Raw genomic sequence first — 54633 nt, 5'->3', positions numbered from 1 at the left:
CCCGGCCCGAGCGCAGGAACACGAGGCCCCCCAGCGTGTCGATCTCCTCGTCCTCCTCGCCGGTCCGCAGCGCGATGCCCAGCGCGGCCTCGATCTCTTCCAGGGGCGCGGTGGACTGGGCCAGGATCACGCCGGGCTTTTCTTCCTTCCACAGCGCGCCTTCATCCTCGTCATGCTCGTCCTCGATCTCGCCGATCACCGTTTCGATCAGGTTCTCGATCGTCACCAACCCGTCGACCCCGCCGTATTCGTCGATCACCAGGGCCATGTGGACGCGCTCCTTCTGCATCTTCTGCAGAAGGACGCCAGTGGGCATCGACGGCGGCGCATACAGGATCGGGCGCAACAGCCGCTTCAGACTGAACCGGCCACTGGCGCCAAACCCATGCTGCAAGGCAAGGTCCTTCAAAAGGACCAGACCCTGCGGATGGTCCAGCGTGCCCTTGTAGACCGGCACCCGGCTGAAGCCATGCTCACGAAAGACCTCGACCAGTTCCTCCTTGCCGATGTCCAGCGGCACGGCCACGATCTCGGCCTTGGGAATGGCCACATCATCCACCCGCATCCGGCGCAGGACATGCAGCCCCTGTGACGCCGCACTGGAACCGGAAGCTGCCTCGGGGGCTGCCGGCTCGGATGCCGGGGAAAAGGCGGAGAGAAGCCGTCCGAAAAAGCCGCGTTGGCCTTGATCAGAGGCGGGGTCATCGGTCGTCCCGTCCAGCGCGCCCTGCGCTGCGGGAGACCCGTCGGTGCTACTGCCCATCGGTCCTTTGTCCGAAAAATCACCCGTCACGCGGGTGCAGCGCCTAATATGGGTCAGAAACCCCAAGGCTGGCAAGTATCCGCACTTCCAAACCTTCCATCAGGGCGGCGTCCTCGTCCTCGATGTGATCGTACCCCAACAGATGCAGCACCCCATGCACGATCAGATGGGTCACATGCTCGGCCATCGGCTTGTCCTGCTCCGCCGCCTCGCGCGCGCAGGTATCCCAGGCGATGGCGATGTCGCCCAGGCTTTCGGGATCCTCCGCCGCGCCGGGTTCGGGTGGCTCGGGCGCTTCGCCCACAAACTCCGCGCCCCGTTCGTCCGATGGCCAGCTAAGGACATTGGTCGGCTGCGGCTTGCCGCGGAAATCGGCGTTCAGCACCGCGATCCGCGCATCGTCACAGCCCATCAGGCTGATCGAGAACCCTGCAACCGGCAACCCAAGGCCCGCCAACGCCGCACGCCCGGCGCGCTCGGCCAGGGCGGCAAGCCCAAAAGCCTCCCACCGCGCGTCCTCGATCACTGTCTCGACCAGATCCATGCCTGCGCCCTAGCGCGAAGCCAGCCGGGCGTCAAACCCGACCCGGGCTTTCTCTTCCCCAAATATCCTCAGGGGGTTTGGGGGCAGAATGCCCCCATCGCCGAGGAGGAGGCGAAGCCCGACGACGAGACAAAAGTCTTGCGCGTCAGCGCTCCGCCTGAAAGCCACCCGTCACCCCTGGGCTTCGTCGGCCTCATACGCCTCGATGATCCGACCGACCAGCGGGTGCCGGACCACATCCTTGGAGGTGAAGTAGTTGAAGCTGACCCCCCGCACCCCCTTCAGGATGCGTTCGGCGTCCATAAGGCCACTCGCCGTGCCGCGCGGCAGGTCGATCTGGGTCCGGTCGCCGGTGATCACCATGCGGCTGCCCTCGCCCAGTCGGGTCAGGAACATCTTCATCTGCATGGTCGTGGCGTTCTGCGCCTCGTCCAGGACGATGAAAGCGTTCGACAGCGTCCGGCCCCGCATGAAGGCCAGGGGGGCGATCTCGATCCGCTTCTCCTGCATCAGCTTTTCCACCTGCTTGGCCGGCAGGAAGTCGTTCAGCGCATCATACAGCGGCTGCATATAGGGATCGACCTTCTCCTTCGCGTCGCCGGGCAGGAAGCCAAGCCGTTCGCCCGCCTCCACCGCCGGGCGCGACAGGATGATCTTCTCCACCGCGCCCGAGATGAACATCGTCACTCCGACCGCGACCGCCAGATAGGTCTTGCCAGTGCCCGCAGGCCCGATGCCGAAGCCCAATTCGTGCTGGAACAGGTTCGCGACATAGGCCTTCTGCGCCTCGGTCCGCGGCTCGATCGGCTTCTTGCGGGTGCGAAGCTCCATCCCGGTCGAGAACAGCTCGATCTGTTCGGCGCTGTCGGCATTCCCGCCAGGCTTGCCAACAACCGGGCGACCCATGCGCATCGCGCCGTCAATGTCGCCAGCCGCGACGCCCCGGCCCGTTTCCAGCCGGGCATACAGCGAGCGCAGGACTGCGGCGGCCTGTTCGCGGGCGGTCTTGTCGCCGATCACCGCCAGACGGTTGCCACGCCGCAGGATGTGGACCCCCATCTGGTGCTCGATCTGCGCCAGGTTGCGGTCGAACTCGCCGCACAGGTCGATCAGCAATCGGTTGTCAGGGAATTCGAGGACGGTCTCGATGACGTCTTCGGCGGACGGGGGGGTCAGCGCGCTGATGCCCAACGGGTGCTCCTTCTGGCAAGGCCACAGGGAAATTGTGCAGCCGGATACGATCTGTGGCAAGGAAAACCCGCTGCCCCCACAATTTGTTGCGTTGGTTGACGCAATTTTTGTGAAGGCCCGCCCACTAATGCGTCAGCAAGAAGGCCCCGACCGATGGTCGGGGCCCTGATCGGAAAACCGGGACAAGGAAGCCCAGCGCCAGGCTTTAGCGCGGAACGTAGTCCGGGCCCGGCGCGGTCGAGGTTTCATAGGGCCCAAGCACCGTCCCGGGCGGATATTTGCCGTCGCAGACCGGCAGGCCCGTCTTGGGATCGAAACGCGGTGTGGAGTAGCCCTCGACACCGTCGTCGATGATCCAGACCTGGCAGCCGTCGGGATCATAGGCGATCGCCGCCTCGCCATCGACCAGCGAGGGCTCGTTGTCGGTACCCGAGTCCCCCGCCTTGGCGATCACCGAATCCGGCCCGCCATAGCGCTGGACATCCTCGAAGAATTCGCCGCTGGCGCAGGCCGAGAGGCCCAGCGCCAGCACCGGCAGCAGCGCCAGGCGCTTGGCCAGGCCAAGGGTCGTCGCGGTCTTTACTGCAAGCGTCATCTGGTCAGCCCTTCTTGCAGAAAACTTCGACGCGGCGGTTCTTCGCCATGCCGGCCGACGTGGCGTTCGATGCGATCGGCTGCGTCTCGCCAAGACCCGAGACACTGTCCACGACCGCGCCCACCGATTGCGCCACTTCGGCCACGCTGCGGGCGCGCGCCTCGGACAGGCCCTGGTTATAGGCATCCGAGCCGCGACTGTCGGTGTGCCCGGCAATCGAATAGCTGAACGCATCCGAGGTGGTGAAGAACTGCTCCAGCTTGCGGCGGCCATCTGCCGTCAACTGCGCGCTGGCGGTGGCGAAATAGGCGTCCGTGCTTTCCGACAGGCAGCTGGTCTGCTGCAGGCAGACCGGCTTGCCCGTCTTGGGGTCGCGGCGCGGCACCATGTAGCCTTCGGTCCCGCCATCTGCCCACCAATGCTGGCAGCCGTCCGCGTCGATCCAGACGCCCCATTCGATCTTGCCGGTCACGGCCGCGTCCTGCGCCTGCGCCATCGGCCCGACGACAAGACACGCCACCGACACGAGTGACGTCAGGCTGCGTCGCAGCATGCTCCCCGTCTTCATCAATGCCACACTCCCAAAGCACGACCCCCAGGGGGCCGCGCAACCCATGTTTGGCGTCTATAAAGCAGAGGAAAGCGGGCGAAGAGAAGGAATTCGTCAGGCAGGACCGGGATTTGTGGCCCTGCAATCACCTTGTGCGGGTTTTTTTGGCCGATCTGCAACAGTCGCTCCCGGTCAGGTTGCAGGCCCCACCGGAACTGCTGCCAGCGAGTTCGTGGCCGATCCCGTCACCCGCACCCGCACCAGCTGTCCGATTCGACCATCTGCGTCCTCGACATGGACGGCGTGAAGGTGGTCGGACTTGCCCACCATCTGCCCGGGCTTGCGGCCCGGCTTGTCGTACAGCACCGCAACCTCGCGTCCGACCATCGCCTCTTGCACCGCGCGCTGCTGGGCGGTGATCAGGGCCTGCAGCTCTTGCAGCCGGGCGTCCGCCACTTCGGCCGCGACGGGCGCCTTCTCGGCCGCCGGGGTGCCGGGCCGGGCCGAGTACTTGAAGCTGAACGCCGCGCCGAAGCCCACCGCGCGGATCAGGTCCAGCGTGGCCTGGTGGTCGGCATCGGTCTCACCGGGAAAGCCCACGATGAAATCCGAGGACAACAGGATATCCGGCCGCGCGGTGCGGATGCGGTCGATCAGACGCAGGTAATGCTCGGCCGTATGCTTGCGGTTCATCGCCTTCAGGATGCGGTCGGACCCGGACTGCACCGGCAGATGCAGATAGGGCATCAGCTGCGGCAGATCGCCATGCGCGGCGATCAGGTCGTCGTCCATGTCGTTCGGGTGGCTGGTGGTATAGCGGATGCGCGCCAGACCCTCGATCGTCGCCAACTCTCGCACCAGCCGCGCCAGACCCCAGACCCCGTCCGGCCCCTGACCGTGATAGGCGTTGACGTTCTGTCCCAGCAGCGTGATCTCGCGCACGCCTTGGGCCACCAGCCCCCGCGCCTCGTCCAGCAGGCGGGCGACCGGGCGGCTGACCTCGGCCCCACGGGTATAGGGCACGACGCAGAAGGCGCAGAACTTGTCGCAGCCTTCCTGCACCGTCAGGAACGCCGCAGGCCCGCGCAGGGACTTGCGTTCGGGCAAGAGGGTGAACTTGTCCTCGACCGGGAAGTCGGTGTCCACCACGCGGCCCCCGGCCTCGACCATCGCGGGCAGGCGGTGATAGGCCTGCGGGCCGACCACAAGATCCACCACGGGCGAGCGGCGCAGGATCTCTTCGCCCTCGGCCTGGGCGACGCAGCCGGCGACGCCGACCTTCATCCCCGGACGCGCCGCCTTCAGCGCGCGCAGACGGCCAAGGTCGGAATACAGCTTCTCGGACGCCTTTTCCCGGATGTGGCAGGTGTTCAGCAGCACCATGTCGGCCTCTTCGACCACGTCCGTCGTGACATAGCCCTTGGCGCCCAGGGCTTCCGCCATGCGCTCGCTGTCGTAGACGTTCATCTGGCAGCCGTAGGTCTTGACGAACAGCTTCTTGGCGTCGGTCATGGCATGGGTCTCCGGGAACGGGCGGCTTCTACCCCGAACCGACCCATCGGCGCAACCGACCACCCTTGCATCCCTGCGGCGGATCACCGATTCTGCCGCGATGCGTTACCCGTCGCTTGCCGCCCTTCTGGCCGCCAAGGCCCCGACCCTTGCCAAGGGCCCCCTCTCGCTGGTCCTGGCCGAGGATGGGGTAGAATTGCACTCCACCCTCGCGCATCAGCTGAAAACCGGCTTTCGCGACGTGGTCCTGCTGGCGCCACCCGGCCTTGACCCGCCGGCCGATCTTGCCGACCGCATCCACACCGTCACCCATGACGTCTTTGCCGACGGCGCACTGATCGCCGCCGTGAACCAGGTGATCGACCAGGTCGCGGGCGCCTGGGTGCATTACTGCTACAACGCCGAATACCTGTTCTTCCCCTTCTGCGAGACGCGCCGGGTCAGCGAACTGCTGGCCTTCCACGCCGAGGAACGGCGCGAGGCGATGCTGACCAATGTCGTCGACCTTTACGCCGGCGACCTGACCGCAAGCGGCAATGCGGTGGCACTGGAGGATGCCTGGCTGGACCGGTCGGGCTATTACGCGCTGGCCCGCAAGGACCGCGCACGCCACAACCATCCCAAGGAACGCCAGCTGGATTTCTACGGCGGCCTGCGCTGGCGGTTCGAGGAACATATCCCCCCCGCCCGCCGCAAGATCGACCGTATCTCGCTGTTCCGCGCCAAGCCCGGCTTGCGGCTTCTGCCGGACTACACGCTGACCGAAGACGAGATGAACACCTATGCCTGCCCCTGGCACCACAACCTGACCGCCGCGGTCTGCTCGTTCCGCACCGCCAAGGCCCTGCGCGCCAACCCCGGCTCGCGCCACGCGATCCAAAGCTTTCGCTGGCACAACTCGGCCCCGTTCCAGTGGCACAGCCAGCAACTGCTGGACCTTGGCCTGATGGAACCCGGCCAGTGGTTCTGATCCCTTCACGCGCCGATGACCCTTTCACGCTCCTGTGATCCGCGGCGCGAAACTTCGCGCGAAACGCCTCCGTTCCTTTGCATGTGACAGCCGGATGGTCCGGCTGGTCCTACCAGACGGAGTGTCTCCATGATCCTGCGCCACGGCCTTGCCGCCCTTGCCCTGACCGCCCTGCCCTTCGCCGCGCTGGCCGCCAACCCCGATGTGGGCGGCGCGCCGATGCTGGAAGAGCGCAACATCGTCGAAAACGCCGTGAACTCGGCCGACCACACCACGCTGGTGGCAGCGGTCAAGGCGGCGGGCCTGGTCGATGCCCTGATGAGCGATGGCCCCTTCACCGTTTTCGCCCCGGTCAACGACGCCTTCGCCGCCTTGCCCGCCGGCACCGTCGACGCGCTGCTGAAGCCGGAAAACAAGGACATGCTGACCAAGGTCCTGACCGCCCATGTCGTCGCCGGCGACCTGAAGCTGGCGGACCTGCGCGCCCAGGTCGGACGCGACGGGCTGGCCAACCTGCGCACCCTGTCGGGCGACGCGCTGTCGATCCGCTTCAAGGGCGATACGGCGATGATCTACTCGGAATCGCGGAATATCGGCCGCATCACCATCGGCGATGTCGACCAGTCGAACGGCGTGATCCACGTCATCGACACGGTGATGGTCCCGAAGTGAGCCTGCGTTCGTGACCAGTGCGGGCGGGGGAAACCCCGCCCTTTTTCACGCCTTGCGCAGGCGGATCACCACATCGACGCGCGCCACTTCCATGCCCGCGGGCGCCTTGGGCAGGCCGGCGATCTTCAGCTCCTCGGCCGGGGCGTCGGTCAGGCTGTGGCTGTCTTCCCAGTAGAAATGCGGATGGTCATCGGTGCGGGTGTCGAAATAGCTTTTCGACCCGTCCACCACGACCTCGTTCATCAGGCCGGCATCGCAGAAGGCGCGCAGCGTGTTGTAGACCGTGGCAAGGCTGACCGTCTCACCCGACGCGCGCGAGGCGGCATGCAGGCTTTCGGCGGTCACATGGCGGTTCTCGCCATCGCCGACCAAGAGTTCCGCCAGCGCCAACCGCTGCCGCGTCGGCCGCAATCCGGCCGAGGCAAGCCAGGACGTGCTGCGCTGCGTTGTCTGGGGGTCCGTCGTCTGGGTCATCGATCATCCTGTCCGTCCCCTTATATAAAGGACAAAACCGCCGGGTTTCAAACCCTATTCCCCGGATTGCGCCCCGGACGCGGCCCGGTCCAGCATCCGCCGTAACGGCCGCTGCACCACAAGGCCAATTACCAGCAGCAGCCCCCCGCCCAGCCACAGCGGCAGGACAATCGCCTGCGCCCGGCCCAGCACCGGCTCGGCCAGGCTGATCGTCCAGCCCGACAATGCGATGCCCAGGGGGATCATCCCCCAGGCCAAAAGCCGGTACAGGCTGTTGACCCTGCCGCGCAACGCGTCCGGGATCAGCCGCTGGCGCAGGCTGACCGAGACGATGTTCCAGGTGATCCCGGCCATCTCGAACCCGACGAAACAGGCCGCCAAGAGCCAGGCACTCGGCACCAGGGGCACCAGCAACAGCAGGACCGCGCTGACCAGCAGTGTCAGCGCCATGGTCCGCCCCGCCCCCAGCCGGCGCGCGATCCGGTCTCCGGTCAGGCCCGCCACCGCGCCGCCCAGCGCAAAGGCGGTCAGCACAAAGCCGTATTGCTGCGCCGAAAGCCCCAGGTTTTCCTGCGCATGCAGGACCAGGGCAAACAGGCTCGCCTCGAAGCACAGGTTCCAGACCCCGGTGATCACCGCCAGCAGCAGAAGGAGCGGTTGCCCCCAAAGATAGCGCCAGGCAACCGCCAGCGCCTGCCGCCAGCGCGCCTCGGCCACCACGGCGGGACGGAAGGTGCCCGCGACCCGCGCCATAAGGAACGCGGCCCCGGCATAGGCCAGCGCGTTGAAGGCAAAAGGCACCGCAAGTGCCACGCCCAGAAGGAAGGCCCCCAGCGCCGGGCCGATCAACTGGTTGGCCAGTGCCTCGACCGTCCACAGCCGGCCATTCGCCCGCTCCAGCCCCGCATCTGGCACGATGGCCGGAAGCAGGGTCTGGGCCGCGTTGTCGCGAAAGACCTCGGCCACGCCGACCGTCACCGCGCAAAGGCACAGTGCCAGGAACAGGGGCCAGGAACTCACACCCTCCATCGGCGCGGGCGCGGCCTCGCCGCGCAGCGCCAAGGCCCCCGCCGCCGCCAGGAACGCCACCGCCCGCAGGATGTCCATCGCGATGACCAGCCGGCGGCGGTCCACCCGGTCGGCGACGATCCCGGCCGGAATGGCAAAGACCGCCCAGGGCAGCCGCAGCGCCACCGGCACCAGCGCGATCAACGCCGCGTCGCGGGTCAGCGTGCTGGCCACCCAGACCCAGGCCAGGACCCCGATCCCGTCCGCCAGATTGGCGAACCCGCTTGCCGCCAGGAATTGCCGGAACATCCCGCCCTCCACCCCGTTTTCCGGGTCAGACTTGCCACTCTTCCCGGCCCGATGCTAGGTAGGGACAATCGCACAGGGGGGACCACAAGCTATGGCGTCGTATCCGACCTATTTCGACAAGGAAGCACTGCTCGCCTGCGCGCGGGGAGAGCTTTTCGGTCCCGGCAACGCCCAGCTTCCCGCCCCGCCGATGCTGATGATGGACCGGATCACCGACATCTCGGAAGACCGCGGCGAGCATGGCAAGGGCCATGTCGTGGCCGAGTTCGACATCACCCCCGACCTGTGGTTCTTCGACTGCCACTTCCCCGGCAACCCGATCATGCCGGGCTGCCTTGGCCTGGACGGCCTTTGGCAACTGACCGGCTTCAACCTTGGCTGGCGCGGCTGGCAGGGGCGCGGCTATGCGCTTGGCGTGGGCGAGGTGAAGCTGACCGGCATGGTCCGCCCCGACCGCAAGAAGCTGACCTACTTCGTCGATTTCACCAAGGCCCTGCAAACCCGCCGCCTGACCATGGGCGTCGCCGATGGCCGGGTCGAGGCGGACGGCGAGGTGATCTATCTTGTCAAGGACATGAAGGTCGCCCTCAGCGAGGCTTGAGAACCAAGGAATCAAATGAAAAGCCAATTCAACAACTTTGAACGACTCACACTGGTAATGCAGGCAAGTGCCAGTGTCGGAAGCAATTATTTCGTTGACCCAAAACTGGTCGGAGAGCTTATAACTTCGGGTCAGGACTGGGCACTAAGCTGGGAGTATGAGTGGCTCGAAAAGGCTGTGCATCCACTGGACGAAGTAGTGGAAGAGACTCGTAGAATCTTCGAAATGTACCGGCACCTGCAGTCGAGTGCTGATACGCTTGGGATGGACAAAAAGCTTACCAACTTCTCGGGCTTCGACCATAATAACGATGCACATTCCGGCGTAGCCGACACGCTTGTTAATAAACTTGGCCGCTTCACGGACCTGCGTGGGGCAACTCAGAACTCGCACTCGTCGGCATCTATACGGAACTACCGGACAATGCTCGAAGTGTACGAGCCGATCATCGAGAAGATGCGCACGACGTGGCCAGGTGGGTTTCGCATGCTGGATGCAGGCGAAATTGACGCGGTGCTTGCCGCTCGGTGATGCCTAACACGATTTAAGGTATGTGTTTGCCAGCAGGGTCTTAACGAAAGCCCTGCTGGCTTTGGCTGCGATCCGCTCAGATCACGCCCAGCATCCTCATCGCTTCCGCCACGCGCACGAAGCCCGCGATGTTGGCGCCCAGCACATAGTCGCCCGGCGCGCCATATTCCTCGGCGGTCTGGTGACAGGTGTCGTGGATGTTGCGCATGATCGTGGCCAGCCGCGCCTCGGTCTGCTCGAAGGTCCAGCTGTCGCGGCTGGCGTTCTGCTGCATCTCCAGGGCCGAGGTCGCGACCCCGCCCGCGTTCGCCGCCTTGCCGGGGGCGAACAGCACGCCCGCCTCCTGGAACACCCGCACCGCTTCCGGGGTCGAGGGCATGTTCGCCCCCTCGCCTACCGCGATCACGCCGTTCTTGACCAGCGTGCGGGCGTCCTTGCCCGACAGCTCGTTCTGCGTGGCCGACGGCATGGCCACGTCGCAGGCCACATCCCAGACGCTGCCCTTGTCAGCCGGGATGAAATGCACGCCGTCCCCGCGGCGGCGGGCGTATTCCGAGATGCGCTCGCGCCGCACGTCCTTGATCTCTTTCAGCAGCGCCAGGTCGATCCCCGCCTCATCCAGGACATAGCCGCTGGAGTCAGAGCAGGCCACGACCTTGCCGCCAAAGCTTTGCACCTTCTCGATCGTGTAGATCGCCACGTTGCCCGAACCCGACACGACCACCCGTTTGCCATCGAACGAGGTGCCCCGCGTCTTCAGCATCGCGTCGACGAAATAGGTGTTGCCGTAACCCGTCGCCTCGGTCCGGGCGCGCGACCCGCCATAGGCCAGCGCCTTGCCGGTAAAGACACCGGCCTCATACCGGTTGTTCAGCCGCTTGTACTGGCCGAACATGTAACCGATCTCGCGCCCGCCGACGCCAATGTCGCCCGCCGGCACGTCGGTCTGCTCGCCCAGGTGGCGGTGCAGTTCGGTCATCAGCGACTGGCAGAAGCGCATGATCTCGCCATCGGACTTGCCCTTGGGGTCAAAATCCGACCCGCCCTTGCCGCCACCGATGGGCATCCCGGTCAGCGCGTTCTTGAAGGTCTGCTCGAAGCCCAGGAACTTGATGATCCCCACGTTCACCGAAGGGTGGAACCGCATCCCGCCCTTGTACGGCCCGATGGCCGAGTTGAACTGGACCCGGAAGCCCCGGTTGATCTGCACCCGGCCCTTGTCGTCGACCCAGGGGATGCGGAAGATGATCTGCCGCTCCGGCTCGCAGATCCGCTCGATCAGGGCGAGGTCCAGGTATTGCGGATGCTTGGCCACCACGCGGCCCAGGCTTTCCAGAACCTCATGCACGGCCTGGTGAAATTCGGGTTCGCCGGCATTGCGGCGGGTCACTTCGGCCAGGATCGGCTGAAGCTTTTCATCGATCGTGTTCATCGCTGCGCTTTCGAAATTCGGACTGGTCGAGCGACGGGCCCGACCCTGAGCCACGGCATAGATTAACTTTTGGGCAGATTGAACGGCGTTCTCCCGTTTTTCGGGCGTCTATTCGCCAAAGCACTACATATTCCGACACTTCTTCGCGCCCCTGTGCCTCTTTCGCCAAACCGCTGGGACTGCGGGCAAGCGGACCGCACGCGGCGCTGCACGCCGCAACTGGCAACCGCCTTGCCCCCTTCCCCCCTCTCCCGTAAACAGACGCAAGGTTACCAATGGAGGCCCCATGCGCCGCGTCGTCATCACCGGGATCGGGATTGTATCGTCCATCGGCAATTCCGCCGCCGAGGTGGAAGCCTCGCTGCGGGCGGGCAAATCCGGCATCGTCTTTGCGCCCGACTACGCCGAACATGGCTTCCGCTGCCGGGTCCACGGCCAGCCGAACATCGTGCTGGAAGATCACATCGACAAGCGCGACCTGCGCTTCATGGGCGATGGGGCGGCCTATACCTTCATCGCGATGGACCAGGCGGTAAAGGACTCCGGCCTTGCGCCCCAGGATATCTCGAACGACCGCACCGGGATCATCGTCGGCTCGGGCGGGCCGTCCACCAAATCCTTCTTCAAGGCCCACAACATCGTCCGCGAAACCGGCAGCCCCAAACGCATCGGCCCCTTCGGCGTGACCAAGGGCATGTCCTCGACCGTCTCGGCCTGCCTGGCCACCCCGTTCAAGATCAAGGGCGTGAACTACTCGATCACCTCCGCCTGCTCGACCTCCGCCCACTGCATCGGCAACGGGACAGAGCTGATCCAGATGGGCAAGCAGGACATCGTCTTTGCCGGCGGGGGCGAGGAGTTGGACTGGACGCTCTCCTGCCTCTTCGACGCGATGGGCGCGATGTCGTCCAAGTACAACGACACGCCCGAACGCGCCTCGCGCACCTATGATGCCAACCGCGACGGCTTTGTCATCGCCGGTGGCGGCGGGATCGTGGTGCTGGAGGAGTTGGAACACGCCCTCGCGCGCGGCGCGAAGATCTATGCCGAAGTCACCGGCTATGGCGCCACCTCGGACGGCCACGACATGGTCGCCCCCAGTGGCGAAGGCGGGGAACGGGCGATGCGGGTGGCGCTGTCCACGCTGCCAAAGGACCGCCGCATCGACTATATCAACAGCCACGGCACCAGCACCGTCGTCGGCGACGTGACCGAGGTCGAAGCCATCCGCCGCGTCTTCGGCCAGGGTTCAACGCCCCCCATCGCCTCGACCAAGTCGCTGACCGGCCACTGCCTTGGCGGCGCGGGCGTGTGGGAGGCGATCTATTCGCTGATCATGCTGAACGGCAACTTCATCGCCGCTTCGGCCAATGTGGAAACGCTGGACCCCGCCCTGGACCCGGCCGAGATCGTGACCACCATGCGCGACAACGTGCAACTCGACTCGGTCCTGTCGAACAGCTTCGGCTTCGGCGGCACCAACGCGACCCTCGTCATGTCCAAATACCTCGGGTAACGCATCATGGCCGAACTGATGAAGGGCAAGCGCGGGCTTGTCATGGGCGTGGCGAACGAACGTTCCATCGCCTGGGGCATCGCATCCGCCCTTGCGGCCGAGGGCGCGGAGCTGGCCTTCAGCTACCAGGGCGAGGCGTTCGGCAAGCGGCTGCAACCCCTTGCGGCAAGCGTGGGGTCCGACCTGCTGGTCGACGTCGACGTGACGAACGAGGACAGCCTGGACGCCTGCTTTGCCGAAATCGGCCGCCGTTGGGGGTCGCTGGATTTCCTTGTCCACGCCATCGCCTTCTCGGACAAGACCGAGCTGACCGGCCGCTTCATCAACACGACCAAGGGCAACTTCCTGAACTCGCTGAACATCTCTTGCTTCAGCTTCATCGACGTGGCCCGCCGGGCCGAGCCGATGATGCCGAACGGCGGCACGCTGATCACCCTGACCTTCCAGGGCTCGAACCGGGTTTCGCCGAACTACAACGTGATGGGCGTGGCCAAGGCGGCGCTGGAATCGGCGACCCGCTACCTGGCGAATGACCTTGGCCCGCAGAAGATCCGCGTCAACGCGATCTCACCCGGTCCGATGAAGACCCTGGCCGGATCAGCCATCGGCGGCGCCCGGGCCACCTTCCGCCACACCGAAGAAAACGCCCCCCTGCGCGAGAATGCCACGCTTGACGCCATCGGCGGCACCGCGGTCTGGCTGTGTTCCGACTACGGCGCCTGCACCACGGGTGAGGTGGTGCATGTCGACGGCGGCTACCATGTCCTTGGCTTCCCGCAGGCCCAGAACCTCTGACCGCAATCCTCCTCGTGCGACTTCGTCTTCTCGTCGGCGGGCACCCCGGCGAGGAGTGACGAAGTCATCGACGAGCAAGAGGTGGCACCAGCCCCACCCGTCCCATCGCACGCCAAAGCGCGAGGAGTGACGAAGTCATCGACGAGCCCGCAGCGTCAAAGGACCAGCCCCACCCGTCCCGTCGCACGATAGCCAAAGGCCGGGTCACCCTCCATCGCCAGCATCTGCGCCGAAAGCGCCTGCTCTGACGCATCGCGGAAGATGCCGTCGCGTTTCAGGCTGACCCCTTCGATGGTGTCGCGGCTGGCCCGATACAGCGGCTGGATGTCATAGACCGCCCGGCACGCGGCCTCGGGCAGGGCGAACTGGCTGGTCAGAAGCGCCCCCTTGCCCGAAACGGCCATTTCCGCGCTGGAGAATACCTCGAAATGCAGGTGCGGCCAGCGGCCCGGGTAGCAGGCCGGAAAGACCGTGGTGAACCGGACCCGGCCTTGCGCATCGCTGATCCCCACGCCGCGCAGATAGTTGCGGTCGGCGGCACCATAGATCGAATAGACCCCTTCCGCGTCGCATTGCCAGACATAGACCGCCATCCCGCCCAAAGGCGCGCAGGCCCGCCCCAGGTCGACCAGCGTGATCTCCAGCGCGACCGGCACGCCCTCGGCCACCGGGGAAAGCCCGCCGATGCTGGTGCGGATATCTTCGCGGATGACACCTTCCTCGGTCAGGATGTTGACGGCCTGGCCCTCACGCACGTTGGTGCCGTCCGCCGGGAAGGGGCCAGCGGTCTCGGCCGGGTTGGCAACGCAGATGCTGCCATCCGCCGCCCGCCCCGTCATGGTCTGCGCCCCGCCCTGCGCCACCCATAGCGACAGCGCGGCCCCGCCAAAGGCCAGCCCGGTCAGCAATGCCCGGCGCCGCGCCAGGTGCGGCAAATCCGCGGCAAGGCCTTCCGGCCCGTCGTCATGGTCGTGGTCATGGTCTCGGTCGGGCTTGCCGGGCATCAAGGTCTCCTACGCCGTATCCGCATCATACGCCGCGTAGATCGGCTTCCGTCGCCGTTCTCGGCCATGAGCGCCAAACCTTGCCAATTGGTTTACGCTCACTGCCAAGCCATTGAAAGCACTACACAGTCCAAAACTGTCCACTATGGACAGAGCGGCAAGGATCACGTCCGCAGAAGCGCACGAGAACCCATTTGGACCGAAAAGGGGATGGAGCGGGTGACGGGAATCGAACCCGTGTCTCTAGCTTGGAAGGCTAGGGTCTTACCATTACACAACACCCGCGCTGCAGGTCAGATAGCATCTCGCCCCGGCCGCTTCAAGCCGCCAGCGGCGCGATCAGCCCCGGCCCGCTGGCGCGGTTCGAGTTCACCTCGACCCCCACCCTGAAGGGCTTGGTCAGCACCCCCGGCGCGCTGGCCTTCATCAACACCGCCGCCCCATGCCCGGCCTCGCCCAGCCACAGCGGCCAGTCGGCACGCTCCAGCACCACCGGCTCACGGTGGTGGATCGCGTCCATCCCCGGCCCCGCCTCGGTCGAGACGATGGCAACCGTGTCCATCTCGCCCCAGCGCTGCCAGACCCCGGCCAGCGCCATCGGCAAGCCATCGGCCAGGGTGAAATACCACGGCAGCCGCGCACCCTTCTCGCCCTCGCTCCATTCATAGAAGCCCGAGGCCGGCACGATGCAGCGCCGCGCCCGGACCGCCTCACGGAAGGCCGGCTTGGTGGCGACCGTGTCCGAGCGGGCATTGATGATCAGCGGACCATCGTTCGGCGCCTTGTACCAGGTCGGAAGGAACCCCCAGCGCATCGCCCGCAACCGCCGCTGCCCGCCATCCGAGGTCACCACGACCACCGGGTTCGTCGGGCAGATGTTGAAGTTCGGCCCCTGCGGCAGGTCATTGCCCGGCACGGCATCGAACAGCGCGGCCAGCGCCTCATTCGGATGGGTGATGGTGAAACGCCCGCACATGGGGCGAAGATAGGCGCGCGCCGGGAAAACGCCAAGACGCGCCGCATCAAACGGAAACGGGGCGCCAGATGCTGGCGCCCCGCTGGGTCTTGGTCCGCAGGACCTACTGCTTCACGGTGATCCGGCCATCCGTCATCGGGGTGTAGGGGCCGACCTTCGCCATGTACTCGGCGGTCACGTCCGCCAGATCTGGCCCGAAGTCATAGGCATTGGCCGCATCGACGAACATGCGGAACCCGTCGCCGCCGCCCCGGACATAGTTGTTCGACACGACCTTGTAGGTGGCCGCCGGGTCGATCGGCCCCCAGGCGTCGCCGCCGACCAGCACCTGCACGTCGCTGACCCGCGCCCCGGCCGGAGCTTTGGGATCAAACGTGTACTTCAGCCCCGCGACCTGCGCGAAGCGGCCGGCACCTTCCTCGACCTGGCTCACGCCGTTTTCCAAAGCGGCGACGATGGTCTCGCCGGTCACTTCGAAGGTGGACAGCGTGTTCTGGAACGGCAGCACCGTCAGGACCTCGCCCATCGTGACCGGACCGGCATCGATGCTGGCGCGAACGCCACCGCCGTTCTGGATCGCGATGGTCACGCCCTGGTCCTTGACCCGGTCCAGCATCGCCTCGGCGATCAGGTTGCCCATCGGGCATTCCACCGCCCGGCAGGTCTCGCGGCTGCCGTCGATCTCGGCCGTCGCTTCGGCCACGACCTTGTTCTTCAGTTCTTCGATGGGCGCACCCATCTCCTTGACCCGCGCCTCGATCTCGGGGTCGGGGGTGACGCTGGCATCCAGCAGGATCGTGTCGCCTTCCGCGAATTTCAGGTTCCCGGCGTCGTCAAAGGTCAGGATCAGATGGCCGACATACTTGGAGTAGGCATAGGCCTGCACCACCGGCACCAGCGCCCCGTTCTGGCCGTCGACCCAGGTCGGATAGGGGCCCGCGCGCTTGGGGTCCTTGGAGGACAGGAGCGTGTGCGAGTGCCCGCCCACCACCGCGTCGATCCCCGGCACGGCGGCCGCGATCTCCAGGTCCTTTGGCAGGCCGACGTGGGTCAGCGCGATGATCTTGGTGACGCCCTCGGCCTCCAGCGCGGCGACATCGGCGCCCAGGCTGTCGACCTCGTCCTGGAAGATCACGCTTGGCCCGGGGCTGGAGGTATCGACAGTGTCCGTCGCCAGGGCCGAGATGATGCCGATCTTTTCGCCGCCCACCTCCAGCACCACGTGATTCTGCACCCGGCCGGCCAGAGCGTTGTTCTGGCTGACATCGGTGTTGCCGCTGATCACCGGGAAGGTCACCTTGTCCAAGAACGCGGCCAGCCCCTCGGGCCCATCGTCGAATTCGTGGTTGCCCACGGCCATCGCGTCAAAGCCGATCTTCTCCATGAACTCGGCCTCGGCCGCGCCCTTGTAGGTGGTGTAGAACAGGCTGCCCTGGAACTGGTCGCCCGCATCCAGCACGATCACGTTGCCGCCCTCGGCCGTCACCTTGTCGCGCAGCTCGTTGATCTTGGTCGCCACCCGCGCCACGCCGCCGAAGCACTTGTTTTCCGCCGCATCTTCGGCGCTGCAGGTGCTGTCAAAGGCGTTGATCGCCTCCATCCGGCTGTGCAGGTCGTTGATGTGAATGACATGCAGCGTGTAATCCGCCTGGGCCAGCCCTGCCGACAGGGCCAGGGCCGCGCTGGAGAGGTAAAGCGTGCGCATCGAATGCTCCCTTGATGGTTGATGGCCTCAGCCTGCCCGCGCGGATTGGCCGAGTCAAAGGCCGATTTTTGTTCCATGGGCGACAAATGCGAAAGGCCGGTGACAGCGCATCCGCATTGACCGCGCCGCCGATGCCGGGCAAAAGCGCGCCATGCTGATCCTGAAGATTTTCCGCCGCCCGGAATGGGACGCCTTTCGCGCCGCGGGCGAAACCCTGGGCGCGCCGGTCGATCTGGCAGACGGGTTCATCCATTTCTCCACCCCGGCCCAGGTGGCCGAGACGGCGGCGAAATGGTTCGCCACCGAAAGCGATCTGGTGCTGGTCGCCTTCGACCCCGACCGCCTTGGCCCGGCCCTGAAATGGGAACCCTCGCGCGGCGGCCAGCTGTTCCCGCATCTCTACCGCCCCCTGCGGCTGGACGAGGTGGTCTGGGACAAGTCCCTGCCGCTTGGCGCAACCGGCCACATCTTCCCCGAGGGCCTGCTATGAGCCTGGTGGAACGCACGGGCCTCGCGCTCTTGCACCGGCTGGACCCGGAGCGCGCGCATGGCCTGTCGCTGGTGGCGCTGAACACGGGACTTGCACCGCTGCCCGGTCCGGTCACCTCGCCCCGGCTGGCAACCACGCTGGCAGGAATGGACTTGTTGAACCCGGTGGGCCTTGCTGCCGGCTATGACAAGAACGGCACCGCCATCGCCGCCCTGTCCCGCGCGGGCTTCGGCTTCATCGAGGTTGGCGCCGCCACGCCCCTGCCGCAACCGGGCAATGACAAGCCGCGCCTCTTTCGCCTGACCGAGGACCGCGCCGCGATCAACCGCTTCGGCTTCAACAACGAAGGGGCCGCAGTCATCGGCCAGCGGTTGTCCCAGCGCAGCCGCACGCAGGTTCCGGTCGGCCTGAACCTTGGCGCGAACAAGACCAGCGACAACCGCGCCGCCGACTTCGCCAAGGTGCTGGCCCTCTGCGGTCCGCATGTCGACTTTGCCACCGTGAACGTCAGTTCCCCGAACACCGAGAAACTGCGCGACCTGCAAGGCCCCGCCGCACTGGCCGCGCTCTTGGCCGGCGTGATGGAGGCGCGCGCTGCCCTGCCCAACCCGATCCCGGTATTCCTGAAGATCGCGCCCGATCTGACGCCCGACGACCTTGCCCAGATTGCCGAGGTTGCGCTGACCTCCGGCCTTGCCGGCATCATCGCCACCAATACCACCTTGTCGCGAGAAGGTTTGAAATCTGCAAATCGTGACCAACAGGGCGGCCTTTCAGGCGCGCCATTGTTCGAAAAGTCCACGCGCGTGCTGGCGGAGCTTTCACAACTGACCGAGGGCAGACTGCCCCTAATCGGCGTCGGAGGCATCTCCACCCCGGAACAGGCCTACCGGAAAATCTGCGCCGGGGCCTCGGCCGTGCAGCTTTATACGGCGATGGTTTATGAAGGCCTCTCGCTGATCCCGCGCGTGGCCACGGGCCTTGACGTGCTGCTCGCCCGCGACGGCTTTGCCAACGTCGCCCAAGCCGTCGGCACCGGCCGCGGCCACTGGCTCTGACCCGCCGTTTCATACTGGCGAAAATATCCCACGGGGGTCCGGGGGTGTGAAACCCCCGGCGCTCGGCCCGGCTCAGAACGCCTTGAACGTCATTGTGGTCAGCGTCCGCTGGATGCCGGGAATGTCGAACAGCCGCGAGGACAGGTAATGCCCCACGTCCTGATCCTCGGGGATATAGACCTTGGCCATCAGGTCATAGTCGCCGCTGGTGGAATACATCTCGCTGACCACCTCGCGGTCCCAGATCGCATCGGCCACCTCATAAGTGCGGCCGGGCATGCAGCGGAACTGGACGAAAACCAAAGCCATGCGAACGCTCCCTCTTTCGGTACCAGGATAGGCGAGAAGCGCCGCAAGCTGAACAGCCGTCCCCAATTTTTCGCAGAAAAATTGTGCTACTCCGCCCGGTCCAGCGCCAGGGGCGCAGGCTCGCGCCGCAGGTCGTCGATCCCCAGGGGGGCGGTCGGCCGCGCCAGCCGGTTGCGGACCACCCAATAGAGCCGCGTCTGCGCCCGAGTAATCGCCACATAGGCCAGCCGCTTCCACAGGGGCACCCCGGCCTCGCTGCGCCCGGACTGGGCGGCGGCATAAAGGTCCGGCGCAAAGACCTGCACCTCGTCCCACTGGCTGCCCTGCGCCTTGTGGATCGTCACCGCCGCGCCATGCAGAAAGGCCGCACCCATGCTGGCGGCATGGGGAATGAAGGGCTCTTCCTCATCCGGCTTCTCGATCTTGATGATCGAGGCGGCGGAAAGCTGCGGCTCCTCCGCCCCCACGACATGCAGCCGCGCAAAGCCGGTGCGGTTGCCCTCGCCCAGATAGATCACCTGGGCGCCCTTGATCAGACCCCGCGCCTCAAGGTCGATGCGCTTCTTGCGATGCTTCAAGGGCAACTCGATTCCATCGCAGATCAACGGCTCGCCCGGCAGAAGCTGGTCCTCGGGCGCGCCATAGGCGTTGCGGAACGCCTGGATCAGCCGCACCCGCGTCGCGTTGCGCCAGACCAGCACGGGCGAACGCGCCATCAGCGCCGCCTCCACCCGCTCGGCCCAGACCACGCGGTCGTCGGCGCGGGCCTTTTCCTGCACCAGCGCCTCGAAATCCTCGAACCCCAGCCGGTCGTCGCCCAGCGCATGGGCAAGGTCCAGGATCGGGTTGTCCTGCGTCTGCCGGTGGATGCGGGACAGGATCAGCTTGCGGCCCTCGCCCAGCTTTTCGAACACCATCGCGCCCGACTGACCGACCGGGGCTAACTGCGCCGGATCGCCGAACAGGACCAGTGTCGGAAAGATCTCGCGCAGGTCGTCGAACTGGCGTTCGTCCAGCATCGAGGCTTCATCGACAAAGCCCACATCCAGGGGCTCGTCCCGCCGCTTCCAGCCCTTGATGAAATCCGACCCTTTCAGCCCCGCTGCCGCAAGCGCACCCGGGATCGACGCCACCTGCTGATAGAACGCATGCGCGCGGTCCAGCGCCAACTCGGTCAGCCCGGCAATGGCCAGGCTGTCGATGACCGGGCGCGGGCCGGTCCCGGCCAGCCACTCGGCAATCTTCTCGTATTCCGGGTCATAGACCGGGGTATAAAGGATGCGGTGGATCGTCGTCGCCGGCACCCCGCGCAGCCGCAACACGCTGGCGGCCTTGTTCGTCGGCGCCAGGATCGCCAGCGTCCGACGATCCTTGCGCTTCTTGCCCTCATAATCGCCGGAGATCACCTCGACCCCTGCCGCCTTCAGGCCCCGATACAGCTCGGCCAGCAGCATGGTCTTGCCCGACCCCGCCTTGCCCACCACCGCCAGGACCGAGGTCCGCCCCTCGGCCATCGGCGACAGCTCACCTTCCGCCAGGTCGATCCCCGCGCCAAGGAAGGCGGCGGCCAGCCGGTCAAAGGCTTCGGCCTGGTCGTCAGAGAAGGTCAGCGCGGGCATCTGCATGGCCGCACCCTAGCCGCTTCGCCTGTCGGGTGTAAGGCTAATGCGCACGCCGCGCGGACCGGAACGGCGGCGGCGGGCCTGCCTCGGCCTCCTCGCCCAACTCCCAGCGGGCCACGGCCAGCGCCTCCTCCAGTTTGTGTGCCAGCTCTGCCAAAGCATTGCGGTCGGCATAAGCATGCAGATCCGACAGCACATCGAAAATCCAGTCGTGGCGCATGAACCCCTCGGGTCGATCCAGTCTGCGGCGGGGCCAAAGCGAACCCGGCCGCCGAGGCGCTTGCCACGACGGCCGGGGAACTCTGCCCCCCGCGACAGCAGAATCGCCGCGCAGGGTAAATCGAAGATTAACGGTTGTGGATTACTGAGCGCGACTCGCCTCAAGCGTGTCCTCAAACGTCCGCAACCCGGTCCGGGGCGCCTGCACCAGCACGGCCATGTTGCCGGGCTTGTGCTGGTTCTTCCACATCAGCGTATGCGCCTTCGGGATATCGGCCCAGGGAAAGACCTCGGACATGCAGGGGTCCAGCCGACGCTCGACCATCAGCTTGTTGGCGCTGGCGGCCTGCTTCAGATGGGCGAAGTGGCTGCCCTGCAGGCGCTTTTGATGCATCCACATGTAGCGCACGTCGAAGGTGCAGTTGAAGCCGGTGGTTCCCGCACAGATCACCACCATACCACCCTTCTTGCACACCAGGCTTGAGACCGGGAAAGTCGCCTCGCCCGGATGCTCGAACACCATGTCGACGTTCACGCCCTTTCCGGTGATGTCCCAGATCGCCTTGCCAAAGCGCCGCGCCTCTTTCAGCCAGTCGTTGTATTCGGAGCTGTTCACCGTGGGCAGTTGCCCCCAGCATTTGAAGTCGTTTCGGTTGATCACGCCCTTGGCGCCCAGTCCCATGACGAAATCGCGCTTCGTCTCGTCGCTGATCACCCCGATCGCATTGGCCCCGGCCGTGTTGATCAGCTGGATCGCATAGGACCCAAGCCCTCCGCTCGCGCCCCAGACCAGCACGTTCTGCCCGGGTTTCAGGTCATGCGGTTCATGCCCGAACAGCATCCGGTAGGCGGTCGCCAGCGTCAGCGTGTAGCAGGCCGATTCCTCCCAGCTCAGGTGCTTTGGCCGCGGCATCAGTTGCTGCGCCTGCACCCGGGTGAACTGGGCAAAGCTTCCATCCGGCGTCTCATAGCCCCAGATCCGCTGGGTGGGCGAGAACATCGGATCGCCGCCGTTGCACTCTTCGTCGTCGCCGTCGTCCTGGTTGCAGTGGATCACCACCTCATCCCCGACCTTCCAGCGCTTGACCTTGTCGCCCACCGCCCAGACGATCCCGGCCGCGTCGGACCCCGCGATGTGATAGGCCGCCTTGTGGCCGTCGAACGGGCTGATCGGCTGGCCCAGGCCCGCCCAGACGCCGTTATAGTTGACACCCGCCGCCATCACCATGACCAGCACTTCGTGGCTGTCGATCCGCCAGGTGTCCACCACCTCGATCTGGAACGACTGGTCCGGGGCACCATGACGCTCGCGCCGGATCGCCCAGGCGTACATCTGCTTTGGCACATGGCCCAAGGGGGGCATCTCGCCCAACTCGTACAGGTCCTTCTTGGGCGCGTCGTAGATCACAGAAGCGTTTTGCGTATCCAAAGCCAACTTAGCCTCCAACCAGATGCCGCGCTGCAGAATCGCCGCGCCGTTAGGGGCAGATAATATTCTTGCGCGCAACTTTGCAATAGTCTGATTGGCGCTTCTTGTAATTTTATGTCTGCGGCGGCGCAGCAATGCCAAGGTCCGGCACCGAGGCGGCGTAGAACTCCAGAAGCGCCCGTTCCTTGGGCACCGGCTGCAGATCCGCGGACACCAAGCCCCGGCGGATCAACGGCTCCAACCCCTCGTCCAGGACCGAGGCCCCTCCCACCGGCGGCAGTTTCAGCACCGCGCCCGCCGCACGCAACGCCGCGACCATCGCCTGGACCCGGGCGGCCAGGTCCTCGCGGCTGGCCGCGCCCTCGCCCAAGGCACGGGCCACCAGCGGCACCGGCAGCACCGGCACCACCGCCGCAATCGACGCCATCAGGCGTTCCCCAAGCGCCTCGACCGAGCCGCCGTCCCCCAGATGCTCACGCAGACTGACCGGCGCCCCGAATCCTGCCGCCGCCGTCCCAAAGCCCCGGGTCTGGCCAAGGAACCGCGCCCAAAGGAAGCGCAGCCCGTACCAGGCCACCCGCCCCGGCCGGTTGCGGAACCGCCGCGTCCCGGCCTGCGCCGCCTCGACCAGCACCCGGTCCTCCAGCACCCGGTCATAGGCCAGGCCAACCGGCACAAAGACCACGTCCCGCGCGTGCGGCGTCCAGCCCTCGACGATATAGCTGATTAGCCCCAGCTTGGCCGGCCCCACCCGCCCATCCAGACTTAGCCCGCCCTCGGGGAACATCGCCTGCGTCGTCCCCTCCTCGCTTGCCATCTGCACATAGCGCGCCAGCACCTTGCGATAGAGCGCATTGCGACTGCCGCGCCGAATGAAATAGGCCCCCATCGACCGGATCAGCGCCGACAGCGGCCAGACCCGCGCCCATTCCCCGACTGCATAGCTTACCGCCGAGCGGTCCGCGACCAACCAGGTCACCAGCACGTAATCCATGTTGCTGCGGTGGTTCATCACGAACACCACCGTCGCCTTGGGGTCGATCGTGCGTAGCGCCTGGTCCACCTTGCCGACCCGCACCCGGAACAGCAGCCGCGACAGCCACTTGGCCGCCCGTGTGCCGAAGCCGAAATAGACCGTGGCGGAAAACCCCGGCACGATCTCGCGCGCATAGCGCCGCGCCTCCTCGAAGGCCACCTCGCCTGGCACCCCGGTTTCGGCCGCATGAACCATCGCCGCCTCGACCACCCTTTGGTCATAGGCCAGCCGCGCCACCATGTCCGACCGTTCGGCCAGCTTGAACAGGTCCAGCTTCCGATCCAGCCGCGCGTTCAACCGCGACAGCGCGCGTTCCGCCCGCCGCCGAAAGAACCAGCGCACCGAGGGGAACAGGAAATGCGTGGCAAAGCTGATCGCGGCAAAGCCAAGGATCAGGACAAGCAACCACACCGGAACCGCGACTGTGCCGAACATGGGCGAAACCCTATCCCAAACCTCATCCCCGGCAACGCCTTTCATCTTTGCAAAAATATCCCGGGGGTCCGGAGGCAGGCCCTCGGCAGGGTTGCCGCAGCGCAGCGATTGACATTGGCATGATCTTTCCCATATGCCATCATCAACGCAATAAAATTACCCGCCCGACTCGTGAGGTCCCGATGTCCGAGAAACCCTGGCTCTTCCGCACCTATGCCGGTCATTCCACCGCCGCGGCCTCGAACGCGCTTTATCGCACCAACCTTGCCAAGGGTCAGACCGGGCTTTCCGTCGCCTTCGACCTGCCCACCCAGACCGGCTATGACAGCGACGATCCCCGCAGCCGGGGTGAGGTCGGCAAGGTCGGCGTCCCCGTTGCCCACCTCGGCGACATGCGGGCGCTGTTCCAGGACATTCCGCTGGAACAGATGAACACCTCGATGACGATCAACGCCACGGCCCCCTGGCTTCTGGCGCTCTACATCGCCGTGGCCGAGGAACAGGGCGCCGACGTGTCGGCCCTGCAGGGCACCGTCCAGAACGACATCATCAAGGAATACCTGTCGCGGGGAACCTACATCCTGCCGCCGCAGCCCTCGCTTCGCCTGATCACCGACGTCGCCGCCTATACCGGGAAACACCTGCCCAAATGGAACCCGATGAACGTCTGCAGCTACCACCTGCAAGAGGCTGGGGCCACGCCAGAACAGGAACTGGCCTTTGCACTGGCCACCGCCTGCGCGGTGCTGGATGATCTGAAAGTGAAAGTTTCACCCGCAGATTTCCCCGCAATGGCGGGCAGAATGTCGTTTTTTGTCAATGCCGGCATCCGCTTCGTGACCGAGCTTTGCAAGATGCGCGCCTTCACCGCCCTTTGGGATGAACTTCTCGAAACCCGCTACGGCATCACCGACCCCAAGTTCCGCCGCTTCCGCTATGGGGTCCAGGTCAACTCGCTTGGCCTGACCGAGCAGCAGCCCGAAAACAACGTCTACCGCATCCTGATCGAGATGCTTGCGGTCACCCTGTCCAAGAACGCCCGCGCCCGTGCCGTCCAGCTTCCCGCCTGGAATGAGGCGTTGGGCCTGCCCCGCCCCTTCGACCAGCAATGGTCGCTGCGGATGCAGCAGATCCTGGCCTACGAGACCGACCTTCTGGAATACGACGACCTCTTCGACGGCAACCCTGCCATCGACCGCAAGGTCGACGAACTGAAGAAGGGCGCGCTGGAAGAACTCGCCCACATCGACGCCATGGGCGGGGCGGTCGCCGCCATCGCCTACATGAAGGGCCGCCTGGTCGAGGCCAATGCCGAACGCCTGGCCAGGATCGAAACCGGCGTGACCACCGTCGTCGGCGTGAACAAGTTCACCACCACCGAACCCTCCCCCCTCGCCACCGGCGAAGGCGCGATCATGCAGGCCGACCCCAAGGCCGAGGCAGACCAATGCGCCCGCCTCGCCGAATGGCGCAAGCAACGCGACCCCGCCAAGGTGCAAGAAGCCCTCGCCGCATTGCGGCAGGCCGCCCAGACCGGCGAGAACATCATGCCGGCTTCCATCCTTTGCGCCAAGGCCGGGGTCACCACCGGCGAATGGGGCAACGCCATGCGCGCGCTGTATGGCGAATACCGCGCCCCCACCGGCGTCAGCCAGAACCCCTCGAACCGCACCGAAGGGCTGGAGCCGGTCCGCGACGCCGTGGCCGCCGTCGCCACCAAACTTGGCCGCCCCCTGCGCCTCCTCCTTGGCAAGCCCGGCCTTGACGGCCATTCCAATGGCGCCGAGCAGATCGCCGCCCGCGCCCGCGACTGCGGGATGGAGATCACCTACGACGGCATCCGCCTGACCCCGCAGGAAATCGTTTCTGCTGCGGCCGAGAAACAGCCGGATGTCATCGGCCTGTCGATCCTCTCCGGCAGCCACATCCCCCTGATCCGCGAGACGCTGGACCTGATGCGCGACGCCAATCTGACCCAGCCCCTGGTTGTCGGCGGCATCATCCCCGACGAGGACGCAAAGCAACTCAGGGCGATGGGTGTCGCGCAGGTCTACACGCCAAAGGATTTCCAGCTGAACCGCATCATGCTGGACCTGGTGGCCTTGGCCGATCCCACCCCGGTGGCCGCCGAATAGGGTTTTCCCGCCTTTCCGACCTGTCTGCCGCCGCCTAACAGGGGGCTGATCCGTCTTGGAACAGGCCACCCATGCGCACTGCTCTCTGCCTCAGCCTTCTTTCCACCCCGGCCCTTGCGCAGGACTGGCCGCCCGAGGTGGCAGAAATCGTCGCCGAGGCGCAGCGGATGTGCCGTGGCACCTTCACCGCCGAGCCCAGGGCGGTAACCCGGCGCGACCTGAACGGCGACGGCACGCTGGACTGGGTGGTCGACAGTGGCGAATTCCAGTGCTCCGTCAGCTCTGACACCTATTGCCAGGCTGCCGGCTGCTACGTTGACACTGTCATCGACGGCACCCGCGGCTTGCTGCTGGTTCGCGCCTGGGACACCCAGACGGTGGACGGCACGACCTACCTCACCGCTCCGAACTGGGTGGGCGAAACCGACCGCTTCCTGTGGAACGGCATCGAATGGAGATTGCAATGACCCGCCACGCCCTGCTGTTGGCGCTTCTTGCCAACCCCGCCGCGGCCCAGGACCCCGCTGTGGTCCAGCCGCTGATCGACTATAATGCCCAGATCTGCCAGGCGCAGGGCGGCACCCTGGCAGTCGGCGACGACGCGATTGTCCCGGTGTATTTCTTCGGGCCCGAGGAGCCGGCCTATATGCTGGACGGCAGCAAGCTGTCCTGCTCGACCGCGCCGAACCTTTATTGCGGCGAAGGCATCGGCTGCGAGTTGACCCTGTTCGTCGGCGTCGACCGGCACGGCATGATCGTTCTCGATTGGGAACTGGTCCCCGACGACGACCGGCAACTTCTGCAGGTCACGATCGCCGGTGAGTTGATCAACAAGCCCAGTGCCGGGATCTTCCGCGCGACCTGGGACCTTGGCACCCGGTCGTTGGTCATGGTCGACTGACCCGGTTTGACGCAGGTCAATCCCCCCGGGGCAGACCTGCGCTATTCCTTGGCCAATCCACCGGCCAAGGGGTCCGTCCATGTTCAACCGCATCCGTACGCTGCTTCACCGCCTGAGCGAGGTGAAAGAGGTCAACGCCCTGTCCGACCGCGACCTGTCGGACCTGGGTCTCAGCCGCGATCAGGTCATGCAGTTCCTGCACATGCCCGCCGACATCACCGAGCGGGTCACCGCCATGGGCGCAATCTTCGGGGTTCCCGAGGCCGACCTGAAGCGCGACCATGCCCAGTGGATCGACCTTCTGACCACCTGCGGCCAGTGCGCCGACCGCAAGGCCTGCTCGACGGTTCTGGACAGCGACCACCCGCAGCCGGCCGACTGCGGCTTCTGCGGCAACCGCCGCAGCTTTGCCGATCTGGCGCTTCACCCGCACTGACGGCCCCTTGCCCTCGCCCCGCCCGCCAGCCTTAATGGCGCCGACGCACAGGGGGAGAGAGAGACCATGACCGTCCACATTGGCGCCAAACCGGGCGAGCTCGCCGAAACCGTGCTGATGCCCGGCGACCCCTACCGCGCCCGCTGGGCCGCGCAGACCTTCCTGCAGGACGCCGTCCTGGTGACCGAGGTGCGCGGGATGCTGGGCTATACCGGCACCTGGAACGGCCATCGCGTCACCATCCAGGGCTCGGGCATGGGGATGCCGTCGCTCTCGATCTATGCCAACGAGCTGATCCGCGACTATGGCGCCCGGACCCTGATCCGCGTCGGGTCGGCCGGCGCCCTGCCGACCCATGTCAAGGTGCGCGACGTGATCCTGGCGCAGACCTGCTCTACCCTCGGCTCGCCCTCGCGGTCGATCTTCAAGGAGTTGAACTTCGCCCCCTGCGCCGACTTCGGCCTGCTGTCCAAGGCCCATGCCGCTGCCACCGCCAAAGGCACCCCGGTCCACGTCGGCGGCATCTATTCGTCAGACACCTTCTATGACGAACGCCCGGACCTCTCGGAACAACTCCTCCGCCATGGCTGCCTTGGGGTCGAGATGGAAGCGGCCGAGCTTTACATGGTCGCCGCCCGCCACGGCGCGCGGGCGCTGGCGGTCCTGACCGTCTCGGACCACATCACCACGGGCGAGGCGCTGCCCTCGGACCAGCGCGAACGCAGCTTCGGCGCGATGATCGAGATCGCACTTCAGGCCGCCTTCACCTGATCACCCTTCCGTGACGCGGCTGGCGTCCCTACGCGGGCGGGCTTAGGTCCCCCGTGACCAGAACCGATTGGACCAAAGATGAAAGCCGCCCGCATCCACGCCTATGGCGACGCCACTGAAATCCGCATCGAGGACGCGCCCCTGCCCGCCCTGAACGACGACGACGTGCTGATCCGCGTCGTCGCCACCTCGGTCAACCCGGTCGACTGGAAGATCCGCAAGGGCTATCTCCGGTCCTTCATCCCCTACGACATGCCGCTGATCATGGGCTGGGATGTCTCGGGCGTGGTCGAAAAGACCGGCCCCGCCGTGACCAGGTTCAAACCCGGCGACGCGGTCTATTCCCGCCCCGACATCCGCCGCAATGGCGCCTATGCCGAATACATCGCCGTTCGCGAAAGCGAGATCGCCTTCAAACCCGCCACGATCAGCCATGTCGAGGCCGCCAGCCTTCCCCTCGTCTCCATCACCGCGTGGGAGTCGCTCTTCACCACGGCAAACCTGACCGCAGGCCAGCGCGTCCTGATCCACGCCGGCGCCGGGGGCGTCGGATCAATCGCCATCCAGTTGGCCAAGGCCAAAGGCGCCCATGTCTCTGCCACCGCCTCAGCCAGCAAGGCCGGCCTTGTGAAGTCCCTTGGGGCGGATGAGGTGATCGACTACCGCGCCCAGGACTTCTCCACCGTCGCCCGCGACATGGACGTGGTGTTCGACACGGTCGGCGGCGAGGTGCAGGAAAAGTCCTGGTCGGTCCTGAAACCCGGCGGAATGCTGGTGTCCATCACCGACCGCCCGTCCGAGGACCGCGCCAAGGCCGAGGGGAAGCGCGCCGGTTTCGTCTTCATCGACCCCAACGCCGCGATCCTGACGGAACTGGCCGCGATGGTAGACGCCGGCCAGGTCCGCCCATTGATCGGCGCGGAATACGGGTTGGATGCGGCGGCAAAAGCGCAAGAGGCCAGCGAGACCGGCCGCGCCACCGGCAAGATCGTGATCTACGTCGGCCAGCCATAGGCCAGGAATTCCGCCACCCGCGCGGCCGCTGACCCCTTGGGCATCGGCCGCGCCGACCACAGCCGCAGGCCCTGCCCGATCGGCACCCGCTGGGCAAACGGTGCCACCAGCACCCCCCGCGCCAGATGCCCCGCGACCAGCGGCCCGTGGCCCATCAGCACGCCTGCCCCGTTCACCGCCTCTTCCACCGCCAGCGCGTAAAGCGAAAATGCCGGCCCCCGCACTGCCACCTTGGCCCCGACGGCGGCCAGCCAGACCTCCCAGTCCCGATCCCAGGCCGTGTCCGACAGGCAAGGCACCGACCCCAGGTCCTCTACCCGCTCCAATCGCGCCGCAAGGGCCGGGGAACACACGGGAAAAATCTCATCCTCTGCCACCAGCCGCCCACCGCTTTCGGCCGGGAACAGGCTCAGGTCATGCAGGCTGCGCTTCAGGTTCGGCGGGGCCTCCAGCGCGGTGATCGACACCGAAATCTCCGGGGCCGCCGCCCGCAGCGCGGGCAGGCGCGGCGACAGCCACAACTGCGCAATCGCCGGCAGCGTGGCGATATGCACCTCGCGCGGCAGGGCCAGCGCCCTTAAGCGAGCCTCGGCGCCCGCCAGCGCATCGAAGGCCCCCGTCAACTCCTCCACCGCCGCCAGCCCCAGCGCCGTCAGCCGCACCCCCCGCGCCTGCCGCTCGAACAAGGCCGCGCCCAGCCGTTCCTCCAGCGCCTTCACATGCGCCGTCACCGCGCCCGGAGTTACCCCCAACTCCGCCGCAGCCAGCGTGAACGCCCCCGTCCGCGCCGCCGCCTCGAAGGCACGCAGCGCGTTCAGCGGCAACCGGGTCAGGGGCGGTGGGGCGACAGGCATGGCTAAGTTTTCCTGACCCTAGCTTTTCGCAGAACTGATTTGTCCGCAAGTCTGCCGCCAAATATCGTCAGGCAAAAGGAGTCCCCCATGCCTCACCTCGCCCCCCGCCCCTGGGTTCCCGCCGCCTGCGAGACCTACATCCAGCGCCTCGCCACCGACGCCGGGCAGCCCTCCGCCCAGGTCGCCGCCCGCCTTGACGCCCTCATCGCCAAGAACCGCGAAATCCACGACCAGGACTGCTTCAACCTCAACCCCGCGACCAACGTGATGAACCCAAGGGCCGAGGCGACTCTGGCCTCGGGCATCGGGTCTCGCCCTTCGCTTGGCTATCCCGGCGACAAGTACGAGATGGGGCTGGAGGCCATCGAAGAGATCGAGGTCATCGCCGCCGAACTCGCCGCCGAGGTGTTCCACGCGAAATACGCCGAAATCCGCGTCGGCTCGGGTGCTTTGGCCAACCTTTACAGCTTCATGGCGCTGGCGAACCCCGGCGACAGCATCATCGCGCCGCCCGGCACCATCGGCGGCCACGTCACCCACCACAGCGCCGGTTGCGCGGGGCTTTACGGCCTGACCACCCACGCCGCCCCCATCGACGCCGACGGCTATACCCTTGATCTGGCGGCCCTTCACGACCTTGCTCACGCCGTCCGACCGAAGATCATCACCGTCGGCGGCAGTCTGAACCTTTTCCCGCATCCGGTGGCCGAGGTCCGCAAGATTGCCGATCAGGTCGGGGCAAAGGTCCTCTTCGACGCCGCTCACCAATGCGGCATCATTGCGGGCGGCACCTGGGCCAACCCGCTGACCGAGGGCGCGCATCTGATGACGATGTCGACCTACAAATCCCTGGGTGGCCCCGCTGGCGGGCTGATCGTTACCAACGACGCCGCCATCGCCGAACGGCTGGACGCCATCGCCTTCCCCGGCCTGACCGCCAACTTCGACGCCGCGAAATCCGCCGCCTTGGCCTACACCCTCCTCGACTGGCGCGACCATGGGGCGGCTTATGCCAAAGCCATGATCGACCTCGCCCGCGCCCTTGCCGGGGAACTTGGCAAACTCGGCCTTCCCGTCTTTGCCGCCGAGCGTGGCGCCACCACCTCGCACCAGTTCGCCATCGAGGCCGCCGCGTTCGGCGGGGGCCAGGCCGCCTCCAAGACCCTGCGCAAGGCCGGCTTCCTGGCCTGCGGCATCGGCCTGCCCATACCCGAGGTCCAAGGCGACATGAATGGCCTGCGCATCGGCACGCCCGAGCTTGTCCGCCGCGGCGTCACCCCCGCCGACGCCCCCGCACTGGCCGCCCTGATCGCCGAGGGCCTCCGCTCCAACGCCCCCGAAACCGTCGCCCCCCGGACCAAGGCGCTGCGCGCCCGCTTCCAGGGTCTGCACTATGTGACCGCTTGACCATCCCCGCGCCGTCCCGTCTTCTGCCGCCAAACGGCAGGAGACGGCGATGAAACAGCGGCAACTCGGTCGGAACGGCCCCCAAGTCTCGGCCCTCGGGTTCGGCTGCCTGTCCTTCGGCGGGATCTTCGGCCCGACGACCGAAGCGGAAAGCCTTCGCGCGCTGGACGCCGCCTGGGACGCCGGGATCACCTTCCTCGACACCGCCAACGGCTACGGCAAGGGCGTCAGCGAAACCGTGATCGGCACCTGGCTTCGCACCCGTGGCCACCGCCCGCACATCGCCACCAAGGCCGCCTTCACCGATGATCCCGCCCGCCGCATCGACAACCGGCCCGAGCATATGCGGGCCGAGTTGGAAGGCTCGCTGCGGCGGCTGGGGGTGGACCATGTCACCCTCTTCTACGCCCACCGCCACGATCCGCAAATTCCGGCCGAGGATCTGGCCGGCACCATGCAACGCCTGCACGAAGAGGGCAAAATCCTGGGCTATGGCCTGTCCGAGGTCGGTCCCTACACCGTGGAACGCTGCCACGCCGTCCACCCGGTCATGGCGGTACAAAGCGAATATTCACTCTGGACCCGCCAGCCCGAACTGGGCCTGATCCAGCTTTGCGCCCGCCTGGGCGTGGCCTTCGTCCCCTTCTCGCCCCTGGCGCGCGGGGCGTTCGGCACGCCGATGGCCGATCCCGCAACCTTCGCCCCGGGCGAGTTCCGCACCCGCATCCCGCGCTTTTATCCCGAGAACTGGCCCACGAACCGCGCCCGGCTGGCCGCGTTCCACGCCTTTGCCCAAGGGCGCGGCCTCACCCCCGCGGCCCTCGCACTCGCCTGGGTTCTTGACCGCGCGGCGCACCTGATCCCGATCCCCGGCACCCGCACGGCCGACCACCTGCGCGCCTGGATCACCGCGCCCGAGATCGACCTGACGGACGACGACCGCGCCGAGATCGACCGCCTGCTACCGCCCGGCTGGGCCTGGGGCGACCGCTACGACGACCACCAGGCCGCGACGGTTGAACGCTATTCCTGACCGTGGCTCCGGTCATAGGCGTTCGTCCCGGCCGGACGCCAGCCGAAGGGCGGCGCTTTGGGCCGGAACACCTGAACCAGCAGCGGATGGCAGGCCGAGACGTCTGAGGAATGTTCGGCCGAACAATCCCCGCCCGGACAGGCTGAAAGCGCGCCCAAGAGGTCGATCTCGGCCATGAACTCCAGGTAATCCCCGGGCCGGACCGGGCTGGCCTTCATGAAATACTGCCCGGTGTCGCGGGTGAACCCCGTGCACATGAAGACGTTCAGCACGTCATGCACGTGCAACTCGGCCGCGTGCAGCGGCAGGCCGGACTGCGCAGCGACGGCGCGGGTCAGGTTGGAATGGCAGCAATGGTGATACTGGTCGCCCCCTGACAAGAGCGCATGGGTATAGGGATCGCAGCGCGTGCCGATCACGTCGTGGACAGAACCGCCAAAGGCATCGAAACCGTACCAGTCCAGCGTGTCGTCCGTGATCGTCGCCATCGGCCGCAGGTAGGGCAGGCAGGACCACATCCGGTCACCCGTCGACAGATGCGTGCCATGCAAGGCCCGGGTCTTGCCGGAAAAGAACCGCTCGCCCAGGTTGCCGGCCGCAAACAGGTTCAGGTCGCCGACCTGCGGCCCCTCGACGGAACGGATGCGGAAGAACCAGCCGGCCGGAACCTCGAACGTGCGCGCCTCGCGCGGGGGCACCAGCACCTCGGCCTCCAGGCTCCACCCCTCGCGGGCGGCGCGATAGGCGGCCAGGTCGGGGCGCGGCAGCCCCTCGACCGGATAGCAGATCACGGGGGGCACCGCCTTGCGGGTGGCGGCATCGACGGGGGCGGGGTGTTCGGGATGGGCCGGTTTCATGCTCCGCAGGCTTGCTTGAAACCGCCGTCACCGCAATCCCTCGTCGAGCACTTCGTGCACTCCTCGGAGAACGACCCCGCGAGGAGTGCACGAAGTGCTCGACGAGCCGCCCCGGTGGATACCGACGGCCCACGCCGACAGCCGCTGGGAACGACCGGCCCAGGCGGCTCGCCCTTAGCGAACCAGCCGCGCCCTCAGCCGTGCCAGAAGCACATCGACCTGCGCCATGTCGTCCAACTGGCCCGCTTCATAGCCATTTCCGAAGTCCCGATGCACCTTCGCATCGGCGAGGGCTTCGGCAAAATCCTCGCCAATCGCCCCAAGCAGCCTGGCCACCTGCCAGGCATACAGATCCTCGCCAAGCCAGATCCGGTTCTTGGCATGCAGTTGCATCTCAAGCCGGCGCATCAACACGGCAAACTCGGCACCGCTGCGATAATCTGGAAGCGGGGTCGGCTCAGACAACCCGCTCGACCATCATCTTCTTGATCTCGGCAATCGCCTTGGCCGGGTTCAGCCCTTTCGGGCAGGTCTTGGCGCAGTTCATGATCGTGTGGCAGCGGTACAGCTTGAACGGATCCTCAAGCTGGTCCAGCCGCTCGCCCGTCGCCTCGTCCCGGCTGTCGATGATCCAGCGATAGGCATGCAACAGCGCCGCCGGCCCCAGGTAGCGGTCCGAGTTCCACCAGTACGACGGGCAAGAGGTCGAACACGACGCGCACATCACGCATTCGTAAAGCCCGTCCAGCTTCTTGCGGTCGTCGATCGACTGCCGCCATTCCTTGGCCGGGCGGTTGGTCTTGGTCTCCAGCCAAGGCATGATGCTGGCGTGCTGGGCATAGAAATGCGTCAGGTCCGGGATCAGGTCCTTGATCACTTCCATATGCGGCAAGGGATAGATGCGGACATCGCCCTTCACCTCGTCCAGCCCGTAGATGCAGGCCAGCGTGTTGATCCCGTCGATATTCATCGCGCAGGAGCCGCAGATGCCTTCCCGGCACGAACGGCGGAAGGTCAGCGTCGGGTCGATCTCGTTCTTGATCTTGATCAGCGCGTCCAGGACCATCGGGCCGCAGCTGTCCATGTCGACGAAATAGGTGTCGACGCGCGGGTTTTCCCCGTCATCCGGGCTCCAGCGATAGATCTGGAACTTGCGCACGTTCTTGGCGCCCTCCGGCTTCGGCCAGGTCTTGCCGGTACGGATCTTCGAGTTCTTGGGCAGGGTGAGCTGGACCATGGGAAATCAACCTTTCCAGTCGGGTCTTGCGTAAAGCGGACGGCTCGGCGGTTCGCCCGCCTTGGACATCACGCAGGTTTCATAGACGGCCGCAGGGTCGCGGCCCATGATGTAGTCAGAGCTGATGCTCACCTCGATCCCGCCAGAAGCGCGACCGTTCGAGCCGATGCCGACCCCGATCTCGCCCCGGGGTTGCTGCGCCAGCCGGGCGCGGTCAAAGCATTGCCGCTCGGCCTCGGCCAGGGTCATCGGGCCACAGGCCGCCAAAAGCGCCAGGACCGGAATCATTCGAAGGGCTTTTGTCATGCAAGCCTCCTGTTGCGCATGGGCTGGCCGCCAACCGGCCGCTCGGCCTCTGCCGCAAGGAAGGCGTCGAAGGGCAGCGTCTTGCCGCCGCCGGCCCGGCCATGCCCCTTGCGGAAATCCTCCAGCACCACCCGGCCATCGCAGCGCACCCGCGAGGCATAGAAGGGGATCATCCGCACCGGATAGTCCCGCACAGCGAACTGCAGCAACATCTCGGAATGCAGCATCCTGCCATCCGCGCAATAGTCCTGCATGACTTCGGCGCGGCGGCCATAGGCGGCAATCGCCCCTTCGCCCCGGACCAGCGCGACGCGGTCATTCAGACCACCCCACTGCGCCCAGTCCGGCACCAGAACCTGGCTGTCACGGTTTGCCGCCACCTCGGCCAGCCAGGGCGCAGCCGAGGTGTGGTAATACAGGTCCGGCCGCGCGAAAACCACGATATCGGGCCGCTCGGCCTGGGCCAGCGTGGTGGCCCGGCGCAGGGAATGCAGCTGAAGCAGCAGGTTTCCGAACGAACGGAACTTGTTGGTCCAGTAGTCGCCGTTCCGCTTCAGCGCCTCGACCGGATAGGCGTCCAGACCGGGACCCGGCGTCTCACGCTCGACCGCGTCCAGATCCAGCAGGCGATATTCCTCGGGGTCAAGCGGCCCCACCTCGCCCGAGCGCGGGTTGTTGATCTGGGCCTGGTCGTAGAAATGCCCGACCAGCCGGACATGCGGGGTCAACGCCCGCGCCGGATCGATCAGGTTGCGCCGGATCGAGTCGAGCGTGAACCGCAGCGACCGCGTGATCCCGAAGAACACGATGGCAATGCGCAACTGATCCGGGGCCGGGGTCATGGCGCTATCTGACCTGCGGCACGCCAGCCGCGGCAAAGCAGGCCTGTGCCACCGGGCGCAAGGCGATGTCGCGGATCGTGGCCTTGGTGGATGTCCCGGCCTCGACCCCCACGTCGCGCGCCAGAAGCTGCAATTCGTCCGGGCTGGCGGCATCCAAGATGCACCCGGTCGCCAGCCGCGCCGGATCGGCCGGCATGTCGATGTTCACCACCGGAAACACCACCGAGTCGGCCGCGCGACGCACCGCCTTGTCGGCCAGCTCGGCCGGGTCGCACCCGGCCAGCAGGAACAGTACGGGCAGCGCGGCCAGCAGGCGCATCAGAACTTCCTTTCCGCCGGGGCGATCTTCTTCAGCGGGATGCCGCCTTCCGCCTCGGTGGTCAGCGGGTCGGCGTGGACCGGACGATAGTCCAGCACCACCTTCGCGCCGTCGACCCAGGCCAGCGAGTGCTTGCGCCAGGTCGCGTCATCGCGGTTCGGATGATCCTCATGCGCATGGGCGCCGCGGCTTTCGGTGCGGGCATGGGCGCCATAGATCGTCGCCAGCGCGTTTGGCATCAGGTTGGTCAGTTCCAGGGTTTCCATCAGGTCGCTGTTCCAGACCATGCTGCGGTCGGTGACCTTCAGGTCATCCATCTTGGCCGCAATCGCGGTCATCTTCTTTTCGCCCGCAGCCAGGGTTTCCTCGGCCCGGAACACCGCCGCGTCCGACTGCATGGTCTTCTGCATCTCCAGCCGCAACTCGGCCGTGCCGATGTTGCCCTGGGCATGGCGCAGCGCGTCAAAGCGGCCCAGCGCCTTGTCGACCTCGACCTTGTTCACCGCCGGCACGCTGGCGGCGCGGTCCACCACCTGCCCGGCGCGGATCGCCGCGGCCCGGCCAAAGACCACCAGGTCGATCAGGCTGTTCGACCCCAGCCGGTTCGCCCCGTGGACACTGGCGCAGCCCGCCTCGCCCACTGCCATCAGGCCGGGGAAGACCGCGTCCGGGTTGTCCTTGGTCGGGTTCAGCACCTCGCCCCAATAGTTCGTCGGGATGCCGCCCATGTTGTAATGCACCGTCGGCAGGACCGGGATCGGCTCTTTGTGCAGATCGACGCCCGCGAAGATGCGGGCGCTTTCGGTGATCCCCGGCAGGCGCACTTCCAGCGCCTCACGCGGCAGGTGGCTCAGGTTCAGGTGGATGTGGTCGCCCTGCGTCCCCACCCCCCGGCCTTCCCGGATCTCGATCGTCATGCAGCGGCTGACATAGTCGCGCGGCGCCAGGTCCTTGTAGTGCGGCGCATACCGCTCCATGAACCGCTCGCCGTTGGCGTTGGTCAGATAGCCACCCTCGCCCCGCGCGCCTTCGGTGATCAGACAGCCCGAGCCGTAGATCCCCGTCGGATGGAACTGCACGAATTCCATGTCCTGCAACGGCAGCCCGGCCCGCGCCACCATCCCGCCGCCGTCGCCGGTGCAGGTATGGGCGCTGGTCGCGCTGAAATAGGCCCGGCCATAGCCGCCGGTCGCCAGCACAACCATCTTCGCGTTGAAGACATGGATCGTGCCGTCATCCAGCTTCCAGGCAACGACGCCGGTGCAGGCGCCATCGGTGATGATCAGGTCCAGCGCGAAATATTCGATGTAGAACTCGGCGTTGTTCTTCAGGCTTTGCCCATACAGCGTGTGCAGGATCGCGTGCCCCGTCCGGTCGGCCGCCGCACAGGTGCGCTGCACCGGCGGGCCCTCGCCAAACTCGGTCGTGTGGCCACCAAAGGGGCGCTGATAGATCTTCCCCTCTTCCGTGCGGCTGAACGGAACCCCGTAATGCTCCAGCTCGTAGACGGCCTTCGGGGCCTCGCGCGCCAGGTATTCCATCGCGTCGGTGTCGCCCAGCCAGTCGCTGCCCTTCACCGTGTCGTACATGTGCCACTGCCAGCTGTCAGGGCCCATGTTGCCCAGCGACGCCGCAATGCCGCCCTGCGCGGCCACGGTATGGCTGCGCGTCGGGAAGACCTTGGTCACGCAGGCCGTGCGCAGGCCCTGCTCGGCCATACCCAGCGTCGCGCGCAGGCCCGCGCCGCCAGCGCCCACCACGACCACGTCATACTCATGCACTTCATACGGATAGGCAGTCATCGTCATTCCCTTCACAGCGCGATGCGGACCAGGGCAAACAGGCCCGTCGCGGCAATAGCCCAGGACAGCGCCACGACGCCGATGATCAGCATCTTGCGCGTGGTGCCGCGGGCGTAATCCTCGATCATCGTGGTCGCACCCATCGCGAAATGGCGCAGCCCCACGACCAGCAGCAGCGCCGTCACGATCGCCGGGAACGGCCGGGCGAAGGTGGCCAGCACCTCCTCGCGCGTGCCGCCCAGGGCCGAGCCGAAGATGTACAGCCACAGCGGAACGATCAGCGCCAGGCCGACGGACGAGACGGTCATCGCCCAGTGATGCTCGGCCCCGTGATGGGCCGCACCCCGGCCTTCGGCGCGCTTGCGGGCGGTCAGATAGCGCATGTCGACCCTCACTGAACCAGAAGAATGGTGATCACGGTCAGCACGACCGAACCGATGATGCAGGCCCAGCCCAGCTTTTCCGCCGTCGGAATGTCCAGGCCCTTGCCCGCGTCGAAGATCAGGTGCCGGATGCCGGCCAGGTAATGATACCACACCGCCCACAGGGACAGCGTGAACACCAGGTCGCCGAACCAGCTGGTCGCAACCGCGTTCGCCACCGCAAAGTAGTCGTCCGAGGTCGCCGCCGCCAGCAGCCACCAGACCGACAGCAGCGCGCCGACGATCAACCCGTTGCCGGTGATCCGCGTCAGGATCGAGGTCATCGAGGTCAGTTGCGGCCGGTAATAGGGCCCGATCATGAACGGGGAGAGGGGTCGTTCGACCCGCTTCGGTGCAGCCATTGCGGTTCCCTTCGTCGCTGTCCCAGCGCCCGGTTGGCCGGGGTCTGGTGGCTTCGATTATTGCACTCTTCAATAGCGCGGAATTCGGCCGTGTCACGCGCCCGAATGCCGCAAAGGCAGCATGTTTCCGCTATCTGCCAAAGTTTTTCCGGTTTGTGATCACGAATTTTGAACGCGTGATCACAAGTCTCCGGTGCGGGGCCTCAGCGTGACAGCAGCGACGAATCCCAGGTCAGCGCCAGGCCGAAATGGCTGTCCGCATATTCCGAGCCATCGTAGTAACGGAAATCGACCGCTGTCGTCTGACCCAGGGCATAGGTCACGCCCAGGTCCCATTCGGTCTCGCTGCCGGTGGCCTCGGTGCCGTAGATGCCGAACTCGCCCGACAACTCCAGCGCGTCGCTCGCCGCCCAGGCCGCGCCCAGATAGGCACTGTTCAGATTGGACTGCGGATCATGCGCCAGGTCCAGAGAGCCTTCGACCGGCCCGACCGGCATCGCCAGCCCCAGAGTGTATTCCCCGCAGCACTCGCCCCCGTCGCTGGGATAGTAATACCGGGTATAGCCGATGTCATAGCTCAGCCCGCTGGCGATCTCGTTGCGATAGCCGACATACAGGTTGGTCTCGTCCAGCAGGTCGTCGCTGGCCACCTGGCCCCAGACCCCGGCATAGAACCCGGCGAGTTCCCCCTCGATGTAACCCGAGAGATAGGCGTTCGAGCTGCCGCCTTCTTCCTTGTACTTGTATTCCAGCTTGGCCCCGCCCAGAAGCTCGAACCCCTGGGCCCCGGCCATTCCCGCCGTCAAAGCCAGAACCGCCATGCCTGTGATGATGCGCATACTGCTGCCTCCATTTTTGTTATTGGCAGCGATTCTGACACAACAGGCGCGTGGGCTGAACCCCCCGCACGCTAGATATTGCGGAATTCTCGCAGCATCTTACCGCGGCACAAGCGCCCAGTAGTCCAGGTCCAGCAGCACCTCGGGCAGATACTTGCCATCCGCCCCCCGCAACTCTCCGGCCTTGCCCCGCGTCGCCACCAGCCGCAACCGCAGGGCGCCCACCGACGGGACCGCAGTCTCGGCCCGGTCCAGCACCTCGGACCAGGCCCGCACCGTATCGCCGGCGAAACAGGGGTTCGCATGCGCGCCCGCGTTCAGCGCCACGATCATCTGCGCATTGGCCAGCCCGTTAAACGACAGCGTCCGCGCCAGGCTGATCACATGCCCGCCATAGATCAGCCGCTTGCCATCCTCACGCTGGGTGACGTCGAAATGCACCTTGGCCGTGTTCTGCCACAGCCGTGTCGCCAGCATGTGCTCCGCCTCCTCGACCGTCACCGCGTCGACATGGTCGATCACTTCGCCCACCGCATAATCGCCCCAGCGATGCGGCTCGCCGGCCAAGCCAAAGTCATAGCCCGAAAAGTCCAGCCCCTCCGGCACCACCAGCGCGCCCGGGGCCACCACCGCCGCCAGATCGGGCACCACCACCGGCACCACCACCTCACGCCGGCGTTTGCGCACCATCACCCAGCGGACATACTCCAGCACCACGTCCCCGTGCTGGTTCAGCCCCCGCGTCCGCACCCAGACCACCCCCGTCGCGCCGCTGGAGGTTTCCTTCAACCCGATCACCTCGGACTCCGACCGCAAGGTATCGCCCGGCCAGACCGGCTTCAGCCAGCGCCCCTCGGCATAGCCCAGATTCGCCACCGCGTTCAGGCTGATGTCGGGCACCGTCTTGCCAAAGACCGTATGGAACGCCACCAGATCGTCCAGCGGCGACGCCGCCAGCCCCACCGACCGCGCGAACACGTCCGAGGAATACAGGGCCCCCCGCGCCGGATACAGCGCATGGTACAGCGCCCGCTCGCCCTGCCCCACCGTGCGCGGCACCGCATGCGCGATCACCTCGCCCACAGAGTAATCCTCGAAGAAGCGCCCCGGATTGGTCTTCATAGCTCCCCCAACTTGACGTCCGGGTGGTAGTCGCCCGCCACCTCCTTCACCACCGCCTGCCCGCAGCGCATCACACCATTGGCCTGATCAAACGCATAGGTCGGAGAGCCATGCAGCTCCCACCCCTTGTTCAGGGCTGCCGTCACCTTGTGACAGAAGGCCGAAGTGTCGTCCGCGCTCAAGAACCGATAAAGCTTCATCTTCCCTCAAGTCCCCGACAATTCTACCAAACTGCTCTTTCATACTGGCGCAAATATCCCGGGGGTCCGGGGGCTGGCCCCCGGTCCGACCTCAGCCCCAGGGCTGCACCCCCAGCCAGTTGTGCACCAGCATGATGCCGACCAGCACCACCACGGCCCCGACCACGGCCCCGATCTCCTTGCCCATCGGCGCAGGGGCCGGAGGGGCCGGGCGCGGCTCGGCCCGGTTGATCAGGATCACCTCGACCACCGCCCAGGCCAGGATGCCGCCGAACAGCACGAGGCTGGCCAGATCGCCATTCACCAGCAGATGCGCGATGGCCCAGGTCTTGACTGCCGTCAGCTGCGGATGCCGGATCGCGCGGGTGATCCGCGTCTTCATCCCGCTTGCCGCGTAAAGATAGACCGCGAACAGCATCAGAAGGTTGTTCACATGGGTCAGGACGGCCGGCGGATACCACAGGTCCACATGCTCGGCCCCCTCGATCCCCAGCCAGTCGCTGCCGCGATAGCCCCAGACCATCAGCACGATGCCGGCGATGATCAAGACCGCCATCACCCCCTTGCCCGGCTCGCCCAGCCGGCCCCGCGGCCCCGGCGCCAGCCGCTTGAACAGATGCGCGCCCCACCACAATGCCAGTCCCAGAATGATCAGGGTCATCGATAGCCTCCTGCCAGTTTACCGGAGCGCACCCTGACCTTATTCCGCCAAAGCCGCAATCGCCTCGGCCCTTTCGATCAATGCCTTCGCGGTCGCCACATGCAGGTTCTCGACGATCTTGCCGTCGACCACCGCCACGCCCTCGCCCCGTGCCAGCGCCTCGGCATGGGCCGCGATCTGCCGGCGGGCCAGCGCCACCTCGTCCTCCGACGGAGCAAAGACCGCGTTGGCGATCTTCAACTGCGCCGGGTGGATCAGCGTCTTGCCGTCAAAGCCCATGTCGCGGCCCTGCTCACACTCGGCCTGCAACCCGGCCTCGTCCTTGAACGCATTGAACACGCCGTCGACGATGATCTTCCCCTCGGCCCGCGCCGCCAGCACGCACAGCCCCAGCGCCGCCCGCAGTGGCAGCCGGTCTGCCCGGAACCGCGCGCCCAGTTCGCGCGCAAGGTCGTTCGTGCCCATCACCAGCCCCTCCAGCCGGGGATGCGCCGCGATCGGGCCGGGGGTCAGACAGCCCTGTGCCGTCTCCAGCATCGCCCACAGGGGCTTGGCCACCCGCCCCGCCACCGCGTCCAGGTCCTCGGGCCCGTTCACCTTGGGCACCAGGATCGCATCGACGCCGCGATGCGCGGCAAAGGCCAGCATGTCAGCCGCGCCCCAGGGCGTCTCCAGCCCGTTGACCCGCACGATCCGCAGCCGGTTGCCAAAGCCGCCCCGCTCCAGATCCGCGGACAAAAGCGTGCGGGCGCGCGCCTTCTCCTCGGGTGCCACGGCATCCTCAAGGTCGAAGATGATCGCATCCGCCGGCAACTCGCGCGCCTTCTCCAAGGCACGTTCCTTAGAGCCGGGGATATAAAGGACAGACCGACAGGGACGGGACACGACTCACCTCTGCGCAACATTCTTGCGCTTGAAAGCACGGATTGGACAGAAACGGCAAGGCCGATTTCGCCGCATTGCAGCAAATTCCTTCGCAACTCCGGCAGAAGTGCCAAACTACTGGACGCGAAGATCCCGACCTGTCCGAGGTCGAACAGGCGAAGCCATCTGGGAAAGCCGCATCAGCCTTGGCTGGCGCGCCTGTCGCAGTGCGGCCAAGGCGGCCTGGATGGCCCGAAACGGCCAGCGGACCCGGCCCCGGAGTCTCGGCCATGTCCAAACCGCGTTCATCAAAGGCGCCCCGCTCTGGCGCCGGATGGGTTGCGCCCGACGGCGCGACCGGGGCACCGGCACGCCGCTGGATATCCGCGCTTCCCGCAGGTCGCAAGGTGACGATCCTCGTCGCCCCCCAGCGCCGCCGCCGAAGCCGGTTGGAAACCGACGTCTGCCGCTGACCGTCCGGCGCGTTAACCGCTTTTCAGCCGCCCTGCCGCAGCCTTTCCACCTGTCCCCAGCGTCGGAAAGGCCCCGCGATGACCCAACCCCTCTTCGCCCTCTCGCTTGGTTTCGGCGGGGTGATCCTGGCCACCCAGATCGCCTTCGGCGCCCCGCAATGCGACGCCCGCGACCGCGTGACCGCGCTTCTGGCCGAGAGCTACGGCGAAAGCCGCCAGGCACTCGGCCTTGCCGGAGAGGCCGGCGTGATGGAGCTTTTCGCTTCCACGGCTTCGGGCACCTGGACCATCACCCTGACCCTGCCCGACGGCCGGATGTGCCTCGTGGCCTCGGGCACCGCTTACGAGGCGCCAGAGGAGGAACTTCCCGCCCGTGGCCGCAAGGCCTGATCGGGGAAACAGCGTTTGCAGGGCCGAAAGCCCGCCGCCCGACACTCCTGCACCGAGGCGCGGAAACTGACATTCTCGCGCTTCGCCACCCGCGCCGGGCAGGTCAGCCGGCAGAAGATCCCCGTGGTCCGCACGCAGGCATAGGCCCGCCCCTCGAAACCCGGATCGCGCGCCACCAGGGCGGCGTAAAGCACATCAGCATCCGGCAACATCGCGCACCTCCCTGGCTCTTGCACCGACTAGCCTGCCATGCCCGCCATCCCTGGGCCACCCCGGGCGCGCCGAACCCGCAGGTTCCGGGTCGGACCGGCCACCCGATCTCGCCACCCGCGAAAGCGACCGAAGGAAGCGATAAGCCCGCCGGTCAGATCAGCCCGGCCACCCCGTCCCAGACCAGCTTGACCGAGATCAGCGCCAGCGCCCAGACGACCAGCCGGAAGAACAGCTTCTCCGGCATCAGTTGCACCAGCCGCACGCCCGCGAAAACCGCGATCACCGCCGGCAGCGCCAGCACGGCCGCGACCTTCAGGTTGCCGGGATTCAACTGGCCCAGTGCATAATACGGGATCAGCTTCACCGCATTGATCATCGCGAAGGCAATCGTCGTCGTCCCCGCAAACACCGCCTTCGTCATCCCCAGGGGCAGCGTATAGACCTGATAGGGCGGCGCGCCGGCGTGGCTGACAAAACTGGTGAACCCCGCCAACCCGCCCCAGAACAGGCCCGGCGCAACCTCGGCCCGCTTCGGCGCGACCACCGCCGGCTTCCGCAACAGGATGTTCGCCGCGAAGGCCAGCCCGATCACCCCCACCAGCAGCGTCACCGCCGCCTCGGGCACCATGCTGGCCGTCGCCCAGCCCACCGCGATCCCCACCACCGCGCCCGGCACCACGATGGCCAGCACCCGCCCGTCCCAGGCATGGCGATAGGCGTAAAGCCCGAAGATGTCCGACACCACATAGACCGGCAGCAGCAGCCCCGCCGCCATCACCGGGTTGATGACCAGCGCCAGCACCGGCACGCCCAGCATCCCGACGACCGGCACGCCGCCCTTCGACATCCCCACCAGCGCCGCCGCAACCACCGCCGCCGCCCAGAATCCCAGATCTTCCATCGCATCCTCCGCCCGTTACCGCTAACCCCTTCCCGACCCGGCCGGAAGCATGGATTTTCCGCATACAATTGTATACCGACTTCCCGCCAAGACTGGACAGAACCGGATTTAGGGGCTACCCCTCCCCCCGATTCATCCCCCGGACACTCTCAAGGAGGCACCCATGGCCAGACCCAAGATCGCCCTCATCGGCGCCGGTCAGATCGGCGGCACGCTCGCACACCTGCTCGCGCTGAAGGAACTGGGCGACGTCGTCCTGTTCGACATCGCCGAGGGCACGCCGCAAGGCAAGGCGCTGGACCTCGCACAATCCGGCCCGGTCGAAGGCTTCGACGCCAGCCTCCGCGGCACCAACACGTACGCCGACCTGGCCGGAGCCGATGTCTGCATCGTCACCGCCGGTGTGCCGCGCAAGCCCGGCATGTCGCGCGACGACCTTCTGGGCATCAACCTCAAGGTGATGAAGTCGGTCGGCGAAGGCATCAAGGCCAACTGCCCCGACGCCTTCGTGATCTGCATCACCAACCCCTTGGACGCGATGGTCTGGGCGCTGCGCGAATTCTCGGGCCTGCCGCACAACAAGGTCATCGGCATGGCCGGCGTGCTGGACTCGGCCCGCTTCCGCCACTTCCTGTCGCTGGAATTCAACGTCTCGATGAAGGACGTCACCGCCTTCGTCCTTGGCGGCCACGGCGACACGATGGTTCCGTCCGTCCGCTACTCCACCGTCGGCGGCATCCCGCTGCCGGACCTCGTCGCGATGGGCTGGACCACGCAGGAAAAGCTTGACGCCATCGTCCAGCGCACCCGCGATGGCGGGGCCGAGATCGTGGGCCTGCTGAAGACCGGCTCCGCCTTCTACGCCCCCGCCGCCAGCGCGGTGGAAATGGCCGAAGCCTACCTCAAGGACCAGAAGCGCCTCCTGCCCTGCGCCGCCCACGTCAAGGGTGCCTACGGGCTTGACGGCATGTATGTCGGCGTCCCGGTCATCATCGGCGCCGGCGGAGTCGAGCGTGTGGTCGAAGTGAAACTCGACGCCACCGAAAAGACCATGTTCGACAAATCCGTCGACGCGGTGAAGGGCCTTGTGACCGCCTGCAAGGGCATCGACCCGACGCTCGCCTGATCCCTTTCAGTGCGACAAACCTGACTTGAATGCGCAGCCCCCGGCTGCGCATTCTGCATTTCAGTCCCAGTGAAGGTGTCCCCATGAAAGCCGCCCTCGTCGCCCTCTTGGCCCTCGCCACCCCGGCTGCCGCCCAGACCCTGTCACAAGAGATCGGCACCAACGGTATCGCCCCCACCCTCGCGCGCCTCAAGGCCCAGCCCGAACCCGCGCTCGAGGACATCTTCGCCATCGGCGGGCTGCACTTCCTCGGCGCCGTCGAAAGCGCGCTGCAACTGCAATGGCGCACCGGGGCGGATCAGGTCACCGGCAACGCGGGCGATACGCTGGGCCTGCCGTTCCTGCGCCTGCCCGTGCCGCCGAACCCTTCGCCCGAACCCTTCGACGGCGCGCTGATCAGCCAGCTTTTCACCGACATCGACGCCGACATGGCCGCCGCCCGCACCGCCCTTGCCACCCTCCCGCCGGGTGAAGAGTTCGGCCTTGAACTCACCTTCTCCGACCTCTGGTTCGACGTGAACCAGAACAGCACCCGCGAGGCCGAGGAGGACGCGCTGGCCATCCTCGGCCCGCAGCTTCTGGGCTGGCAGTGGCAGGCACCCGACCCCGCCGCACCCCCACTGACCATCCGCTTCGACGCCGCAGACGCCGCCTGGCTGACCGCCTACACCCATGTCATGTCGGGCGTGGCGAACACGGTCCTCGCCTATGACCCCGCCGCCAGCATCGACCGGGTCATCGCGTCGCGCATCGCATTGAAGGTGGCACAGCCCGATCCCACCGACTACAGCTTCGACGCCTCGTTCGGCCAGTTCCTCGATGCCTTCGCCATGCTGGAAGGTGCGGTGAACCAGCCCCCCGACGCGGCACGCGCCAAGGCGGCCAAGGACCATTTCCTGGCGATGATCACCGAAAACCGCCGCTTCTGGACGCTTGTCGCCGCAGAGGTGGACAACGATCGCGAATGGATCCCGAACGACACCCAGACCTCCGCCCTTGGCTTCAACCTGCCTCCCGGCACCGGCGACACCTGGCTTGGCGTGCTGGCAGATGGCGAGGCGCTCCTTCAGGGCCGTCTCCTGATCCCCTACTGGCGCGGCCCGGATGGCCAGGGCATCAACCTTGGACGCATGTTCGACGAACCCGCCCCGATCTCGATCACCGGCTGGGTCCAGGGCTGGGCCACCGTCCCCTATCTGGAGCAAGGCCCGGTGGTGAACCCCACCAGCCTGCGCCAGTTCGAGGCGCTGATGGGTGGCAATGCCGGTCTGATGATGGTGTTCCTGAACTGACCCTTGCTTCGGGCGTAGGGTGGGCAATATGCCCACCCTACCTTGCGGCCGCCCGTCCCCCGTCACCGCGACCCGATCTGGAACGGAAGGCCCTCGTGTCCAGAAGTCAGATGGAGGCGTTTCCCTCCCGATGCGCGGCAGGAACAGGGTAAACACATCCTGACCACCAACGCCCAACCCCTTGATATTCCCCGCAGCGTCCATCCCGTCCTGCGTGGACACCCCATTCCCCCTTGCCCCGCCCGCCCGAATCCGGCATCCCCAAGGGCCAGACCAATCCCCCGGAGGGACCCCCATGGACTACTCGAAATCCGGCAACCCCAAGGGTGCCCGCAGCACGCTCCGCGGCCCCGACCACGCCCAGAAGGGCGCGCCCAAGTCGGTGAAGCCCCCGCGCGAGACGCAGGAGGAACTCCTCGCCCGCATGAAGGCCGCCGCCGCCGAGAAGAAGGCCGCGAAGAAGGACGACAAGGCCTGACCAGGCTTCCTTCCCCCTACCTCGCTCCCGGCTTTTATGACGACGCCATCGCCAAGGGCCGCCACCGCGACATCGTCGGCGGCCGCTGGGACGAGACGGGGCGTGTCCAGATGCAGGCCCTTCTTGCGGCCGGGATGACCCCCGAGGACCACCTCCTCGACATCGGCTGCGGCTCGCTTCGGCTGGGCCACATGGCCGTCCCCTTCCTGAAACCCGGCCATTACTGGGGGACCGACGCCTCGCTTGCCCTGATGCGGCACGGCCGGCTGCACGAACTGCCCGACCCCGAGGCCCTGCCGCTTGACCAGTTGATCCAGGATGCGGACTTTGCCTTCCCCGGCCTCCCCGACCGGATCACCCTGGCCATCGCCTTCGGGGTGTTCACCCACCTGCCCGCAGTCAACCTGGCCACCGCCCTGGCCAACCTGCGCCGCTTTCCCCGGCTGAGGGCCGCGCTTTTCACCGTGTTCCTGGCCCCCGAGGGCGCCGCCAGCACCCGGCAGCCCGACGGCGTGGTCACCCACCCCGACCGCCCGCCCTACCACCTGACCGAGGGTGCCGTGACCCGCATGATCCACGCAGCCGGCCTGACCCCCACCCGCAGCCCGATGCTGCTGCCGCGCGGTCAGGTCCTCTGGTCGGCCACCCCGCCCCAGATCCCGTAAGTCGCCCGCATATGGTCGATGCAGGCGCGGTCCGCCTGCTCACGGTCCGCCCCCTCGATCACCGCCTGGAAGAGCGCGTTGTTGAAGGATGAGTCCAGGTGTTCGTAGGTTACGTACAGGTCCTTGTCCGCCCAGATCCTGATCCCTCGCCGCGCCAGCGTTCCGGACAGCCAGATATCGTCCACCGTCCACAGGATCGGCGGGATCACGAACGCCGCGTCGTCGAAATACTCCGGCCGCACCATGACACCGCCAAACCCCTCGCCGATATCGACAAAGCCCGACTGCTCGAACCGCTGCCACGGAGCCTTCCGCCGCGGCGCGAGGCCCATCTTCCGCAAGATGACATTCCGCAGCATGCGCAGATGGTAGCCAATCTGCTGCGACGGGTCCGTCACCGGCACTGCCAGGGGCCTGGGCCGCGAGAATTCGGGAAAACCGTAGTGGTTGGAAATACTGAAACCAGCGCCGCAGATCGCGTCGTCAGGCCGCGACTTGCGGACGTCAAGGCAACGGCGAACCCAGTCCCTTGCAAAGCCGCGATCATCGTCGACATAGATAAGTTCAACCGCCTGACCGCGCCACGCCTTGGCGGCCGGCAGGATCTTCGTCGCCGGTCCCAGATCCTCGTCCACCCGGACGATGGTCACGCCCTCCGGCACATCGGGCAGACCGCCGCCCCATTCGGGAAAACGGCGATAGCTGCGGGGGATGTACAACTCCACCGCTTCAGGCCGAGAGGTCTGCCGCACCAGCGAGCGCAGCGTGGGGCCGATCTGGTGGAACCTGGGGGGAACGGTCGAAAGACTGATTACATGACGCATGCCCCGCTTCTATGAAGCGTCGGGCCAAGTGTAAACTGGGCGTAGAACCGGACTTGCACCCGGCCCGCCTTTGCCCGCAGTCTGCCCGGCATCCACCCCAAGGAGGCCCCTATGCGCGCCCTTGCCCTGATGCTGATCCTTGCCGCCAGCCCCCTGGCCGCCGAAACCCTGTCCGAGGAGATCGGCCGCACCGGCCTTGCCGCGACCGAGGCGCGGCTGGCGGCCCTGCCCGCCCCCACGAACGAGGATCTCTTCGCCCTTGCCGGCCTGCGCTTTCTGGGCGGGGTCGAGGCCGCGCTGCAACTGCGCTGGCAGACCGGCATCCGCGCCGACTGGTCGGAACTGCCGATCCTGCGCCTGCCGATCCCGGAAAACCCGGCCGCCCGTCCCTTTGCCCCTTCGGATTTCACCGCGCTGGTCACCGGCCTGGACGCAGACATGGAAGCCGCGCGCGCGGCCCTGACCCAGCTTGGCGACAAGCCCTTCGCGCTGGACATCCGCCTGGCCGACCTGTGGTTCGACATCGACGGCAACGGCCAGCGCGGCGAGGGCGAGGATATCGGCACCGTCGCCGGCCTGACCTTGGGCGGGGGGCGGATGATCAACGCCCCCGTCACCGACCCCGTGATCACCTTCGACACCGCCGATGCCGCCTGGCTTTCGGCCTATACGCATTTCCTGTCCGGCTTCGTCTCGACCGCGCTGGCCTATGATCCGGAACCCGCGATCCAGCGGGTGATGGACAGCTCCGCCGCAATCTATGCGCTCTGGGGCGACACGCCGCCGCCCAATGCGATGGACATGATGTTCGGCCGCCAGGTGGACCGCATCGCCATGGTGCTTTTCGCCCTGTCCAAGACCCCCGACAAGGCCTTGGCCGCCGATGCCTACGACCACTTCCTGACCATGATCGCCGAGAACCGCCGCTTCTGGGCCATGGTCGCGCTAGAGGATGACAACCGCAACGAATGGGTGCCGAACGCACGCCAGGTCTCGGGCCTGGGCATGTTCGTCCCGCCCGAAACCGGCGAACGCTGGCAGGCCGTCCTGGCCGAGGCCGAGCGCGCCTTGAAGGGCGAGGTGCTGATCCCGCACTGGCGCTTTGGCGCCGAGGCCGGGATCAACCTGAAAAAGGCGTTCGAGAACCCGCCGGCCGTCGACCTTGTCACCTGGATTCAGGGAGAGGGGCTGCTGCCCTATGCCGAGAAGGGCCCTCGCATGACGCTGGAGGCCTGGAACGACTTCGAGCGCCTTGTTTCCGGCGATGCGGTCCTTTTTGCCGTGTTCCTGAACTGATCGGCGATTCGACCGGACGACGACGCGCCTTGTGATCACGCATTTCGCGCATGTGATCACAGTTTGCGAACGTGTGATCACATGCTGCATTTTTCCACCGCTTTGGGCGCTAACAGGCGGAAATCTCCGTAGGAATATGGGCCGAACCGTGCCATCACGCGGCCAAGTTCTCCAACGGACAGGTGCTGCGCCATGAACATTCACGAATACCAGGCCAAGGCGCTGCTGCGCAGCTACGGTATCCCGGTCTCGGACGGCCGCGTCGTGCTGAAGGCCGAAGAGGCCAAGACCGCCGCGGGCGAGCTTGACGGACCGCTTTGGGTCGTCAAGGCGCAGATCCACGCCGGCGGCCGCGGCAAGGGCCATTTCAAAGAAGCCGAAGCCGGCGAAAAGGGCGGCGTCCGCCTGGCCCGCTCGGTCGGTGAAGCGGCGGAATTCGCCCGCCAGATGCTGGGCCGCACCCTGGTGACGATCCAGACCGGCGAGGCTGGCAAGCAGGTCAACCGCATCTACATCGAAGACGGTTCGGACATCGAGAAAGAGTTCTACCTTGCACTTCTGATCGACCGTCAGACCAGCCGCATCTCGATCGTCGCCTCGACCGAAGGCGGCATGTCGATCGAGGACGTGGCCCATGACACGCCCGAGAAGATCCACACCTTCACCATCGACCCCGCCACCGGGTTCCAGGATTTCCACGGCCGCCGCGTGGCCTTCTCGCTGGGTCTGACCGGTGCGCAGGTCAAGCAATGCGTCGGCATCGTGCGGAACCTCTACCGGCTGTTCGTCGACAAGGACATGGACATGCTGGAGATCAACCCGTTCTGCGTGCTGAAGGACGGCTCCTTGAAGCTTCTCGACGCGAAGATGGGCTTTGACGGCAACGCGATCTACCGCCACCCCGACATCGCCGCGCTGCGGGACGAGACCGAGGAAGACCCGAAGGAACTGGCCGCGTCGAAGTTCGACCTGAACTACATCGCACTCGATGGCGAAATCGGCTGCATGGTGAACGGCGCAGGCCTGGCGATGGCCACGATGGACATCATCAAGCTTTACGGCGCGGAACCGGCGAACTTCCTGGACGTCGGCGGCGGCGCAACCAAGGAAAAGGTGACCGAGGCGTTCAAGATCATCACCTCTGACCCGAACGTCAAAGGCATCCTGGTCAACATCTTCGGCGGCATCATGCGCTGCGACATCATCGCCGAGGGCGTGATCGCTGCGGTCAAGGAAGTCGGCCTGAAGGTCCCGCTGGTCGTCCGGCTGGAAGGCACCAACGTCGAGCTTGGCAAGGACATCATCCGCAAATCCGGCCTGAACGTCATCGCCGCCGATGACCTGAAGGACGGGGCCGAAAAGATCGTCAAGGCGGTCAAGGGATGATCCGCGTCGCCCTTCTCGCAATTTGTCTGGCTGCGCCAGCAATGGCGCAGGAATGGTCGACCGTCGAATTCATGGCGCGAGACCTGGACGACAGCGATCCCATCAAGGCGTATCGCTCGGCCGCAGCGGCCTGCCTTGCCGGCCAGGGTGATGCGGCCAAGACGGCCGCCCTGTTCACCGAGGCTGGCTGGACCGCGACCGAAGACACCGACATGGGCCTGACCCAGATCGCTTCGCCCGATCCGGCACTTTACGTCCTGACCGCCACCGACGGCAGCTTCTGTGCCGCCTATTCCGAGGCACTTGGGACCGACAGTGCGGTCGGCAACGTGATGACGATCAGCGGCGCCGCGGGATTCACGCTCGACACGACCAGCGACACTGAATGCATGACGGTGACCCTGGCAGCCGGAATTACGGCCGAGGTCACCTCCTCGGGCAACGACCCCGTCTGCAACGACGCCGCGACCAGTTCTGTCCGTTTCACCTTCGGGCCCGGCCAATGATGGCCGCCCCTCAGCCCATTCTGTGAAGGAGGCCCCGATGGCCGTTCTCGTCAACAAAGCTACCAAAGTCATCTGCCAGGGCTTCACCGGCAGCCAAGGCACCTTCCACTCCGAACAGGCCATTGCCTATGGCACCCAGATGGTCGGCGGCGTGACCCCCGGCAAGGGCGGGACCGAGCATCTTGGCCTGCCCGTGTTCGACAGCGTCCATGACGCGGTCGCCCGGACCGGCGCCGATGCCTCGGTGATCTACGTCCCGCCGCCCTTCGCTGCCGACTCGATCCTGGAAGCCATCGACGCCGAGATCCCGCTGATCGTCTGCATCACCGAAGGCATCCCGGTCCTGGACATGATGAAGGTCAAGCGCGCCCTCATCAACTCCAAGTCCCGCCTGATCGGCCCGAACTGCCCCGGCGTCCTGACCCCCGGCGAATGCAAGATCGGCATCATGCCGGGCAGCATCTTCTCCAAGGGCTCGGTCGGGGTTGTGTCGCGCTCGGGCACGCTTACCTATGAGGCCGTGAAACAGACAACCGACGTGGGCCTTGGCCAGACCACCGCAGTAGGCATCGGCGGCGACCCGATCAAGGGGACCGAGCATATCGACGTGCTTGAGATGTTCCTCGCCGACCCCGACACCCACTCGATCATCATGATCGGCGAGATCGGCGGGTCCGCCGAAGAGGAAGCCGCCCAGTTCCTCGCCGATGAAAAGAAGAAGGGCCGCTGGAAGCCCACCGCCGGCTTCATCGCCGGCCGCACCGCCCCCCCCGGCCGCCGCATGGGCCATGCCGGTGCCATCGTGGCCGGCGGCAAGGGCGACGCGGAATCGAAGATCGAGGCGATGCTCAGCGCCGGGATCGTCGTCGCCGACAGCCCGGCAGGGTTGGGCGAGGCCGTGCTGAAGGCGATCAAAGGTTAACTGGATCCGGGCGGGGGCGCCCCGCCCGTTCCTCTTGGCGGTGACCCCGCCCCACAAGGAAACGCGCGAATGACCGACCAATCCCCCACCGCCGCCTTCGCCGCCTCGTCCTTCCTCGACGGGGCCAATGCCGATTACGTCGACCAGCTGGCCGCCCGCCACGCCGCTGACCCCGCGTCGGTCGACCCGCAATGGGCCGCCTTCTTCCAGTCCCTCGGCGACTCTGAGGTCGACACCAAACGCGCCGCTTCCGGCCCCTCCTGGGCCCGCGCCGACTGGCCGCCGCAGCCCGCCGACGACCTGACCGCTGCCCTGACTGGCGAATGGGCCGCCCCGCCGCCGGCCAAGGAAGCCAAGGCCGCCGGCGCGAAGATCGCTGCCAAGGCGGCCGAGGCCGGTGTCCAGCTGACCAACGAACAGATCCAGCGCGCCGTCCTCGATTCCATCCGCGCCCTGATGATCATCCGCGCCTACCGCATCCGGGGCCACCTCGCCGCCGACCTGGACCCGCTGGGCCTGGCCGAAAAGAAATCGCACCCGGAACTGGAACCCGCGTCCTACGGCTTTTCCGAAGCCGACATGGACCGCCCGATCTTCATCGACAACGTGCTGGGCCTGACCCATGCCAGCATGCGCGAGATCATCGACATCGTGAAGCGCACCTACTGCGGCACCTTCGCGCTGCAGTACATGCACATCTCGGACCCCGAACAGGCCGGCTGGCTGAAGGAACGGATCGAAGGCTACGGCAAGGAAATCCAGTTCACCCGCGAAGGCCGCAAGGCCATCCTGAACAAGCTGGTCGAAGCCGAGGGCTATGAAAAGTTCCTCCATGTCAAGTACATGGGCACCAAACGCTTCGGCCTTGACGGCGGCGAGGCGGTGATCCCCGCGATGGAGCAGATCATCAAGCGCGGCGGCGCGCTGGGGGTGAAGGAAATCATCATCGGCATGCCGCACCGCGGCCGGTTGAACATCCTGGCGAACGTGATGCAGAAACCCTACCGGGCGATCTTCCACGAATTCCAGGGCGGCTCCTACAAGCCCGAGGATGTGGACGGCTCCGGTGACGTGAAATACCACCTGGGTGCCTCCAGTGACCGTGAGTTCGACGGCAACAAGGTCCACCTGTCGCTGACCGCCAACCCCTCGCACCTGGAGGCCGTGAACCCGGTTGTCCTCGGCAAGGTCCGCGCCAAGCAGGACCAGATGAACGACACCACGGACCGCATTGCCGTCCTGCCGATCCTTCTGCACGGCGACGCGGCCTTTGCCGGCCAGGGCGTCGTGGCGGAATGTCTGCAACTGTCGGGCATCAAGGGCCACCGCACCGGCGGCTGCATCCACATCATCGTCAACAACCAGATCGGCTTCACCACCGCCCCGGCGTTCAGCCGCACCTCGCCCTATCCGACCGACATCGCCCTGATGGTCGAGGCGCCGATCTTCCACGTCAACGGCGACGACCCCGAGGCCGTGGTCCACGCCGCCCGCGTGGCGACCGAATTCCGCCAGAAGTTCCACAAGGACGTGGTCATCGACATCTTCTGCTACCGCCGCTTCGGTCACAACGAAGGCGACGAGCCGATGTTCACCAACCCGGCGATGTACAACCGCATCCGCAAGCAGAAGACCACGCTGCAGCTTTACACCGACCGTCTGGTGGCCGACGGGTTGATCCCCGAAGGCGAGATCGAGCAGATGAAAGCCGCCTTCCAGGCCCGCCTGAACGAAGAGTTCGAGGCCGGCAAGGCCTTCCTGCCGAACAAGGCCGACTGGCTGGATGGCCGCTGGAAGAACCTGCAGACCAAGGACCTGAACACCTACCAGCGCGGCGAAACCTGGATCAAGGCCGAGACCCTGGCCGAGGTCGGGGCCGCCCTGACCCGCGTGCCCGACGGGTTCGACATGCACAAGACCGTGGCCCGCCAGCTTGAGGCCAAGCGGGAAATGTTTGCAAAAGGTCAAGGCTTCGATTGGGCAACGGCCGAGGCGCTGGCCTTCGGGTCGCTGCAAGTGGAGGGCTTCCCC

General features: G+C 66.4%; 61 protein-coding genes and 1 tRNA gene (2 of these 62 only partly in view). 26 read left to right on the top strand and 36 right to left on the bottom strand.

Annotation, left to right across the window (positions count from 1 at the left end; translation table 11 throughout):
• The 6 genes from CXR42_RS17095 to miaB form a co-directional block, all read right to left on the bottom strand.
• Nucleotides 1-763: the 5' portion of a transporter associated domain-containing protein gene (locus tag CXR42_RS17095; RefSeq protein ID WP_103258804.1), read on the bottom strand. The gene continues 122 nt to the left of window position 1, outside the view; the window shows 763 of its 885 coding nt (coding positions 1-763); the start codon lies at nucleotides 761-763; its stop codon lies off the left edge, out of view.
• 43 nt (nucleotides 764-806) lie between these two features.
• The gene (ybeY, locus tag CXR42_RS17090) at nucleotides 807-1307 is read right to left on the bottom strand and encodes an rRNA maturation RNase YbeY (protein ID WP_103258803.1); all 501 of its coding nucleotides are present in this window, start codon (nucleotides 1305-1307) and stop codon (nucleotides 807-809) included.
• 171 nt (nucleotides 1308-1478) lie between these two features.
• Nucleotides 1479-2498 (bottom strand): PhoH family protein, encoded by a 1020-nt coding sequence (locus tag CXR42_RS17085; RefSeq protein WP_180996097.1) that lies wholly within the window; start codon nucleotides 2496-2498, stop codon nucleotides 1479-1481.
• A 205-nt stretch (nucleotides 2499-2703) separates the two neighbouring features.
• The gene (locus tag CXR42_RS17080) at nucleotides 2704-3093 is read right to left on the bottom strand and encodes a hypothetical protein (RefSeq protein ID WP_103258802.1); all 390 of its coding nucleotides are present in this window, start codon (nucleotides 3091-3093) and stop codon (nucleotides 2704-2706) included.
• Between the two features lie 4 nt (nucleotides 3094-3097).
• Nucleotides 3098-3646, bottom strand: coding sequence for an OmpA family protein (locus CXR42_RS17075; RefSeq protein WP_245875478.1), 549 nt, complete (start codon nucleotides 3644-3646; stop codon nucleotides 3098-3100).
• A 189-nt stretch (nucleotides 3647-3835) separates the two neighbouring features.
• On the bottom strand, nucleotides 3836-5155 hold the full coding sequence (gene miaB / locus CXR42_RS17070; protein WP_103258800.1) for a tRNA (N6-isopentenyl adenosine(37)-C2)-methylthiotransferase MiaB: 1320 nt from the start codon (nucleotides 5153-5155) through the stop codon (nucleotides 3836-3838).
• Nucleotides 5156-5255: 100 nt separating this feature from the next.
• On the opposite strand from miaB, the gene CXR42_RS17065 reads away from it, so the two are divergent.
• Together CXR42_RS17065 and CXR42_RS17060 are read left to right on the top strand one after the other, a co-directional pair.
• Entirely contained in the window at nucleotides 5256-6125 is an 870-nt protein-coding gene (locus CXR42_RS17065; RefSeq protein ID WP_103258799.1) for a hypothetical protein, read from the top strand.
• Between the two features lie 129 nt (nucleotides 6126-6254).
• A complete protein-coding gene (locus tag CXR42_RS17060; protein WP_103258798.1) occupies nucleotides 6255-6797 on the top strand; it encodes a fasciclin domain-containing protein in 543 nt (180 codons plus the stop codon).
• Nucleotides 6798-6842: 45 nt separating this feature from the next.
• Here CXR42_RS17060 and irrA read toward each other — a convergent pair whose 3' ends face one another.
• Both irrA and CXR42_RS17050 read right to left on the bottom strand, forming a co-directional pair.
• Nucleotides 6843-7271, bottom strand: a complete 429-nt coding sequence (gene irrA, locus CXR42_RS17055; RefSeq protein WP_103258797.1) for an iron response transcriptional regulator IrrA — start codon at nucleotides 7269-7271, stop codon at nucleotides 6843-6845.
• A 54-nt stretch (nucleotides 7272-7325) separates the two neighbouring features.
• A complete protein-coding gene (locus CXR42_RS17050) occupies nucleotides 7326-8588 on the bottom strand; it encodes an MFS transporter (protein ID WP_103258796.1) in 1263 nt (420 codons plus the stop codon).
• A gap of 91 nt (nucleotides 8589-8679) precedes the next feature.
• Between CXR42_RS17050 and fabA the strand changes: the two genes are divergently transcribed.
• Both fabA and CXR42_RS17040 read left to right on the top strand, forming a co-directional pair.
• Nucleotides 8680-9189, top strand: coding sequence for a bifunctional 3-hydroxydecanoyl-ACP dehydratase/trans-2-decenoyl-ACP isomerase (fabA, locus tag CXR42_RS17045; RefSeq protein WP_103258795.1), 510 nt, complete (start codon nucleotides 8680-8682; stop codon nucleotides 9187-9189).
• A gap of 15 nt (nucleotides 9190-9204) precedes the next feature.
• Entirely contained in the window at nucleotides 9205-9720 is a 516-nt protein-coding gene (locus CXR42_RS17040) for a YfbU family protein (protein ID WP_103258794.1), read from the top strand.
• Between the two features lie 76 nt (nucleotides 9721-9796).
• Here the strand turns inward: CXR42_RS17040 and gdhA are convergent, their stop codons facing one another.
• Complete coding sequence (gene gdhA / locus CXR42_RS17035) at nucleotides 9797-11152, bottom strand: NADP-specific glutamate dehydrogenase (protein ID WP_103258793.1); 1356 nt, start codon at nucleotides 11150-11152, stop codon at nucleotides 9797-9799.
• Between the two features lie 286 nt (nucleotides 11153-11438).
• Here gdhA and fabB point away from each other — a divergent pair, with 286 nt between their 5' ends.
• A complete protein-coding gene (gene fabB, locus CXR42_RS17030; protein WP_103258792.1) occupies nucleotides 11439-12668 on the top strand; it encodes a beta-ketoacyl-ACP synthase I in 1230 nt (409 codons plus the stop codon).
• Nucleotides 12669-12674: 6 nt separating this feature from the next.
• Nucleotides 12675-13463, top strand: a complete 789-nt coding sequence (locus tag CXR42_RS17025) for an enoyl-ACP reductase FabI (RefSeq protein WP_103258791.1) — start codon at nucleotides 12675-12677, stop codon at nucleotides 13461-13463.
• 155 nt (nucleotides 13464-13618) lie between these two features.
• Here the strand turns inward: CXR42_RS17025 and CXR42_RS17020 are convergent, their stop codons facing one another.
• The 4 genes from CXR42_RS17020 to CXR42_RS17005 all read right to left on the bottom strand — a co-directional run bounded on the left by CXR42_RS17020 (nucleotide 13619) and on the right by CXR42_RS17005 (nucleotide 17148).
• Nucleotides 13619-14467, bottom strand: coding sequence for a dioxygenase family protein (locus CXR42_RS17020; RefSeq protein ID WP_103258790.1), 849 nt, complete (start codon nucleotides 14465-14467; stop codon nucleotides 13619-13621).
• A 211-nt stretch (nucleotides 14468-14678) separates the two neighbouring features.
• A tRNA-Gly gene (locus tag CXR42_RS17015) sits at nucleotides 14679-14752 on the bottom strand.
• A gap of 34 nt (nucleotides 14753-14786) precedes the next feature.
• The gene (locus CXR42_RS17010) at nucleotides 14787-15443 is read right to left on the bottom strand and encodes an SOS response-associated peptidase (RefSeq protein ID WP_103258789.1); all 657 of its coding nucleotides are present in this window, start codon (nucleotides 15441-15443) and stop codon (nucleotides 14787-14789) included.
• A gap of 103 nt (nucleotides 15444-15546) precedes the next feature.
• A complete protein-coding gene (locus CXR42_RS17005) occupies nucleotides 15547-17148 on the bottom strand; it encodes a bifunctional metallophosphatase/5'-nucleotidase (RefSeq protein ID WP_103258788.1) in 1602 nt (533 codons plus the stop codon).
• 151 nt (nucleotides 17149-17299) lie between these two features.
• Between CXR42_RS17005 and CXR42_RS17000 the strand changes: the two genes are divergently transcribed.
• Entirely contained in the window at nucleotides 17300-17638 is a 339-nt protein-coding gene (locus CXR42_RS17000; RefSeq protein ID WP_103258787.1) for a DUF952 domain-containing protein, read from the top strand.
• Entirely contained in the window at nucleotides 17635-18696 is a 1062-nt protein-coding gene (locus CXR42_RS16995) for a quinone-dependent dihydroorotate dehydrogenase (protein ID WP_103258786.1), read from the top strand. The genes CXR42_RS17000 and CXR42_RS16995 overlap by 4 nt, the downstream gene beginning before the upstream one ends.
• 72 nt (nucleotides 18697-18768) lie before the next feature.
• On the opposite strand, the gene CXR42_RS16990 is transcribed toward CXR42_RS16995, so the two are convergent.
• The 5 genes from CXR42_RS16990 to CXR42_RS16970 all read right to left on the bottom strand — a co-directional run bounded on the left by CXR42_RS16990 (nucleotide 18769) and on the right by CXR42_RS16970 (nucleotide 23746).
• A complete protein-coding gene (locus CXR42_RS16990; protein WP_103258785.1) occupies nucleotides 18769-19005 on the bottom strand; it encodes an Lrp/AsnC ligand binding domain-containing protein in 237 nt (78 codons plus the stop codon).
• Nucleotides 19006-19091: 86 nt separating this feature from the next.
• A complete protein-coding gene (locus CXR42_RS16985; protein WP_180996096.1) occupies nucleotides 19092-20630 on the bottom strand; it encodes an ATP-dependent DNA helicase in 1539 nt (512 codons plus the stop codon).
• A 37-nt stretch (nucleotides 20631-20667) separates the two neighbouring features.
• Nucleotides 20668-20847 (bottom strand): hypothetical protein, encoded by a 180-nt coding sequence (locus CXR42_RS16980; protein WP_103258784.1) that lies wholly within the window; start codon nucleotides 20845-20847, stop codon nucleotides 20668-20670.
• Nucleotides 20848-20988: 141 nt separating this feature from the next.
• Complete coding sequence (gene ccrA / locus CXR42_RS16975) at nucleotides 20989-22281, bottom strand: crotonyl-CoA carboxylase/reductase (RefSeq protein ID WP_103258783.1); 1293 nt, start codon at nucleotides 22279-22281, stop codon at nucleotides 20989-20991.
• Between the two features lie 106 nt (nucleotides 22282-22387).
• Nucleotides 22388-23746 (bottom strand): 1-acyl-sn-glycerol-3-phosphate acyltransferase, encoded by a 1359-nt coding sequence (locus CXR42_RS16970; RefSeq protein ID WP_103258782.1) that lies wholly within the window; start codon nucleotides 23744-23746, stop codon nucleotides 22388-22390.
• Between the two features lie 119 nt (nucleotides 23747-23865).
• Between CXR42_RS16970 and CXR42_RS16965 the strand changes: the two genes are divergently transcribed.
• The 6 genes from CXR42_RS16965 to CXR42_RS16940 all read left to right on the top strand — a co-directional run bounded on the left by CXR42_RS16965 (nucleotide 23866) and on the right by CXR42_RS16940 (nucleotide 29003).
• Complete coding sequence (locus CXR42_RS16965; RefSeq protein WP_281256780.1) at nucleotides 23866-25881, top strand: methylmalonyl-CoA mutase family protein; 2016 nt, start codon at nucleotides 23866-23868, stop codon at nucleotides 25879-25881.
• A 71-nt stretch (nucleotides 25882-25952) separates the two neighbouring features.
• Nucleotides 25953-26348, top strand: a complete 396-nt coding sequence (locus tag CXR42_RS16960) for a hypothetical protein (RefSeq protein ID WP_103258780.1) — start codon at nucleotides 25953-25955, stop codon at nucleotides 26346-26348.
• Nucleotides 26345-26782, top strand: a complete 438-nt coding sequence (locus CXR42_RS16955) for a hypothetical protein (protein ID WP_103258779.1) — start codon at nucleotides 26345-26347, stop codon at nucleotides 26780-26782. Before CXR42_RS16960 ends, CXR42_RS16955 begins: the two co-directional genes overlap by 4 nt.
• 79 nt (nucleotides 26783-26861) lie before the next feature.
• Entirely contained in the window at nucleotides 26862-27218 is a 357-nt protein-coding gene (locus CXR42_RS16950) for a DUF6455 family protein (protein ID WP_103258778.1), read from the top strand.
• 66 nt (nucleotides 27219-27284) lie between these two features.
• Nucleotides 27285-27989 (top strand): purine-nucleoside phosphorylase, encoded by a 705-nt coding sequence (gene deoD, locus CXR42_RS16945; protein ID WP_103258777.1) that lies wholly within the window; start codon nucleotides 27285-27287, stop codon nucleotides 27987-27989.
• A gap of 78 nt (nucleotides 27990-28067) precedes the next feature.
• On the top strand, nucleotides 28068-29003 hold the full coding sequence (locus CXR42_RS16940) for an NADP-dependent oxidoreductase (protein ID WP_103258776.1): 936 nt from the start codon (nucleotides 28068-28070) through the stop codon (nucleotides 29001-29003).
• Here the strand turns inward: CXR42_RS16940 and CXR42_RS16935 are convergent.
• Nucleotides 28985-29857, bottom strand: coding sequence for a LysR family transcriptional regulator (locus CXR42_RS16935; RefSeq protein ID WP_103258775.1), 873 nt, complete (start codon nucleotides 29855-29857; stop codon nucleotides 28985-28987). The two genes, CXR42_RS16940 and CXR42_RS16935, sit on opposite strands and share 19 nt — an antisense overlap.
• A gap of 87 nt (nucleotides 29858-29944) precedes the next feature.
• Here CXR42_RS16935 and CXR42_RS16930 point away from each other — a divergent pair, with 87 nt between their 5' ends.
• Both CXR42_RS16930 and CXR42_RS16925 read left to right on the top strand, forming a co-directional pair.
• Nucleotides 29945-31264 carry a serine hydroxymethyltransferase gene (locus tag CXR42_RS16930; RefSeq protein ID WP_103258774.1) on the top strand — a complete coding sequence of 440 codons (1320 nt, stop codon included), beginning with the start codon at nucleotides 29945-29947 and terminating at the stop codon, nucleotides 31262-31264.
• Between the two features lie 49 nt (nucleotides 31265-31313).
• On the top strand, nucleotides 31314-32297 hold the full coding sequence (locus CXR42_RS16925; protein WP_103258773.1) for an aldo/keto reductase: 984 nt from the start codon (nucleotides 31314-31316) through the stop codon (nucleotides 32295-32297).
• On the opposite strand, the gene CXR42_RS16920 is transcribed toward CXR42_RS16925, so the two are convergent.
• From CXR42_RS16920 to CXR42_RS16855, 14 genes are all read right to left on the bottom strand, one after another.
• A complete protein-coding gene (locus CXR42_RS16920) occupies nucleotides 32288-33154 on the bottom strand; it encodes an urea carboxylase-associated family protein (protein WP_103258772.1) in 867 nt (288 codons plus the stop codon). The genes CXR42_RS16925 and CXR42_RS16920 overlap by 10 nt on opposite strands.
• 174 nt (nucleotides 33155-33328) lie before the next feature.
• Nucleotides 33329-33619, bottom strand: coding sequence for a hypothetical protein (locus CXR42_RS16915; RefSeq protein WP_180996095.1), 291 nt, complete (start codon nucleotides 33617-33619; stop codon nucleotides 33329-33331).
• A complete protein-coding gene (locus CXR42_RS16910) occupies nucleotides 33612-34391 on the bottom strand; it encodes a succinate dehydrogenase iron-sulfur subunit (protein WP_103258770.1) in 780 nt (259 codons plus the stop codon). Before CXR42_RS16910 ends, CXR42_RS16915 begins: the two co-directional genes overlap by 8 nt.
• Before the next feature lie 6 nt (nucleotides 34392-34397).
• Complete coding sequence (locus CXR42_RS16905) at nucleotides 34398-34697, bottom strand: hypothetical protein (RefSeq protein WP_103258769.1); 300 nt, start codon at nucleotides 34695-34697, stop codon at nucleotides 34398-34400.
• The gene (locus tag CXR42_RS16900; protein ID WP_103258768.1) at nucleotides 34694-35539 is read right to left on the bottom strand and encodes a hypothetical protein; all 846 of its coding nucleotides are present in this window, start codon (nucleotides 35537-35539) and stop codon (nucleotides 34694-34696) included. The genes CXR42_RS16905 and CXR42_RS16900 overlap by 4 nt, the downstream gene beginning before the upstream one ends.
• Nucleotides 35540-35543: 4 nt before the next feature.
• A complete protein-coding gene (locus CXR42_RS16895) occupies nucleotides 35544-35858 on the bottom strand; it encodes a hypothetical protein (protein WP_245875477.1) in 315 nt (104 codons plus the stop codon).
• Nucleotides 35858-37660, bottom strand: coding sequence for a succinate dehydrogenase flavoprotein subunit (gene sdhA / locus CXR42_RS16890; RefSeq protein ID WP_103258917.1), 1803 nt, complete (start codon nucleotides 37658-37660; stop codon nucleotides 35858-35860). The genes CXR42_RS16895 and sdhA overlap by 1 nt, the downstream gene beginning before the upstream one ends.
• An 11-nt stretch (nucleotides 37661-37671) precedes the next feature.
• Nucleotides 37672-38043: a succinate dehydrogenase, hydrophobic membrane anchor protein gene (locus CXR42_RS16885; RefSeq protein ID WP_103258767.1), complete on the bottom strand. Its 372-nt coding sequence runs from the start codon at nucleotides 38041-38043 to the stop codon at nucleotides 37672-37674.
• Nucleotides 38044-38051: 8 nt separating this feature from the next.
• Nucleotides 38052-38444 carry a succinate dehydrogenase, cytochrome b556 subunit gene (sdhC, locus tag CXR42_RS16880; RefSeq protein WP_103258766.1) on the bottom strand — a complete coding sequence of 131 codons (393 nt, stop codon included), beginning with the start codon at nucleotides 38442-38444 and terminating at the stop codon, nucleotides 38052-38054.
• Between the two features lie 203 nt (nucleotides 38445-38647).
• Nucleotides 38648-39283, bottom strand: a complete 636-nt coding sequence (locus tag CXR42_RS16875) for a TorF family putative porin (RefSeq protein WP_103258765.1) — start codon at nucleotides 39281-39283, stop codon at nucleotides 38648-38650.
• A gap of 99 nt (nucleotides 39284-39382) precedes the next feature.
• Nucleotides 39383-40405, bottom strand: a complete 1023-nt coding sequence (locus CXR42_RS16870) for a MaoC family dehydratase (RefSeq protein WP_103258764.1) — start codon at nucleotides 40403-40405, stop codon at nucleotides 39383-39385.
• On the bottom strand, nucleotides 40402-40605 hold the full coding sequence (locus CXR42_RS16865; protein WP_103258763.1) for a DUF1737 domain-containing protein: 204 nt from the start codon (nucleotides 40603-40605) through the stop codon (nucleotides 40402-40404). The genes CXR42_RS16870 and CXR42_RS16865 overlap by 4 nt, the downstream gene beginning before the upstream one ends.
• Nucleotides 40606-40696: 91 nt before the next feature.
• Nucleotides 40697-41266, bottom strand: coding sequence for an NnrU family protein (locus CXR42_RS16860; RefSeq protein ID WP_103258762.1), 570 nt, complete (start codon nucleotides 41264-41266; stop codon nucleotides 40697-40699).
• Nucleotides 41267-41305: 39 nt separating this feature from the next.
• Nucleotides 41306-42151 (bottom strand): HpcH/HpaI aldolase/citrate lyase family protein, encoded by an 846-nt coding sequence (locus tag CXR42_RS16855; RefSeq protein ID WP_103258761.1) that lies wholly within the window; start codon nucleotides 42149-42151, stop codon nucleotides 41306-41308.
• A gap of 530 nt (nucleotides 42152-42681) precedes the next feature.
• Between CXR42_RS16855 and CXR42_RS16850 the strand changes: the two genes are divergently transcribed.
• On the top strand, nucleotides 42682-42993 hold the full coding sequence (locus CXR42_RS16850) for a hypothetical protein (RefSeq protein WP_103258760.1): 312 nt from the start codon (nucleotides 42682-42684) through the stop codon (nucleotides 42991-42993).
• On the opposite strand, the gene CXR42_RS16845 is transcribed toward CXR42_RS16850, so the two are convergent.
• On the bottom strand, nucleotides 42945-43205 hold the full coding sequence (locus tag CXR42_RS16845) for an Ada metal-binding domain-containing protein (RefSeq protein WP_103258759.1): 261 nt from the start codon (nucleotides 43203-43205) through the stop codon (nucleotides 42945-42947). The genes CXR42_RS16850 and CXR42_RS16845 overlap by 49 nt on opposite strands.
• 152 nt (nucleotides 43206-43357) lie before the next feature.
• Complete coding sequence (locus CXR42_RS16840; protein ID WP_103258758.1) at nucleotides 43358-44107, bottom strand: sulfite exporter TauE/SafE family protein; 750 nt, start codon at nucleotides 44105-44107, stop codon at nucleotides 43358-43360.
• A 163-nt stretch (nucleotides 44108-44270) separates the two neighbouring features.
• On the opposite strand from CXR42_RS16840, the gene mdh reads away from it, so the two are divergent.
• The 4 genes from mdh to CXR42_RS16820 all read left to right on the top strand — a co-directional run bounded on the left by mdh (nucleotide 44271) and on the right by CXR42_RS16820 (nucleotide 47668).
• The gene (gene mdh, locus CXR42_RS16835) at nucleotides 44271-45233 is read left to right on the top strand and encodes a malate dehydrogenase (RefSeq protein WP_103258757.1); all 963 of its coding nucleotides are present in this window, start codon (nucleotides 44271-44273) and stop codon (nucleotides 45231-45233) included.
• Nucleotides 45234-45316: 83 nt separating this feature from the next.
• The gene (locus CXR42_RS16830; protein ID WP_146038097.1) at nucleotides 45317-46525 is read left to right on the top strand and encodes a hypothetical protein; all 1209 of its coding nucleotides are present in this window, start codon (nucleotides 45317-45319) and stop codon (nucleotides 46523-46525) included.
• A gap of 295 nt (nucleotides 46526-46820) precedes the next feature.
• Complete coding sequence (locus tag CXR42_RS16825) at nucleotides 46821-47003, top strand: hypothetical protein (protein ID WP_103258755.1); 183 nt, start codon at nucleotides 46821-46823, stop codon at nucleotides 47001-47003.
• Nucleotides 47004-47113: 110 nt separating this feature from the next.
• Nucleotides 47114-47668: a class I SAM-dependent methyltransferase gene (locus CXR42_RS16820; RefSeq protein WP_245875476.1), complete on the top strand. Its 555-nt coding sequence runs from the start codon at nucleotides 47114-47116 to the stop codon at nucleotides 47666-47668.
• Here the strand turns inward: CXR42_RS16820 and CXR42_RS16815 are convergent.
• The gene (locus tag CXR42_RS16815) at nucleotides 47629-48492 is read right to left on the bottom strand and encodes a glycosyltransferase family A protein (RefSeq protein ID WP_103258754.1); all 864 of its coding nucleotides are present in this window, start codon (nucleotides 48490-48492) and stop codon (nucleotides 47629-47631) included. The two genes, CXR42_RS16820 and CXR42_RS16815, sit on opposite strands and share 40 nt — an antisense overlap.
• 111 nt (nucleotides 48493-48603) lie before the next feature.
• Between CXR42_RS16815 and CXR42_RS16810 the strand changes: the two genes are divergently transcribed.
• From CXR42_RS16810 to CXR42_RS16790, 5 genes are all read left to right on the top strand, one after another.
• The gene (locus tag CXR42_RS16810; protein ID WP_103258753.1) at nucleotides 48604-49788 is read left to right on the top strand and encodes a hypothetical protein; all 1185 of its coding nucleotides are present in this window, start codon (nucleotides 48604-48606) and stop codon (nucleotides 49786-49788) included.
• A 192-nt stretch (nucleotides 49789-49980) separates the two neighbouring features.
• Nucleotides 49981-51174, top strand: coding sequence for an ADP-forming succinate--CoA ligase subunit beta (sucC, locus tag CXR42_RS16805; RefSeq protein WP_103258752.1), 1194 nt, complete (start codon nucleotides 49981-49983; stop codon nucleotides 51172-51174).
• On the top strand, nucleotides 51171-51680 hold the full coding sequence (locus tag CXR42_RS16800) for a hypothetical protein (protein WP_146038096.1): 510 nt from the start codon (nucleotides 51171-51173) through the stop codon (nucleotides 51678-51680). Before sucC ends, CXR42_RS16800 begins: the two co-directional genes overlap by 4 nt.
• 37 nt (nucleotides 51681-51717) lie before the next feature.
• On the top strand, nucleotides 51718-52602 hold the full coding sequence (gene sucD, locus CXR42_RS16795) for a succinate--CoA ligase subunit alpha (protein ID WP_103258750.1): 885 nt from the start codon (nucleotides 51718-51720) through the stop codon (nucleotides 52600-52602).
• A 69-nt stretch (nucleotides 52603-52671) separates the two neighbouring features.
• On the top strand, nucleotides 52672-54633 hold the 5' portion of the coding sequence (locus tag CXR42_RS16790) for a 2-oxoglutarate dehydrogenase E1 component (protein WP_103258749.1). 1008 nt of this gene lie beyond the right edge of the window; the window shows 1962 of its 2970 coding nt (coding positions 1-1962); the start codon lies at nucleotides 52672-52674; its stop codon lies off the right edge, out of view.

Source organism: Tabrizicola aquatica (assembly GCF_002900975.1).
GTDB lineage: Bacteria > Pseudomonadota > Alphaproteobacteria > Rhodobacterales > Rhodobacteraceae > Tabrizicola > Tabrizicola aquatica.
The sequence above is the reverse complement of the archived record's forward strand: the minus strand, read 5'-3'. Positions and strand labels throughout refer to the sequence as shown.

Coding starts and splice junctions, on each gene's coding strand:
- CXR42_RS17080 (WP_103258802.1), bottom strand. CDS start 3,093: ATGACGCTTGCAGTAAAGACCGCGACGACCCTTGGCCTGGCCAAGCGC.
- CXR42_RS16830 (WP_146038097.1), top strand. CDS start 45,317: ATGAAAGCCGCCCTCGTCGCCCTCTTGGCCCTCGCCACCCCGGCTGCC.
- CXR42_RS16900 (WP_103258768.1), bottom strand. CDS start 35,539: ATGACCCCGGCCCCGGATCAGTTGCGCATTGCCATCGTGTTCTTCGGG.
- CXR42_RS16990 (WP_103258785.1), bottom strand. CDS start 19,005: ATGGCTTTGGTTTTCGTCCAGTTCCGCTGCATGCCCGGCCGCACTTAT.
- sdhC (WP_103258766.1), bottom strand. CDS start 38,444: ATGGCTGCACCGAAGCGGGTCGAACGACCCCTCTCCCCGTTCATGATC.
- CXR42_RS16920 (WP_103258772.1), bottom strand. CDS start 33,154: ATGAAACCGGCCCATCCCGAACACCCCGCCCCCGTCGATGCCGCCACC.
- CXR42_RS17065 (WP_103258799.1), top strand. CDS start 5,256: ATGCGTTACCCGTCGCTTGCCGCCCTTCTGGCCGCCAAGGCCCCGACC.
- CXR42_RS16950 (WP_103258778.1), top strand. CDS start 26,862: ATGTTCAACCGCATCCGTACGCTGCTTCACCGCCTGAGCGAGGTGAAA.
- CXR42_RS16800 (WP_146038096.1), top strand. CDS start 51,171: ATGATCCGCGTCGCCCTTCTCGCAATTTGTCTGGCTGCGCCAGCAATG.
- sucD (WP_103258750.1), top strand. CDS start 51,718: ATGGCCGTTCTCGTCAACAAAGCTACCAAAGTCATCTGCCAGGGCTTC.
- CXR42_RS17025 (WP_103258791.1), top strand. CDS start 12,675: ATGGCCGAACTGATGAAGGGCAAGCGCGGGCTTGTCATGGGCGTGGCG.
- CXR42_RS16820 (WP_245875476.1), top strand. CDS start 47,114: ATGCAGGCCCTTCTTGCGGCCGGGATGACCCCCGAGGACCACCTCCTC.
- CXR42_RS16870 (WP_103258764.1), bottom strand. CDS start 40,405: ATGAAGACCAATCCGGGGCGCTTCTTCGAGGATTACTCTGTGGGCGAG.
- CXR42_RS16905 (WP_103258769.1), bottom strand. CDS start 34,697: ATGACAAAAGCCCTTCGAATGATTCCGGTCCTGGCGCTTTTGGCGGCC.
- deoD (WP_103258777.1), top strand. CDS start 27,285: ATGACCGTCCACATTGGCGCCAAACCGGGCGAGCTCGCCGAAACCGTG.
- CXR42_RS16960 (WP_103258780.1), top strand. CDS start 25,953: ATGCGCACTGCTCTCTGCCTCAGCCTTCTTTCCACCCCGGCCCTTGCG.
- CXR42_RS16810 (WP_103258753.1), top strand. CDS start 48,604: ATGCGCGCCCTTGCCCTGATGCTGATCCTTGCCGCCAGCCCCCTGGCC.
- CXR42_RS17060 (WP_103258798.1), top strand. CDS start 6,255: ATGATCCTGCGCCACGGCCTTGCCGCCCTTGCCCTGACCGCCCTGCCC.
- CXR42_RS17020 (WP_103258790.1), bottom strand. CDS start 14,467: ATGCCCGGCAAGCCCGACCGAGACCATGACCACGACCATGACGACGGG.
- CXR42_RS16965 (WP_281256780.1), top strand. CDS start 23,866: ATGATCTTTCCCATATGCCATCATCAACGCAATAAAATTACCCGCCCG.
- CXR42_RS16970 (WP_103258782.1), bottom strand. CDS start 23,746: ATGTTCGGCACAGTCGCGGTTCCGGTGTGGTTGCTTGTCCTGATCCTT.
- CXR42_RS16985 (WP_180996096.1), bottom strand. CDS start 20,630: ATGCAGATGCCCGCGCTGACCTTCTCTGACGACCAGGCCGAAGCCTTT.
- CXR42_RS16910 (WP_103258770.1), bottom strand. CDS start 34,391: ATGGTCCAGCTCACCCTGCCCAAGAACTCGAAGATCCGTACCGGCAAG.
- CXR42_RS16955 (WP_103258779.1), top strand. CDS start 26,345: ATGACCCGCCACGCCCTGCTGTTGGCGCTTCTTGCCAACCCCGCCGCG.
- CXR42_RS16925 (WP_103258773.1), top strand. CDS start 31,314: ATGAAACAGCGGCAACTCGGTCGGAACGGCCCCCAAGTCTCGGCCCTC.
- miaB (WP_103258800.1), bottom strand. CDS start 5,155: ATGACCGACGCCAAGAAGCTGTTCGTCAAGACCTACGGCTGCCAGATG.
- CXR42_RS17010 (WP_103258789.1), bottom strand. CDS start 15,443: ATGTGCGGGCGTTTCACCATCACCCATCCGAATGAGGCGCTGGCCGCG.
- CXR42_RS16825 (WP_103258755.1), top strand. CDS start 46,821: ATGGACTACTCGAAATCCGGCAACCCCAAGGGTGCCCGCAGCACGCTC.
- CXR42_RS17075 (WP_245875478.1), bottom strand. CDS start 3,646: ATGCTGCGACGCAGCCTGACGTCACTCGTGTCGGTGGCGTGTCTTGTC.
- CXR42_RS16845 (WP_103258759.1), bottom strand. CDS start 43,205: ATGTTGCCGGATGCTGATGTGCTTTACGCCGCCCTGGTGGCGCGCGAT.
- CXR42_RS16940 (WP_103258776.1), top strand. CDS start 28,068: ATGAAAGCCGCCCGCATCCACGCCTATGGCGACGCCACTGAAATCCGC.
- CXR42_RS16860 (WP_103258762.1), bottom strand. CDS start 41,266: ATGACCCTGATCATTCTGGGACTGGCATTGTGGTGGGGCGCGCATCTG.
- CXR42_RS16865 (WP_103258763.1), bottom strand. CDS start 40,605: ATGAAGCTTTATCGGTTCTTGAGCGCGGACGACACTTCGGCCTTCTGT.
- gdhA (WP_103258793.1), bottom strand. CDS start 11,152: ATGAACACGATCGATGAAAAGCTTCAGCCGATCCTGGCCGAAGTGACC.
- fabA (WP_103258795.1), top strand. CDS start 8,680: ATGGCGTCGTATCCGACCTATTTCGACAAGGAAGCACTGCTCGCCTGC.
- CXR42_RS16895 (WP_245875477.1), bottom strand. CDS start 35,858: ATGCGCCTGCTGGCCGCGCTGCCCGTACTGTTCCTGCTGGCCGGGTGC.
- CXR42_RS16850 (WP_103258760.1), top strand. CDS start 42,682: ATGACCCAACCCCTCTTCGCCCTCTCGCTTGGTTTCGGCGGGGTGATC.
- sucC (WP_103258752.1), top strand. CDS start 49,981: ATGAACATTCACGAATACCAGGCCAAGGCGCTGCTGCGCAGCTACGGT.
- CXR42_RS17050 (WP_103258796.1), bottom strand. CDS start 8,588: ATGTTCCGGCAATTCCTGGCGGCAAGCGGGTTCGCCAATCTGGCGGAC.
- CXR42_RS17000 (WP_103258787.1), top strand. CDS start 17,300: ATGCTGATCCTGAAGATTTTCCGCCGCCCGGAATGGGACGCCTTTCGC.
- CXR42_RS16840 (WP_103258758.1), bottom strand. CDS start 44,107: ATGGAAGATCTGGGATTCTGGGCGGCGGCGGTGGTTGCGGCGGCGCTG.
- CXR42_RS16995 (WP_103258786.1), top strand. CDS start 17,635: ATGAGCCTGGTGGAACGCACGGGCCTCGCGCTCTTGCACCGGCTGGAC.
- CXR42_RS16875 (WP_103258765.1), bottom strand. CDS start 39,283: ATGCGCATCATCACAGGCATGGCGGTTCTGGCTTTGACGGCGGGAATG.
- CXR42_RS17005 (WP_103258788.1), bottom strand. CDS start 17,148: ATGCGCACGCTTTACCTCTCCAGCGCGGCCCTGGCCCTGTCGGCAGGG.
- CXR42_RS16930 (WP_103258774.1), top strand. CDS start 29,945: ATGCCTCACCTCGCCCCCCGCCCCTGGGTTCCCGCCGCCTGCGAGACC.
- fabB (WP_103258792.1), top strand. CDS start 11,439: ATGCGCCGCGTCGTCATCACCGGGATCGGGATTGTATCGTCCATCGGC.
- sdhA (WP_103258917.1), bottom strand. CDS start 37,660: ATGACTGCCTATCCGTATGAAGTGCATGAGTATGACGTGGTCGTGGTG.
- irrA (WP_103258797.1), bottom strand. CDS start 7,271: ATGACCCAGACGACGGACCCCCAGACAACGCAGCGCAGCACGTCCTGG.
- CXR42_RS16885 (WP_103258767.1), bottom strand. CDS start 38,043: ATGCGCTATCTGACCGCCCGCAAGCGCGCCGAAGGCCGGGGTGCGGCC.
- mdh (WP_103258757.1), top strand. CDS start 44,271: ATGGCCAGACCCAAGATCGCCCTCATCGGCGCCGGTCAGATCGGCGGC.
- CXR42_RS17040 (WP_103258794.1), top strand. CDS start 9,205: ATGAAAAGCCAATTCAACAACTTTGAACGACTCACACTGGTAATGCAG.
- CXR42_RS16935 (WP_103258775.1), bottom strand. CDS start 29,857: ATGCCTGTCGCCCCACCGCCCCTGACCCGGTTGCCGCTGAACGCGCTG.
- CXR42_RS16815 (WP_103258754.1), bottom strand. CDS start 48,492: ATGCGTCATGTAATCAGTCTTTCGACCGTTCCCCCCAGGTTCCACCAG.
- ybeY (WP_103258803.1), bottom strand. CDS start 1,307: ATGGATCTGGTCGAGACAGTGATCGAGGACGCGCGGTGGGAGGCTTTT.
- CXR42_RS16980 (WP_103258784.1), bottom strand. CDS start 20,847: ATGCGCCACGACTGGATTTTCGATGTGCTGTCGGATCTGCATGCTTAT.